This window comes from Kutzneria viridogrisea DSM 43870, assembly GCF_000525635.1.
GTDB lineage: Bacteria > Actinomycetota > Actinomycetes > Mycobacteriales > Pseudonocardiaceae > Kutzneria > Kutzneria viridogrisea.
This window is the reverse complement of record NZ_CP007155.1, coordinates 1137501-1195171: the sequence shown is the minus strand read 5'-3', so window position 1 is coordinate 1195171 and position 57671 is coordinate 1137501. Positions and strand designations below refer to the sequence as shown.

49 protein-coding genes, 2 tRNA genes, 2 rRNA genes and 1 other RNA gene (2 of these 54 cut by a window edge) are annotated in these 57671 nt (G+C 69.0%); 23 read left to right on the top strand and 31 right to left on the bottom strand.

What is annotated here, in order from left to right:
* A protein-coding gene (locus KALB_RS05610) for a TIGR03086 family metal-binding protein (protein WP_025354746.1) crosses the window boundary here: on the bottom strand, positions 1-522 show its 5' portion. 33 nt of this gene lie to the left of the window's left edge; only the first 522 of its 555 coding nucleotides appear in the window; its start codon is at positions 520-522; its stop codon lies off the left edge, out of view.
* A 62-nt stretch (positions 523-584) separates the two neighbouring features.
* Positions 585-1508 (bottom strand): LysR family transcriptional regulator, encoded by a 924-nt coding sequence (locus tag KALB_RS05605; RefSeq protein ID WP_025354745.1) that lies wholly within the window; start codon positions 1506-1508, stop codon positions 585-587.
* Between the two features lie 120 nt (positions 1509-1628).
* On the opposite strand from KALB_RS05605, the gene KALB_RS05600 reads away from it, so the two are divergent.
* Together KALB_RS05600 and KALB_RS05595 are read left to right on the top strand one after the other, a co-directional pair.
* Positions 1629-2879 carry an MFS transporter gene (locus KALB_RS05600; protein WP_025354744.1) on the top strand — a complete coding sequence of 417 codons (1251 nt, stop codon included), beginning with the start codon at positions 1629-1631 and terminating at the stop codon, positions 2877-2879.
* Positions 2880-2883: 4 nt separating this feature from the next.
* Complete coding sequence (locus tag KALB_RS05595; protein WP_201771883.1) at positions 2884-3654, top strand: AraC family transcriptional regulator; 771 nt, start codon at positions 2884-2886, stop codon at positions 3652-3654.
* A 4-nt stretch (positions 3655-3658) separates the two neighbouring features.
* Here KALB_RS05595 and KALB_RS05590 read toward each other — a convergent pair whose 3' ends face one another.
* Positions 3659-4297 (bottom strand): nuclear transport factor 2 family protein, encoded by a 639-nt coding sequence (locus KALB_RS05590; RefSeq protein ID WP_025354742.1) that lies wholly within the window; start codon positions 4295-4297, stop codon positions 3659-3661.
* Positions 4298-4365: 68 nt separating this feature from the next.
* Between KALB_RS05590 and KALB_RS05585 the strand changes: the two genes are divergently transcribed.
* On the top strand, positions 4366-5097 hold the full coding sequence (locus tag KALB_RS05585; RefSeq protein WP_025354741.1) for an IclR family transcriptional regulator: 732 nt from the start codon (positions 4366-4368) through the stop codon (positions 5095-5097).
* Positions 5098-5152: 55 nt separating this feature from the next.
* Complete coding sequence (locus tag KALB_RS05580) at positions 5153-6004, top strand: NAD-dependent epimerase/dehydratase family protein (protein ID WP_025354740.1); 852 nt, start codon at positions 5153-5155, stop codon at positions 6002-6004.
* A gap of 33 nt (positions 6005-6037) precedes the next feature.
* Here KALB_RS05580 and KALB_RS05575 read toward each other — a convergent pair whose 3' ends face one another.
* Both KALB_RS05575 and KALB_RS05570 read right to left on the bottom strand, forming a co-directional pair.
* On the bottom strand, positions 6038-6787 hold the full coding sequence (locus KALB_RS05575; protein ID WP_201771882.1) for an SDR family oxidoreductase: 750 nt from the start codon (positions 6785-6787) through the stop codon (positions 6038-6040).
* 8 nt (positions 6788-6795) lie between these two features.
* Entirely contained in the window at positions 6796-7665 is an 870-nt protein-coding gene (locus KALB_RS05570; protein ID WP_236650179.1) for an NAD(P)-dependent oxidoreductase, read from the bottom strand.
* 170 nt (positions 7666-7835) lie between these two features.
* Here KALB_RS05570 and KALB_RS05565 point away from each other — a divergent pair, with 170 nt between their 5' ends.
* Complete coding sequence (locus KALB_RS05565; RefSeq protein ID WP_042221695.1) at positions 7836-8123, top strand: winged helix-turn-helix transcriptional regulator; 288 nt, start codon at positions 7836-7838, stop codon at positions 8121-8123.
* Positions 8124-8316: 193 nt separating this feature from the next.
* Here the strand turns inward: KALB_RS05565 and ssrA are convergent.
* From ssrA to KALB_RS05530, 8 genes are all read right to left on the bottom strand, one after another.
* Positions 8317-8691: a transfer-messenger RNA gene (gene ssrA / locus KALB_RS44785) on the bottom strand.
* Positions 8692-8748: 57 nt separating this feature from the next.
* On the bottom strand, positions 8749-9612 hold the full coding sequence (locus tag KALB_RS05560; protein WP_201771881.1) for an EamA family transporter: 864 nt from the start codon (positions 9610-9612) through the stop codon (positions 8749-8751).
* Positions 9613-9769: 157 nt separating this feature from the next.
* The gene (locus tag KALB_RS05555; protein ID WP_025354735.1) at positions 9770-10660 is read right to left on the bottom strand and encodes an amidohydrolase family protein; all 891 of its coding nucleotides are present in this window, start codon (positions 10658-10660) and stop codon (positions 9770-9772) included.
* Positions 10660-11139, bottom strand: a complete 480-nt coding sequence (smpB, locus tag KALB_RS05550) for an SsrA-binding protein SmpB (protein ID WP_025354734.1) — start codon at positions 11137-11139, stop codon at positions 10660-10662. Before smpB ends, KALB_RS05555 begins: the two co-directional genes overlap by 1 nt.
* A 31-nt stretch (positions 11140-11170) precedes the next feature.
* On the bottom strand, positions 11171-12073 hold the full coding sequence (gene ftsX, locus KALB_RS05545) for a permease-like cell division protein FtsX (RefSeq protein WP_025354733.1): 903 nt from the start codon (positions 12071-12073) through the stop codon (positions 11171-11173).
* A 69-nt stretch (positions 12074-12142) separates the two neighbouring features.
* A complete protein-coding gene (gene ftsE, locus KALB_RS05540) occupies positions 12143-12832 on the bottom strand; it encodes a cell division ATP-binding protein FtsE (protein WP_025354732.1) in 690 nt (229 codons plus the stop codon).
* A gap of 503 nt (positions 12833-13335) precedes the next feature.
* Positions 13336-14436, bottom strand: coding sequence for a peptide chain release factor 2 (prfB, locus tag KALB_RS05535; protein ID WP_025354731.1), 1101 nt, complete (start codon positions 14434-14436; stop codon positions 13336-13338).
* 68 nt (positions 14437-14504) lie between these two features.
* Positions 14505-15005: a PadR family transcriptional regulator gene (locus KALB_RS05530; protein ID WP_025354730.1), complete on the bottom strand. Its 501-nt coding sequence runs from the start codon at positions 15003-15005 to the stop codon at positions 14505-14507.
* A gap of 253 nt (positions 15006-15258) precedes the next feature.
* Between KALB_RS05530 and KALB_RS05525 the strand changes: the two genes are divergently transcribed.
* The 6 genes from KALB_RS05525 to KALB_RS05500 all read left to right on the top strand — a co-directional run bounded on the left by KALB_RS05525 (position 15259) and on the right by KALB_RS05500 (position 24557).
* On the top strand, positions 15259-16236 hold the full coding sequence (locus KALB_RS05525) for an ABC transporter permease (protein WP_025354729.1): 978 nt from the start codon (positions 15259-15261) through the stop codon (positions 16234-16236).
* 13 nt (positions 16237-16249) lie between these two features.
* Positions 16250-17191 (top strand): ABC transporter permease, encoded by a 942-nt coding sequence (locus tag KALB_RS05520; protein ID WP_025354728.1) that lies wholly within the window; start codon positions 16250-16252, stop codon positions 17189-17191.
* The gene (locus tag KALB_RS05515) at positions 17188-19332 is read left to right on the top strand and encodes an ABC transporter ATP-binding protein (protein WP_025354727.1); all 2145 of its coding nucleotides are present in this window, start codon (positions 17188-17190) and stop codon (positions 19330-19332) included. The genes KALB_RS05520 and KALB_RS05515 overlap by 4 nt, the downstream gene beginning before the upstream one ends.
* Before the next feature lie 50 nt (positions 19333-19382).
* Entirely contained in the window at positions 19383-21074 is a 1692-nt protein-coding gene (locus tag KALB_RS05510; protein WP_030108059.1) for an ABC transporter family substrate-binding protein, read from the top strand.
* A gap of 80 nt (positions 21075-21154) precedes the next feature.
* Positions 21155-22843: an ABC transporter family substrate-binding protein gene (locus KALB_RS05505; RefSeq protein ID WP_025354725.1), complete on the top strand. Its 1689-nt coding sequence runs from the start codon at positions 21155-21157 to the stop codon at positions 22841-22843.
* A gap of 13 nt (positions 22844-22856) precedes the next feature.
* Positions 22857-24557, top strand: coding sequence for an ABC transporter family substrate-binding protein (locus KALB_RS05500; protein ID WP_025354724.1), 1701 nt, complete (start codon positions 22857-22859; stop codon positions 24555-24557).
* 315 nt (positions 24558-24872) lie between these two features.
* Here the strand turns inward: KALB_RS05500 and KALB_RS05495 are convergent, their stop codons facing one another.
* Positions 24873-26543, bottom strand: coding sequence for an ABC transporter family substrate-binding protein (locus tag KALB_RS05495; protein ID WP_158510713.1), 1671 nt, complete (start codon positions 26541-26543; stop codon positions 24873-24875).
* 112 nt (positions 26544-26655) lie between these two features.
* Here KALB_RS05495 and KALB_RS05490 point away from each other — a divergent pair, with 112 nt between their 5' ends.
* Positions 26656-27576 (top strand): hypothetical protein, encoded by a 921-nt coding sequence (locus KALB_RS05490; protein WP_025354722.1) that lies wholly within the window; start codon positions 26656-26658, stop codon positions 27574-27576.
* A gap of 229 nt (positions 27577-27805) precedes the next feature.
* Positions 27806-27994 carry a hypothetical protein gene (locus KALB_RS05485; protein WP_236650323.1) on the top strand — a complete coding sequence of 63 codons (189 nt, stop codon included), beginning with the start codon at positions 27806-27808 and terminating at the stop codon, positions 27992-27994.
* A gap of 230 nt (positions 27995-28224) precedes the next feature.
* Here KALB_RS05485 and KALB_RS05480 read toward each other — a convergent pair.
* From KALB_RS05480 to KALB_RS05470, 3 genes are all read right to left on the bottom strand, one after another.
* Positions 28225-28298 (bottom strand) — tRNA-Met (locus tag KALB_RS05480).
* 427 nt (positions 28299-28725) lie between these two features.
* A tRNA-Met gene (locus tag KALB_RS05475) sits at positions 28726-28799 on the bottom strand.
* Positions 28800-28867: 68 nt separating this feature from the next.
* Complete coding sequence (locus tag KALB_RS05470; RefSeq protein WP_025354720.1) at positions 28868-31834, bottom strand: UPF0182 family membrane protein; 2967 nt, start codon at positions 31832-31834, stop codon at positions 28868-28870.
* Between the two features lie 157 nt (positions 31835-31991).
* Between KALB_RS05470 and KALB_RS05465 the strand changes: the two genes are divergently transcribed.
* Complete coding sequence (locus KALB_RS05465) at positions 31992-32549, top strand: PPA1309 family protein (protein WP_025354719.1); 558 nt, start codon at positions 31992-31994, stop codon at positions 32547-32549.
* Positions 32550-32595: 46 nt separating this feature from the next.
* Here KALB_RS05465 and KALB_RS05460 read toward each other — a convergent pair whose 3' ends face one another.
* Positions 32596-33708, bottom strand: coding sequence for a S16 family serine protease (locus KALB_RS05460; RefSeq protein WP_081789200.1), 1113 nt, complete (start codon positions 33706-33708; stop codon positions 32596-32598).
* Between the two features lie 84 nt (positions 33709-33792).
* Between KALB_RS05460 and KALB_RS05455 the strand changes: the two genes are divergently transcribed.
* Positions 33793-35118: a zinc-dependent metalloprotease gene (locus tag KALB_RS05455; protein ID WP_025354717.1), complete on the top strand. Its 1326-nt coding sequence runs from the start codon at positions 33793-33795 to the stop codon at positions 35116-35118.
* A gap of 63 nt (positions 35119-35181) precedes the next feature.
* On the opposite strand, the gene KALB_RS05450 is transcribed toward KALB_RS05455, so the two are convergent.
* Positions 35182-35718 carry a M48 metallopeptidase family protein gene (locus KALB_RS05450; RefSeq protein WP_025354716.1) on the bottom strand — a complete coding sequence of 179 codons (537 nt, stop codon included), beginning with the start codon at positions 35716-35718 and terminating at the stop codon, positions 35182-35184.
* 175 nt (positions 35719-35893) lie between these two features.
* Between KALB_RS05450 and KALB_RS48170 the strand changes: the two genes are divergently transcribed.
* The 4 genes from KALB_RS48170 to KALB_RS05435 all read left to right on the top strand — a co-directional run bounded on the left by KALB_RS48170 (position 35894) and on the right by KALB_RS05435 (position 40905).
* A complete protein-coding gene (locus KALB_RS48170; protein WP_169743523.1) occupies positions 35894-36058 on the top strand; it encodes a DUF5679 domain-containing protein in 165 nt (54 codons plus the stop codon).
* Positions 36059-36163: 105 nt separating this feature from the next.
* A complete protein-coding gene (locus tag KALB_RS05445; RefSeq protein ID WP_025354715.1) occupies positions 36164-37240 on the top strand; it encodes a hypothetical protein in 1077 nt (358 codons plus the stop codon).
* A gap of 65 nt (positions 37241-37305) precedes the next feature.
* Entirely contained in the window at positions 37306-38616 is a 1311-nt protein-coding gene (locus tag KALB_RS05440; protein ID WP_025354714.1) for an ABC1 kinase family protein, read from the top strand.
* A 1314-nt stretch (positions 38617-39930) separates the two neighbouring features.
* A complete protein-coding gene (locus KALB_RS05435; protein WP_042220262.1) occupies positions 39931-40905 on the top strand; it encodes a hypothetical protein in 975 nt (324 codons plus the stop codon).
* A 4-nt stretch (positions 40906-40909) separates the two neighbouring features.
* Here the strand turns inward: KALB_RS05435 and KALB_RS05430 are convergent, their stop codons facing one another.
* From KALB_RS05430 to KALB_RS05415, 4 genes are all read right to left on the bottom strand, one after another.
* Positions 40910-41128 (bottom strand): hypothetical protein, encoded by a 219-nt coding sequence (locus tag KALB_RS05430; protein ID WP_025354712.1) that lies wholly within the window; start codon positions 41126-41128, stop codon positions 40910-40912.
* Between the two features lie 350 nt (positions 41129-41478).
* Positions 41479-41862, bottom strand: a complete 384-nt coding sequence (locus KALB_RS05425) for a WhiB family transcriptional regulator (protein WP_025354711.1) — start codon at positions 41860-41862, stop codon at positions 41479-41481.
* A 178-nt stretch (positions 41863-42040) separates the two neighbouring features.
* Complete coding sequence (locus tag KALB_RS05420; RefSeq protein WP_148309357.1) at positions 42041-42259, bottom strand: hypothetical protein; 219 nt, start codon at positions 42257-42259, stop codon at positions 42041-42043.
* A 131-nt stretch (positions 42260-42390) separates the two neighbouring features.
* Complete coding sequence (locus KALB_RS05415) at positions 42391-44478, bottom strand: ATP-dependent DNA helicase UvrD2 (protein ID WP_025354709.1); 2088 nt, start codon at positions 44476-44478, stop codon at positions 42391-42393.
* Between the two features lie 81 nt (positions 44479-44559).
* On the opposite strand from KALB_RS05415, the gene KALB_RS05410 reads away from it, so the two are divergent.
* Positions 44560-45291, top strand: a complete 732-nt coding sequence (locus KALB_RS05410) for a DUF4191 domain-containing protein (RefSeq protein WP_025354708.1) — start codon at positions 44560-44562, stop codon at positions 45289-45291.
* A 44-nt stretch (positions 45292-45335) separates the two neighbouring features.
* Here KALB_RS05410 and KALB_RS05405 read toward each other — a convergent pair whose 3' ends face one another.
* Positions 45336-45809 carry an RDD family protein gene (locus KALB_RS05405; RefSeq protein WP_025354707.1) on the bottom strand — a complete coding sequence of 158 codons (474 nt, stop codon included), beginning with the start codon at positions 45807-45809 and terminating at the stop codon, positions 45336-45338.
* A gap of 228 nt (positions 45810-46037) precedes the next feature.
* Here KALB_RS05405 and glnA point away from each other — a divergent pair, with 228 nt between their 5' ends.
* The 3 genes from glnA to KALB_RS05390 all read left to right on the top strand — a co-directional run bounded on the left by glnA (position 46038) and on the right by KALB_RS05390 (position 48254).
* Positions 46038-47462 (top strand): type I glutamate--ammonia ligase, encoded by a 1425-nt coding sequence (glnA, locus tag KALB_RS05400; protein ID WP_025354706.1) that lies wholly within the window; start codon positions 46038-46040, stop codon positions 47460-47462.
* Positions 47463-47619: 157 nt separating this feature from the next.
* On the top strand, positions 47620-47916 hold the full coding sequence (locus KALB_RS05395) for an Imm32 family immunity protein (protein ID WP_025354705.1): 297 nt from the start codon (positions 47620-47622) through the stop codon (positions 47914-47916).
* Between the two features lie 110 nt (positions 47917-48026).
* Positions 48027-48254 carry a hypothetical protein gene (locus KALB_RS05390; protein ID WP_025354704.1) on the top strand — a complete coding sequence of 76 codons (228 nt, stop codon included), beginning with the start codon at positions 48027-48029 and terminating at the stop codon, positions 48252-48254.
* Between the two features lie 49 nt (positions 48255-48303).
* On the opposite strand, the gene KALB_RS05385 is transcribed toward KALB_RS05390, so the two are convergent.
* From KALB_RS05385 to KALB_RS05355, 7 genes are all read right to left on the bottom strand, one after another.
* A complete protein-coding gene (locus tag KALB_RS05385) occupies positions 48304-49233 on the bottom strand; it encodes an NADP-dependent oxidoreductase (protein WP_025354703.1) in 930 nt (309 codons plus the stop codon).
* A gap of 48 nt (positions 49234-49281) precedes the next feature.
* The gene (locus tag KALB_RS05380) at positions 49282-52233 is read right to left on the bottom strand and encodes a bifunctional [glutamine synthetase] adenylyltransferase/[glutamine synthetase]-adenylyl-L-tyrosine phosphorylase (RefSeq protein WP_025354702.1); all 2952 of its coding nucleotides are present in this window, start codon (positions 52231-52233) and stop codon (positions 49282-49284) included.
* A 31-nt stretch (positions 52234-52264) separates the two neighbouring features.
* Positions 52265-52489: a hypothetical protein gene (locus tag KALB_RS05375; RefSeq protein WP_025354701.1), complete on the bottom strand. Its 225-nt coding sequence runs from the start codon at positions 52487-52489 to the stop codon at positions 52265-52267.
* A complete protein-coding gene (locus KALB_RS05370; protein ID WP_025354700.1) occupies positions 52486-53628 on the bottom strand; it encodes an inorganic phosphate transporter in 1143 nt (380 codons plus the stop codon). Before KALB_RS05370 ends, KALB_RS05375 begins: the two co-directional genes overlap by 4 nt.
* A gap of 111 nt (positions 53629-53739) precedes the next feature.
* Positions 53740-54492 (bottom strand): type 1 glutamine amidotransferase, encoded by a 753-nt coding sequence (locus tag KALB_RS05365; protein ID WP_025354699.1) that lies wholly within the window; start codon positions 54490-54492, stop codon positions 53740-53742.
* Between the two features lie 242 nt (positions 54493-54734).
* Positions 54735-54851 (bottom strand): 5S ribosomal RNA (rrf, locus tag KALB_RS05360).
* Positions 54852-54954: 103 nt separating this feature from the next.
* Positions 54955-57671 (bottom strand): 23S ribosomal RNA (locus KALB_RS05355); it runs 395 nt beyond the window's last position.

Below are 57671 nucleotides of genomic sequence, written 5' to 3'. Positions count from 1 at the left end.
CCCGAGCACCTTGTCCACAGTGGACGATTCATCGGGCACCTCGACCCGAGCGGCGTAGACGCCCATGTCCCGCCCCAACTGGGCCGTCTCGACGAGTATTCCGTGCAGTGGCAGCAACACCTCGTCATTCCACTGTGGACTCCACGAGACCGCCCGCGCGAGGTCCCAGCCGTGCACGACCAGCTCGCCGAGGACCATGCCGCCCGCGAACTCCGCCGGGAACTCGGTGGGGCCGCCCACCCGCGTCATGCCCTGCCACGCCTCGGCCCGCCCCCAGGCCCGAACCAGCCGGTCGATCTGCGCCAGCAGCGCCTCGGCGTCGGCCGGTCCGGGACTCGGCGGCAGGAATTCCTTGCGCGCGGCCCCTTCCAACGCGGGCACCCACTCGATCAGGTGCTCGACCAGTTGGCGCACGGTGAATTCGGCGCACGGCGTGGGCAGGTCGAACTGGTCGGCCCGCAGTGAGCCGAGCACCTCGGTGATCGGTTCGGCGGCCAGGGTCAGGATCCTGTGGTGCTGCATCTGGCCACGATAGGCAGCTGTTCGCCGGGCCGTATTGAACAAACGCGACACGGCGGCGCCGGTCACCGGGCCCAGCTCGGCAACCAGGTGTCACGGGCGACTGGCCGCCTGCGGGCGAGGTGTTCGCGGAGGGCCACGAGCCCGGGATGGAGGTTGTCGGCTCGCCAGATCAGGGAGTGCGGGTACACGGGTGTCGGGCCGTGCAACGAGATTCGCCTGAGGTCCTGGCGCGCGGTCCACACCAGACGTGTCCGCTCGCCGACGAAGGTCGCCAGCGAGACCGAGCGGCTCACCGCCTCCAGGAGGTACTCGACACCGAAGTTGGGGCCCTCCGCGTCGATGCTGAGCCCGAAGCTCGCGGCGAGTTCCTCGTAGTATGCGGCCCATTCCGAGCCGGTGACCATGCCGGGGATCCAGATCCTGTGCCCGACGAGTTCCGCGAGGGTGACCGAGCGCATGCTGGCGAGTTCGTGGCCGGGACCGGTCAGGAGCTCGATCGGTTCGTCGAACACGCGCACGCCCAGCACGTTCTCGGGCAACCGGCTCAGGGGAACCCTCTGGTTGCAGAAGGCCGCGTCGATCGTGCTGGCGTGCACGGCCGCGGTGGCGGCCTCGGCGTTGGGCAGGGTCACCACGTCGAGCTCGACCTCCGGGTGCTCGCGGTGGAAGTCCTGGAGCATGGCGGCCGAGGCCAGGTGGCGACGGAGCACGTCCACCCGTAGGGCGCGGCGGCCGGGTCGCACGGACTCGACGGCGCGCTGCACCGCGTCGAGCACGGCGCGGGCGTGCGGGAGGAACGCCTGCCCGTCGATGGTCAGCTGTGCTCCTCGTGCCGTGCGGGCGAACAGCCGGACACCGAGCTCCGCCTCCAGGGCCGCGACCCGCTTGGAGACCGCTTGCTGGGTCACGGACAACTCGACCGCGGCCTCCTGGAACTGCCCCTGGTCGGCAACCGCGAGGAAGGTGCGCACGAGCTCGAGGTCCACCCCGCCAACCTAGCCCGTGCACAACCGCTCGTTGTGGCACTCCGAGCCGCCAGTTGTTTGATCACCGCGTGGGCCCGGCTGTTTGATCCCCTCGGTCGGTCGAACGGGTCGGAGGCGGTCATGGGACGTACACAGTCGTTGGGGCGGGATTTCGGGTGGTTGTGGGCGGCCTACGCCGCCAGCGCGGTGGGCACCTGGCTCGCGCTCGACGCGTTCCCGCTGATCGCGATCCTGGTGCTGCACAGCAGCCCGGCACAGGTGTCCCTGCTGTCCGCCGCGGGCCTGGCGGTGGGCGCGTTGATCGCACTCCCGCTGGGGCCGTGGGTGGAGTTCCGCCGCAAACGGCCGGTCATGATCGCGATGGACCTGTTCCGGCTCGCCGCCCTGCTGTCCCTGCCCGCTGCCTACCTGCTCGGTGGGCTGACCTTCACCCAGCTCGTCGTGGTGTCGGTGGTCGTGGCGGCGGCCAACATCGTGTTCACCGCCGCGAGCGGGGCGTGCCTCAAGGCGCTGGTGCGCAAGGAGGACCTGCTCAAGGCCAATGGCAGGTTCGAGTCCACGATGTGGACGGCGACCGTCATCGGACCGCCCCTGGGCGGGGCGTTGATCGGGGTCTTCGGACCGCTGACCACAGTGGTGGTGGACGCGGTCAGTTACCTGTTGTCCGCGCTCGGGGTGCGGGCGATCGGGGGCCACGAGCCGCGACCCGCGCCCAGGAACGACAAGGGGTTCACCGCGGGTGAGATGCTGGACGGCTGGCGCTTCATCCTGCGCCACCCCCAGCTCCGGCCGCTGTTCCTCAACACCAGCCTGGTGAACGGACTGATCATGGCGACCGCGCCGCTGCTGGCGGTCCTGCTCCTGGGCGAGGAGGGCTTCGCACCCTGGCAGTACGGGCTGGCCTTCGGCGTGCCGTGCTTGGGCGGTCTGCTCGGTTCGCGGATCGCGCGGCCGTTGGTCAGCAGGTTCGGGCAGCACCGGGTGCTGATCGTCAGCGGCGCCCTTCGGGCGTGTTGGCTGCTGGGCCTGCCATTCGTCGGCCCAGGCATCCCAGGGCTGCTGCTGGTCGTCCTGGTCGAACTCGGCCTGATCACCTGCATGGGGGTCTTCAACCCGGTGTACGCCACCTACCGGCTCGAACGCACCACCTCGGACCGCGTCGCCAGGGTCCTGTCGGCGTGGTCGATCACGAGCAGCGCCACCATCGCTCTGCTGACGCTGCTGTGGGGGCTGCTCGCCAGCCTCGTCGGCCCGCGCACCGCCATCGCGGTCGCCGGGGTGCTCATCCTGTGCACCCCGCTGCTGCTGCCCCGCCGCGAACACGCGGCACCTGCCGACCGCCCGGCTGAACAGGTGCGGCAACTAACGTAGGCATGTGGACGAACGCGGACTGCGTGGCAGGTGGGTGGATTTCCAGCAGCACTCCCACCACCTGCCGCCCGCCGACCTGGCCCCGTTCGTGGCCCGCTTCTGGCTGGCCAGTTGGGACCTGCGCGGCCAGGCCCCGTACCGGCAGCTGATCGTGCCCTACCCGAACGTGCACCTGACCTTCCGCGAGGGCCGCGCCGAGGTGCACGGGGTCGCACGCGGTCACGTCGTGCGCGAGTTGTCCGGACTGGGCCGGGTGTTCGGCGTGGCGTTCCACCCCGGCTGCTTCCAGCCGGTGCTCCGCGCCCCGCTGTCGACGATCACCAACCGCGTGCGGCGCGCGGACGAGGTCTTCGGCCGGGATCTGCCAGTACCCCAGGGCGAGGAAGCCGAGCAGGTCGCTACGGTGCAACGGTTCCTGCGCGAATGGCTGCCCGCGCCCGACCCAGTTTCCTTGCAGGCGAAGGAGATCGTCGCGCTGGTGGCAGCCGAACCGTCGATCACCAGGGTGGACGAGCTGGCCGCCCGCACGGGATTGGGCGTGCGGCAGTTGCAGCGGCTGTTCGCCGAGCACGTCGGGGTCGGCCCGAAGTGGGTGATCCGCCGCTACCGCCTGCACGAGGTGACCGAGCGGCTCGCCTCGGGCCGTTCGGTGGACTGGGCCGCGCTGGCCGCCGAGCTCGGTTATGCCGACCAGGCGCACTTCAGCCGCGACTTCGCCGACCTGGTCGGCGAGACCCCGGCCCAGTACGCGCGGCGCTACCCTGCCGCTGACTGAGAATTCAGTCAGCGATGCGCGGTACCGCCCCGGGCAGCCGTGACCCGGCGAGCCAGTCGCGCCCCTCGCGGTACAGCCGCTCGACGGCCTCCCCGCGCAGACCAGGCAGCCCGTCCCGGACCTCGAACCCGGCGGCGGTCTGCAGGTAGCCCAGGTGCCGGTAGCCCTCGGGGAAGCTGGCCAGCACCGCCTCGTCCAGGTCCGGGACGGTGCCGGGGCGCACGGGGTCCATCCGGTCCTTCTCGTAGATCGGCTGACGGCGCACGATGCGCCACTGGCCCTCGCGCTTGGCGAAGAAGTCGTAGAACCGCCCGGTGCACAGCACATCCACGAGCACCCCGTGCACGGTGTCCCGCTGGCTGATGGTCATCTTGGTCTGCGCGACGGCCCGGTCACCGACGGCCTCGACCGCGGTGCCGCCCAGGAAGTGCAGGATGCTCACGCCCTGCGCCATGCCGCGGCGGCTGGCCTCGACGAACTCCTCGGCCGGGCCCTGGAACCAGGTGGCGCTCATGTAACCGTCCTCGTGCCACACGCGGCGGAACCGCTCCCAGTCACCCGCGTCGCGGTACAGCGCCCACTTCTCGACCACGTCGCTGATCAGCAACTCGTCCAGGATCGTCAGTGCGAAGGTGGAGTTCATGCCACCGAGGGTGCTGCCGCGGGCCGCAGCCTGTCGACAGTTCACTTTCACCAGGTGAAAATGAGTAGGTGACCAACCTGGCCCGGCGGCTGTTCGGCGTGCTCGACTGCTTCGAGGCGGACACGCCCCCGCTCTCGCTGACCGAGATCGTGGCCCGCACCGGGCTGCCCATGCCCACGGCCTGGCGCTACGTGCGCGAACTGACCGCCTGGGGTGGTCTGGACCGGCTGCCGGACGGCCGGTACCGGATCGGCTTCCGACTGTGGAAACTCGGCGCGCTGTCCCCGGTCTACCGGGACCTGCGCGAGCTGGCCCTGCCGTACATGCAGGACCTGTACCAGGCCACGCACGAGAACATCCAGCTCGCCGTGCTGGACGAGCGCGCCGCCCTGTGCATAGAGAAGATCAACAACCTGCGCTCGGTGGCCACCAGGACCCGCGTCGGCGGGCGGCTCCCCCTGCACGCCACCGGGGTCGGCAAGGTGCTGCTCGCACACGCCCCACCGGAACTGCTGGCCGCACTGGTCGAGGCCGGGCTGCCCCGGCTCACCCGGCACACGATCGCGCAGCCCGGCAGGCTCGCCAGGGCGCTGGCCGAGGTGCGCGAGCAGGGCATGGCCTTCTCCCAGCAGGAAATGTCGCTGGGCGCGGGCTCGGTGGCCGCACCCGTGGTGCACCCGAGCGGGGAGGTGATCGCCTCGGTGTCGATCGTCGCTCACTCCACTGTGGACCTCGACCGGCTCGGGATCGCCGTGCGCACGGCCGCGGCGGGCATCTCGCGCAGCCTCGCTGGTCCATGAAAACGGGCCAGCGCTGGTCCACTCCCCCGGTCCGGCCACGACCTAGCCTCGGTGCATGCACATCCTGTTGGCCGGGGCGACCGGCGTGCTCGGCCGCCGCCTGATCCCCCTGCTCGTCCGCGACGGGCACCAGGTCACCGCGCTCACCCGTCGACCGGCCAGTTCCGCCGTGCTGCGCAAACTCGGCGCGAACCCGTTGGTGGCCAACGTCTTCGAGCGCGATTCGGTGATCGCGCTCACCCGTGACGCCCGCCCCGACGCCGTGGTGCACCAGCTCACCGACCTCAGCGGCGGCGATCTCCGGCGCAACGCGGAACTGCGCGAGATGGGCACCCGCAACCTGGTTGACGCCGCACTGGCCGCCGACGTCCAGCGGATCGTCGCGCAGAGCATCGCCTGGGCGTACGTCGGCGGCGAACTCCCCGCCACAGAAGAGGAATCGCTCGATCTGGACGCCGACGAGCCACGCCGCACGACGGTGCTGGGCGTGGCCGCGCTGGAGTCCGCCGTGCGCGAGGTCCCCGGGCACGTGCTGCTCCGCTACGGCCTGTTGTACGGGCCCGGGACCTGGTTCACCGCTGGCGGGGCGTACGCGGATCGCTTGCGGCCCAACGATGACGTCACCAGCTTCGTACACGTGGACGACGCGGCACGAGCCGCCGTGTCCGCGCTGGACTGGGACCCCGCCACGCTCAACATCGCCGATGACGAGCCCGCGCCCGGCCGCGAGTGGGTCCCCGTGTTCTGCCGGGCCGTGCACGCACCCGAGCCTCCGCCCAGCCCGGTCGGTGAGCGGTCGGCGTGGGCTCGTGGCGCGGACAACAGCTTGGCGTGCAAGCACTTCGGCTGGTCTCCGCGCCACGAGTCCTGGCGCACGGGGTTCGCGGAATCGCCAGCGGGGCAGTAAGACGCCGAGTACTGCGCTGGATACGGCCCGGGATCAGTGCGCGGCGGACACTGAGGCCAGGCCGCCGTCCACGGTGAGCTCGGCCCCGGTGGTGAAGCCCGCCTGGAAGGCCAGGAACAGCGCGGCCGCGGCGACCTCCTCGGCCGTGCCGATCCGGCCCAGCGGCGTGACCTGACTGCCCTCCTCGGCGAAGGCGGCCAGCTCCTCGGCGGACACCCCGGACACACCCATGGTCGGCGTGTCGATGTAGCCGGGGCCCACCGAGTTCACCCTGATCCGCCTCGGCAGCAACTCGGCGGCGAAGCCCTTGGCGAAGCTGCGCACCGCGGCCTTGGCGCCCAGGTAGACGCTCATGCCCGGCACCGCCCTGGTGTCGGTGACCGTGGTGAACACCAGCGAGCCGCCGTCGCGCACCAGCGGGGCGAGCCGCTGCGCGGTGAAGTACGCGCCCTTGGCGTTCACCGCGAAGATCCGGTCGAAGCTCTGCTCGCTGACCAGCTCCACTGGCTCCAGCACCGCGTGACCGGCGTTGACGAACACCGCGTCCACCTGCCCGAACCGCTCCTGGACCACATCACCCAGCGCCTGGACCTCGGCCAGGTCGGTGACGTCGGACCGCACCACGTGCGCCCGGTCGCCCACCGACTGCCGAGCCGCCGCCAGGTTGGCCTCACTGTGGCCGGTGAGCAGCACCTGCGCTCCACTGTCGAGCAGCGCGCGGACCATCGCCATGCCCATGCCGTGGGTACCGCCGGTCACCACGGCCTTCCTGCCCTCGTACATGCTCGTCCTCATCCCCTGCGAATCGTGTCGATCAAGCTGGCCAGGCCGTCGTTCGCGCTGCCCTGGGCCAGCCGCCGCGCGTACAGCTCGTGCAGCGCGGCGGGCACGTCGGTGCCGATGCCCTGAGCCCGGCTGACCCGCGCGAGCAGGTCGAGCCCGGCCACGTTGATGTCCAGCCCGGACACGTCCGTGGCGTAGTCCCCGCTGTCGGCCTGCGCCGCGATCCCCGGCAGGAAGCTGGCCACCGCGCCCAGCCAGCGCTCGACCTTCGGCAGGAACTGCTGTGCCGTCACGTCCTCGGTACCCAGCAGTGCGGCCCCGTGCAGGAACGACGCGATCGTCGACCACATGACACCCAGCAGCGCCAGGTCGTACAGCGCGGACAGTCCCGCGTCGGCGCCGAGGTAGTCGCCATCGCCCCACAGCTCGATCAGCGCCTTGCGTCCACTGTGGACCTCTGCCGATCCGGAGAGCAGCAGCACCGAACCCGGTTGGCCGATGCCCTGCGGCACCGCCATGATCGTGCCGTCCAGGTAGTCGATGCCGTGTTCGGCGGCCCAGTCCGCGCTGCGCCTGGCCTGCTCCGGCGAGCCGGAGGTGAGGTTGATCAGTGCGCGGCCCGCCAGCTCCCCGGCCAGCGGCCCCAGCAGGTCACCGGCCACGTCGTAGTCGGTCACGCAGACCACCACCACCTCGCTGGCCCGCACCGCCTCGGCCGCCGTGCCCGCCAGCACCGCGCCGCGCGCCACCAGGTCCCCGGCCTTGGCCGCCGACCTGTTCCACACCGTCGTCGGGTGCCCAGCCGCGAGCAGGGCCCCGGCCAGCGCCGCGCCCATCCTGCCCAGGCCCAGGACCGTCACGCGCTCCCGCTTGTCCATCAGTGATTTCCCCTACCATCGAACGAGATCGGCCTCGGCATGCCGGGCACAATGCTCGGTCCGGGGACAGAACTTGATCAAGTACGCACTTCGAAGTGGGTACGCACCTGGAAGTCAGTGGGGGCACGGTGAGCAGGCCATACGTGTGCGGTCTCGACGCTGCGGTGGACATGATCGGCGGCAAGTGGAAGGTGCTGCTGCTGTGGGCGATGCACGACCAGCCGCGCCGGTTCGGCGAGCTGCGCCGCCTGCTGCCTGGCATCAGCGAGAAGGTGCTCACCCAGCACCTGCGCGAGATGGCGGCCGACCAGATCGTCCGCCGCGAGGCGTTCGACGAGACCGTGCCCCGCGTCGAGTACTCGCTCAGCGAGTTCGGCCTGTCCCTGCACGAGGCCCTGCGCCCCCTCGGCGCCTGGGGCACCCAGCACATGGACCGCATCGCCGAGGTCCGCGCCTGAACGCAAACGTTTGCTTCCGCAGGCAAGCCGTCACGAACGGAGTCCGGGGCAGCGCCCCGGCGTGGGGGTCTGGGGGCTCGGCGCAACTCACCCCCGGCTGGCCCCACCACGGGGGGCGAGGGGGGTCGCCCCCCTCAACAAACGACGAGCGGGGTGTGTTCGCGCTCTCCGCGAACACACCCCGCTCACCCGCGAGTGGAGGTGCCGGGAATCGAACCCGGGTCCTCTGTCGCCTCACCAGGGCTTCTCCGTGTGCAGTCCGCTGTGCCTCTGCTCGGCCCCACCGTTCACGCGGACGAGACGGTGTGACGGGCCCAGTCGCTGTGGATGTCCCGCCAGCCCCCGCGACCGGGACTAGCGGTTTAGCCTCCTAGCTGATGCCGGACACTGGGTCGGAGGCGGTCCCAGGCCGACAGACTCGCACTGGCTGCTTAGGCAGCGAGGGCGAAGTCGCGCTGACTGTTCGTCTTGGCGCTTATTGGTTTGCGATGACGCTTGAAGGTGGTCTCTCGCCTGCACCTACACGCTTCCCCTGACTCAACGTCCAGAGTCGAAACCGTTCACCCCCTAGTTGGTGGATCGTCTCCTACAGGATAACGCCTCGAGCCCCGCGGATCATCCGGGTTCACGCTGCCGAGGAACCGGTGGCGATGAGCGTGACGGACACGGCGGCCAGCACGAGGCCGACGCGCTGCACGCGGCCGGTGCGCTCGCCGAGCACGATGCGGGCCATCAGCACGGTCGCGGCGGGGTAGAGCGAGGTCAGCACGCTGACGACCGAGAGCATGCCGGAGCGCAGCGCGAACAGGAACGAGGTGTTGCACAGCACGTCGAGCAGGCCCGCGGAGCCCGCGAGCAGCAACTCGGGGCGCTGGGGGAGCCGCAGTTGCCTGGCGACCAGCGCGGAGACGAGCACCAGCACGGTGGCCGAGGACCTGGCCACCACCAGCGGCCACAGGCCAGAGCTGTGGTCGATCTTGTCCAGCAGCACGAAGTAGACGGCGAACGCGGCACCGGAACCCACGGTGAGCCAGCCGACCTTCGCGGTGAACCGCACCGGGGCGCCCTCGTCCACCGCGGAGCGCTCCTCGCGGCTGACCAGCACCACGGCGATCACGGCGAGCACCGCGCCACCGATGGCCACCGGGCCCAGTTGCTCGCCGGTGACCAGCCCGTACAGCAGCGGCAGCCCGGCGACGAGCAGGGCGGTCAGCGGGGACACCACGTTCATCGGACCGGAGGCCAGCGCCCCGTAGAACCAGATGATGGCCAGCCCGTTGGCGACGCCGCCCGCCAGGGCGAGCAGCGTGCTCTGGGTACTGAGCGAGCCGCCGGCGAGCGGGGCGATGAGGAGCAGCCCGGCCAGCCCGACCGGGTAGCTGAGCAGCACCACGCGCAGCACGTGCACACGGCGTGCGGCGAGCCCACCGACGAAGTCGCTCAGGCCGTAGCCCAAGGCCGCGATCAGGGACAGCACCAGCCAACTCACCTGGGAATTGTCCCTGACGGCGCATGATCGACGGAAATCACGACCAGGATCCGGACGATCCACGGCAGGTGAATCGGCTCACATGTGCGAGCAAAACGCCGTGAAGGTGGCTTTCACTGCGCTGAGTGCAGTGAAAGCCACCTTCACGGCACGCGGTTCAGCCGCCGAGCAGCCTCAACGGGGTGTCGTGCAGCACCCGGCGCAGGAAGGGCTCGCCCAGCCGGTCGTCGGCGGCGGCCCAGCCCGCGATGGCCTGCACCTGGTGGGCGTACTCGTAGGGGATGTTCGGGAAGTCGCTGCCGAGCACGATCCGGTCGCCCAGCTCGACCAGCAGCGCGGGCCAGTCGGCGGGCAGCGGGGCGATGTCCTCGCTGAACCCGGTGCCGACCATGGTGGTGTCCAGGTGCACGCGCTCGTGGCGCAGCGCCAGCCGCACGGCGGTCTCGTAGTCGGGCATGCCCGCGTGGGCGAGCACGGCGGTCAGCCGGGGGTGCCTGCGCAGCACCTGCTCGAACAGGTCCAGCCCGGTGTACTTGCCGCGCGCGGGCCCGTGTCCGCAGTGGACCACGGCGGGCACTCCGGCCTCGGCGATCAGCCCCCAGGCGGGGTCGAGCAGCTCGTCACGGGGGTCGAAGCCGCCGACCTGCACGTGCAGCTTCACGCAGCGGGCGCCGGCTTCCAGTGCGGCGCCGAGGTAGTCGGCGGCGCCCGGTTCGGGGAAGACGGTGGCGGTCGGCACGGCGCCGGGAGTGCGCGCGCCGAAGTCCAGCGCCCACTCGGTGAGCCACTGGGCCATGCCCGGCTTGTGCGCGTACACCAGCGGGGCGTAGCGGATCACGCCCAGCTCGCCGAGCACCTCGACGCGACGCTGCTCGGGCAGCCGGTACTGGATGGGCCACTCGGTGCCGTAGTGCTGGGCGGCCTGGTCGAAGTAGTGCCACACCTTGTCCAGCACGGACTGCGGCATGAAGTGCAGGTGCAGGTCGACCAGCCCGGGCAGGCCGAGCGAGCGCACCCACCGCGCCAGCTCGGCATCGCTGCCGGGCACTAGTCCCTGCGCCCCTTGTTCCACCGGCCGACCGCGCGGGAGACCTCACGCTGGGCGTCCCGCTTGGCCAGGTCCTGCCGCTTGTCGTAGGCCTTCTTGCCCTTGGCCAGCGCCAGTTCCACCTTGACCTTGCCGTCCTTGAAGTACATGGACAGCGGGACCAGGCTCAGCCCGGACTCCTTGGTCTTGCCGATCAGCTTGAGGATCTCGCCCTTGTGCAGCAGCAGCTTGCGGTTACGCCGCGGCTCGTGGTTGGTCCACGTGCCCATCTCGTACTCGGCGATGTGCAGCCCGCGCAGCCAGATCTCGCCGTCGTCCACGGTGGCGAAGGCGTCCACTAGGGACGCTCGCCCCGCACGAAGGCTCTTGACCTCGGTACCCATCAGCACGACACCGCACTCGTAGGTGTCCATGATGGCGTAATCGTGTCGCGCCTTGCGGTTCGACGCGATCACCTTGTTGCCGCGTTCTTTGGGCATGTGACCAGTTTACGTCCCGGTGACCAGCGGATTAGAGCCTGACGTACAGGCGCAGCGTGACGTAGCCGGTGATCGCCGAGATGACCGCGGCCACCAGCACCAGCACCGGGGAGATCGCGACCACGTCGAGCATGTCCAGCCTGGGCAGCACGCTGGAGGAGGCCAGCCCGCCGAGCACCTGGTCGAACAGGGTCACCTTGAGCACCGCGAGCAGGATGATGCCCAGCAGCGAGCCGATGATGCCCGCCACCACCGCCTCGATGAGGAACGGCAGCTGCGTGTACCACCGGGTGGCGCCCACCAGCCGCATGATGCCCACCTCCGTGCGGCGGGTGAAGGCGGACAGCTGGATCGTGTTGAAGATCAGCAGCACCGCCGCGACCGCCACCGCCACCGCGATGCCGAACACGATGAACCGGAACTGCCCCAGCGCGCTGAAGATCTTCTGCAGGAAGGCGTTCTGGTCGTTGACGTTCTTCACGCCCGGCTGGTTGCTGAACGCCTTGACCAGCGCGTCGGACTTGCTGGAGTCCACCAGCTTGACCTGCAGCGAGGCGGGCAGCGACTCGGGCCTGGTCAGCTTGACCAGCTCGGGGTTGGCCGCGAACAGCTGCTTGAACCGCTCGAAGGTGTGGTCGCGGTTCTCGAAGGTGACGCCCTCCACGTTGGCGGCACCCTGCAGGTCGTGCAGCAGCTTGGTGCACAGCGCGGAGGAGCAGCTCTTGTCGTTGGCGCTGATGTCGTCGGTCAGGCTGACCACGACCTGCACCTTGTCCGAGTAGACCAACTGCATCTTGTCGATCATGCGGACGACCAGGAGCCCGCCGCCGAGCAGGCCGAGCGAGATCGCGGTGGTCAGGATCATCGCGACGGTCATCGTGATGTTCCTGCGCAGACCGGTGATCACTTCGCTGAAGACGAAACTGGCACGCATCGGACTTGGGGTTCCTCGGGGCTCGGGGGGTGTGGGAGTGCCCGGACGGGGGCGGGCACTGTCGCGGAGCTAGCGGCCGACTCCGTAGACGCCCCTGGCGTCGTCACGGATGACCTTGCCGTGGTCGAGCTCCACCACCCTGCGCCGCATGGAGTCGACGATCGAGTGGTCGTGGGTGGCCATCAGCACGGTGGTGCCGGTGCGGTTGATCCGCTCCAGCAGCAGCATGATGTCCTGGCTGGTGTCGGGGTCGAGGTTTCCGGTGGGCTCGTCGGCCAGCAGCACCAGCGGCCGGTTGACGAAGGCCCGCGCGATGGCGACGCGCTGCTGCTCACCGCCGGAGAGCTCGTTGGGCATGCGGTCGGCCTTGCCGTCCAGGCCGACCAGCTGGAGCACCTCGGGCACCACCTTGACGATGGTGTGCCGGGGCTTGCCGATCACCTCCAGGGCGAAGGCGACGTTCTCGGCCACCGTCTTGGTGGCCAGCAGGCGGAAGTCCTGGAAGACGCAGCCAATGGACTGCCGCAGCCGGGGCACCCGGCGGCGGGCCATCTTGGCCACGTCGAAGTTGGACACGTAGACGCGCCCCTTGCTGGGCACCTCTTCGCGCAACAGCAGTCGGAGGAAGGTCGACTTCCCCGAGCCGGACGGCCCGATGAGGAACACGAACTCGCCCTTGCCCATCTCCACCGACACGTTGTCGAGAGCGGGCCTGGTCGAGGTCTTGTAGACCTTGGTGACGTGTTCGAGCCGGATCACGATCGGCGAGCTTACCCGCGACCGTTACCAGGTCGACATCTAGCCCCGTCCGAGTGACATTTTCTCAGCTTGACCTCACACGGAACTCACATTGGGTGGCAATCCGCGCAGCTCGGTGACCGATCGGCCGCACCCCGTACTCAACCGGAGCAAACAGGTCCCAACCCCCGGGCCCGCGTCTTCGCGCCGGTCTCTGGACCGCAGGCCGAAGATGATCACATCTTTCCAGTGATCATCTTCGGACAAGGGAAGAGACCGGACCCAAGCGAAGACGCCGCGATCCGGAGGATCGCAGAGAGCGAAGCGGGCACAGCCGTCAGGACCGACACCCACGCCCGCTCGGGAGAGCCCGCATCAGTCCAGCGGGCGACCCGAGCAACCCCGCAAACGGGACTCGCCCTCCTGTGCGCGGGACTCGCGTACCGGAGAGCAGGACTCGCCGGTTCATGCGCGAGTCCCGGCCTGGGGCGCGCGAGTCCCGGTCACCGACGGGCGCAGCGGGCTCAGTTCCCCTGCCTCCGCCACCTGATCCCCGCCTCCAGGAAGCCGTCGATGTCCCCGTCCAGCACCGACGAGGGGTTGCCCACCTCGTGCTCGGTGCGCAGGTCCTTGACCATCTGGTACGGGTGCAGCACGTAGGAGCGCATCTGGTTGCCCCAGCTGGAGCCGCCGTCGCCCTTCAGGGCGTTGATCTTGGCCTGCTCCTCCTGGCGGCGCTTCTCCAGCAGCTTGGCCTGCAACACGGCCATGGCCGAGGCCTTGTTCTGCAGCTGGGAACGCTCGTTCTGGCAGGAGACCACGATGCCGGTCGGGATGTGGGTCAGCCGCACGGCGGAGTCGGTGGTGTTCACGCCCTGGCCACCGGGACCCGAGGAGCGGTACACGTCCACCCGCAGGTCCTTCTCGTCGATGTCCACGTGGTCGGTCTGCTCCACCACGGGCACCACCTCGACCCCGGCGAAGGAGGTCTGCCGGCGGCCCTGGTTGTCGAACGGGGAGATGCGCACCAGCCGGTGCGTGCCCTGCTCCACGGACAGCGTGCCGTAGGCGTAGGGGGCCTTGACCTGGAAGGTCGCCGACTTGATGCCCGCCTCTTCGGCGTAGGAGGTGTCGTAGACCTCGGTGGGGTACGAGTGCCGCTCGGCCCAGCGCAGGTACATGCGCATCAGCATCTCGGCGAAGTCGGCGGCGTCCACGCCACCGGCCTCCGACCGGATGGTGACCAGCGCCTGGCGCTCGTCGTACTCCCCGGACAGCAGGGTGCGGACCTCCAGCGAGGAGATGTCCTCGCGCAGCTTGGCCCGCTCCGCGTCGGCCTCGGCGGCGCTGTCCGCGTCCTCGGCGTCCTCGGCCAGTTCGTAGAGCACGGCCACGTCGTCGAGGCGCTGCCGCAGACCGCCGACCCTGCGCAGCTCGCCCTGCTTGTGCGAGAGCTGGCTGGTGACCTTCTGCGCGTTCTCGGCGTCGTCCCACAGGTCCGGACGGGCCGCCTCGGCCTCCAGCGCCCCGATGTCGGCACGCAGCTTGTCGAGGTCCATCACCGCCTCGACGTTGGCCAGCGTGGCGGAGAGTTCCTTGAGGTCGGCTTCGACGTCCGGGTTCACGAAGAAAAGCCTACGTCAGGGCGCGCCGGTACCGCCGGGCGGTTGGCCCGACGGTACCGGAGAGCACCTCAGCTGGTGGGGATGCTGTCCAGCAGCTTGAGCACGGCCTTGGCGTGAGCCAGCGCGAACTCGGCCACCGCTTTGGCGTAGGGGTCCTCAGCGGCCTTGACGGCGAGCTTGTGCGTCTCCTGCTCGGCGCCGTAGACGCCCTTCGCCGAGTCGACCAGCTGCTGGCGCTGCTTGGCCGTCAGCGAGCTGGCGTGCACCAGTCGCAGGATCAGCGGGCTGCGCAGGTGGTCGGGGCCCGGCTCGGTGGTCAGCCACGCCTTGAAGACCTTCTTGCCGTTGGCCGTGATCAGGTACTGCTGGCTGGAGCGCGGTCCCTGCTTGCCCAGCTTCAACAGTCCTGCCTCGGCCAGCGCGGGCAGTTCGCGGTACACCTGGCTGCGGGTCACGCTGAAGAACGCGCCGAAGCGCTCACCGGCAGCGGCGACCAGTTGGCCGCCGGTCTTGGGGCCTTCGTGGAGCAACCCGAGCAGTGCGGCGGCAGTTGCGTTCAGTTCTGACACACCTCCACGGTGCCACGCGAGCGCGCGGCTGTCCACAATGGTCTGCCGTTCAGTCCACTGTGGCTGATCGCGATACGGCTTGTGGTTGAGCCATCCGGACCAGTGCGCGGTTGTGCCGTTACCCGTTTGGCCCAAGGACCCGACCTGCGGAGGATGGCGCGCACCGCACGCAGCCCCCAGAATGCCCGCGTGACCGCACTGACCACCGCCAACCCAGCAGCGTTCGCCGCCGCCCACCGGAGGCGATGAACCGATGCTCGGTTTCCTGATCCGTCGCCTGCTCAACTACCTGGTGCTCTGCGTGGTGGCGACGTTCCTGTCCTTCACGCTGTCCTCGATCGCCTTCGACCCGTTGAGCCTGCTCAGGCAGCACAACCCGCCGCCACCCGCGGCGACCATCGAGGCCAAGCGCGTGCAGCTGCACCTGGATCAGCCGATCCCCCAGCGCTTCCTGACCTGGGGCGAAGGAGTGCTGCGCGGGGACTTCGGGCAGACCACCACGGACCACGCCATCACCGAGGAACTGGGCAGGCGTGCCGGGGTGAGCCTGCGGTTGTTCCTGCTCGGCGTCACGGTGGGCATCCTGCTCGGCGTGCTGGTCGGGGTGGCCAGTGCGGTGCGGCAGTACAAGTTCACCGATTACGCCGCCACGTTCTTCTCCTACGTGGTATTGGCGACGCCGGTGTTCGTGTTGGGACCACTGGTCAAACAGGTGGCGCAGAGCATCAACACCGCGACCGGCTCGGAGTGGTTGCAGTTCACCGGTGAGGGCCCGAACGACCTGAGCCAACTGGGCTGGTTGGAGGGATTCGGCGAGCGGCTGCGCTACCTGATCGTGCCAACGGTGACCATCGCCCTGATTCAGATCGCTTATTACAGCCGGTACCAGCGCAGCGCCATGCTCGACGTGCTGGGCAGTGACTTCCTGCGGACCGCCCAGGCCAAGGGGCTGACCCGCCGCAGGGCGTTCTTCAAGCACGGCCTGCGCACCGCGCTGATCCCGATGGCCACGCTGTTCGCCTTCGGCTTCGGCCTGGTGATCGTGGGCGGTGTGTTCACCGAGAGCATCTTCAACTGGCAGGGTATGGGCCAGTGGCTGATCCAGGGCATCAACGACCAGGACACCAACATCACGGCCACGGTGACCCTGTTCGTCGCGGTGTGCGTGCTGGTCTCGGGCTGGCTCTCCGACGTGTTGTACGCGCTGCTCGACCCGCGGATCAGGGTGTAGGGGGACAACGGCGATGACTGTGCTCGACAACAAGGCCGACCAGGCCGTGGCGGAGGCTCCCGCGCGCCGCCCGGTCAAGCGGAGCAGGCTGACCCTGCGCAGGTTCCTGCGCAACAGGTGGTCGGTGGCCGGGCTGGCGGTGCTGGTGCTGCTGTACGTGCTGGCCTTCAGCTACCCGCTGTTCTCCCCGTTCAGCTACGAGTTCCACGACACCAACCTGACCTACGACCCGCCCACGGTCACGCACTGGTTCGGCACCGACAACATCGGCACCGACATGTTCGTGGCCACCATGCGCGGCATGCAGAAGTCGCTGACGATCGGCCTGCTCGTCGGGGTGATCTCGACACTGCTGTCGGCCGTGGTCGGTGCCGCGGCGGGCTTCTTCGGCGGGTTCACCGACCGCGCGCTGATGTGGCTGGTGGACCTGCTGCTGGTGCTGCCCTCGTTCTTGATCATCTCCATCTCCAGCCCGCTGTTCAAGGGGGCCAGCTGGCTGATCTTCGTGGTGCTGCTGGTGCTGTTCCAGTGGATGATCACCGCTCGGATCGTGCGCGGCATGACGCTCACGCTCAAGACCCGCGAGTACGTCAGCGCCGCCCGGTTCATGGGCCAGTCCTCGTGGCGGATCATCTTCAAGCACATCCTGCCCAACATGGCCTCGCTGCTGATCGTGGACGCCACGATCAACGTGGGCAGCGCCGTGTTGCAGGAGACCGGCCTGAGCTACTTCGGCTTCGGCGTGCAGCCCCCGGACATCTCGCTGGGCACGCTGATCCAGACCGGCAGCAACTCGGTGCTGACCTTCCCGTGGCTGTTCTACGCCCCGGCGATCATGCTGATCCTCATCTCCCTGTCGGTGGCCGTGGTCGGTGACGGGCTGCGCGACGCCCTGGACCCGTCCTCCACCAAGGCGCGCAGGCGCGTGAAGCGAAAGAAGGAGGCCGCGGCATGAGCGGGCCGGTCACCGAGAACGACACCCCGGTCCTGGAGGTCACCGACCTGGCCGTGTCCTTCCCCAGCGAGGCGGGCACGGTGCAGGCCGTGCGCGGGCTGAGCTACCGGGTCGGCCGGGGCGAGGTGCTGGGCATCGCGGGCGAGTCCGGCTCGGGCAAGTCGGTGTCCTCGCTGGCCGTCATGGGCCTGCTGCCGCCGCAGGCGCGGATCACCGGCTCGATCCGGTTCCAGGGCCAGCAGCTGCTTGGCCTGTCCGACGTGCAACTGGCCAAGATCCGCGGGCGCCGCGTGGCCATGGTGTTCCAGGACCCGCTGTCCGCGCTGACCCCCGTCTACACCGTGGGCGACCAGATCGCCGAGGCGCTGCTGGTGCACGGCAAGGGCAGGATCTCCCGGCAGGCCGCCGCCAACCGCGCGGTGGAACTGCTCGACCTGGTCGGCATCCCCCACGCGGCGCAGCGGGCCAAGGCGTTCCCGCACGAGTTCTCCGGCGGCATGCGCCAGCGCGCGGTGATCGCCATGGCCATCGCCAACGACCCCGACCTGATCATCGCCGACGAGCCGACCACCGCACTGGACGTCACCGTGCAGGCGCAGGTGCTCGAGGTGCTCAAGACGGCGCAGGAGGTCACCGGCGCGGGCATCGTGATCATCACGCACGACCTGGGCGTGGTGGCCGGTTTCGCCGACCGGCTGATGGTGATGTACGCCGGGCGGGCGGTGGAGACCGGCCAGGTGGCCGAGGTCTACCAGCAGCCGAGGATGCCCTACACCCTGGGGCTGCTGGGTTCCCTGCCCCGGCTGGACGCCACCGAGAAGCTGCCGCTGGTGCCGATCAACGGCCAGCCGCCCTCGCTGGTGGACCTGCCCGAGGGCTGCCCGTTCGCCCCGCGCTGCCCGATGGCCGTGGACGCCTGCCTGGAGGCCGAACCCGAACTGTCCGCTGTGGACAGTGCCGGCGAGCACCACGCCGCCTGCGTGCGGACCGCGGAGCTGGCCGCGACCGAGGCGGCCGCCGAGGAGATCGAGGGCGTGGACGCCAGCAACGCCGCGGCGATCGAGGCCGCGGTGGAGGTCTTCGGGGCCGAGGTGGTGCAGGCGCAGGCCCGCGACCTGGCACCGCGCGAGCAGCGGCCGACCGTGCTGCGGGTGGACGAGCTGGTGAAGCACTACCCGCTGAACAAGGGCACGGTGTTCAAGCGCAGGGTGGGCACCGTGCACGCGGTGGACGGCGTGTCCTTCGAGATCCGCGAGGGCGAGACCCTGGGCCTGGTGGGCGAGTCGGGCTGCGGCAAGACGACCACGCTGATGGAGGTGCTCGGGCTCACCCCGCCCTCGGGTGGGGCGATCGAGGTACTCGGCCGCGACGTGTCCACTTTGGACAAGAAGGCGCGCAGGGCGGTCCGCCGCGACATGCAGGTGGTCTTCCAGGACCCGATGGCCTCGCTGGACCCGAGGATGCCCATCGGGGACGTGCTCGCCGAGCCGATGCAGGTGCACGGCCTGGATGCCGAGCACATCCGCAAGCGGATCCCGCAACTGCTCGACCTGGTCGGCCTGCGCGCCGAGCACGCCGACCGCTACCCCGCCGAGTTCTCCGGCGGCCAGCGCCAGCGCATCGGCATCGCCCGCGCGCTCGCGCTGGAACCCAAGCTGCTGGTGCTCGACGAACCGGTGTCCGCCCTGGACGTGTCGATCCAGGCCGGCGTTATCAACCTGTTGGACCAGCTCAAGGTAGAACTGGGGCTGTCCTACCTGTTCGTGGCGCACGACCTGTCGGTGGTGCGGCACATCGCCGACCGGGTGGCGGTGATGTACCTCGGCCGCATCGTGGAGATCGGCACGGTGGACACGGTGTTCGGCAACCCGCTGCACCCGTACACGCAGGCCCTGCTCTCGGCGATCCCGCTGCCCGACCCGGTCAAGGAGCGCCAGCGGGAGCGCATCATCCTGTCCGGCGACCTGCCCAGCCCGGCGGACCCGCCGTCGGGGTGCCGGTTCCGCACCCGCTGCTTCCTGCACACCACGCTGCCCGAGTCCGACCGGGCCCGCTGCGTCGGCGAGCAGCCCGAGCGGGTCGGGCACGGGCAGGACCACGAGGTGGCCTGCCACTTCGCGCGCAGCAAGCAGGTCGTGTGAACAGCTCCGGTCGCACCGCCGTGACCGGTGATCAGGGAGGGATTTCCGCAGTGAGTCGAGGCAAGTGGGCGTCAGTTCTCGTCCCGGTCGCGGCGGCAGCACTCGTGCTGTCGGCCTGCTCCGGTGGCGGCAACGGCGCTGGGGGCCTACAGACCAGCGACCAGCTGGCCACGGGCAAGAACGACATCAACCCGCACCCGGCCAGCGACATCAAGGACGGCGGCACGCTGCAGTGGCCGCTGGACGCGCTGCCCGACAACTGGAACGAGAACCAGAGCGACGGCGCGACGCTGTCGGGCTTCTACGTGGTCAACGCGTTGATGCCGTACTTCTTCAAGGCCAAGGCGGACAACAGCCTCGAGCTGGACACGAACTACCTGACCTCGGCCGAGGTGGTCTCCACCGACCCGCTGGTGATCGACTACAAGATCAACCCCAAGGCGAAGTGGAACAACGGCAGGCCGATCACCTGGGAGGACGTGCAGGCCCAGGCCACCGCGCTGAACGGCAAGAACACCGCCTACCTGGTGTCCACCACCACCGGCTACGAGAACATCGCCAAGGTGGAGAAGGGCGCCGACGACAAGGAAGCGAAGGTCACCTTCGCCACCCCCTTCGGTGAGTGGAAGAGCCTGTTCTCCCCGCTGTACCCCAAGGAGCTCAACTCCGACGCCGAGACCTTCAACAAGGGCTGGGCGGAGAACGCGCCGATCACCGCGAGCGCGTTCAAGGTGGGCAAGGTGGACCTGACCGGCAAGACGGTCACCGAGGTGCGGGACCCGAACTGGTGGGGCACCCCGGCGCACCTGGATTCCATCGTGTTCAAGGTGGTCTCCCGGCCGACCCTGGCCGACGCCCTGTCCAGCGGGGCCGTCGACTTCTACCGGGTCGGCTCCAGCGTGGACCTGTTCAAGCGGGGCCAGGCCATCCCGAACACCAAGATGCGCCAGGCCCTGGAGGCCAGCTACAACCTGCTGGACTTCTCCGGTGCGCCCAGCTCGATCCTGCATGACCAGGACCTGCGGGTGGCCATCGAGCAGGGTGTGGACACCAAGTCCATCGCCACCGGCATGCTGGGCCCGATCCTGCCCAACCCGACCGCGCTGGGCAACCACTTCTTCATGCAGGGCACCAAGGACTACAAGGACAACTCGGCGCCGGTGAAGTTCGACGTGGAGGCGTCCAAGAAGAAGCTGGACGAGCTGGGCTGGAAGCAGAACGGCCAGTTCCGCGCCAAGGACGGCAAGGAGCTGGCGATCACCATGGTGATCGACGCGGCCAACCCGATCAGCACCTCGCTGTCCAACCTGGTGCAGCAGCAGCTGAAGACCATCGGGGTGAACACCAAGATCAACAGCGTGCCCGCGGCCGAGCTGTTCAAGAACTACGTCGTGCCCGGCGCGTTCGACCTGGCCTTCTACAACCAGAACCTGCAGCCCCAGCCGGTCAGCACCAGCAAGAGCGCCTACTACCTGGACGCGAACAGCACCCAGCAGAACTACGCGCACATCGGCAACGAGGCCATCAACAAGCTGCTGGACGCCGCGGCCAAGGAGGTCGACGACACCAAGCGCGCCGACCTGGTGCAGCAGGCCGACACCGAGATCTGGAAGAGCGGGCACATCCTGCCGATCTACCAGGTGCCCGGGGCCTACGTGGTCAAGAACACCCTGGCCAACTTCGGGGCGCCGGGCTTCGCGCAGTACCCCATCGACTACGCCTCCATCGGGTTCCTGAAGTGAGCCGAACTCGATTGTGACACCCTCGTCGGGCCCGGTGACCTGCCGCCGGGCCCGCTGGGCGAGTCGGGGAGGACGAACACGTGTCACGAGGACGGGCGGCGGTGGCTGCTGTGCTGGTCTGCGCGCTGGGGCTGACCGGTTGCGCCGGTGGTCCGCAGACGCGGTTGCGCGACCCGAACCAGCAGGTGATCGGCCAGAACGACATCAACCGCACCCAGTCTGACCTGATCGCCGAGGACGGGCAGTTCCAGTGGCCGCTGGACGCCATGCCGGACAACTGGAACTACAACCAGGTGGACGGCAGCTCGCTGGACACCTACTCGATCGTCAACGCCCTGGAGCCGACCCTGTTCAGCGGCAACGCGGACGGCACCGTGACGCTCAACCGGGACTACCTGGTCTCGGCCGAGGTGGTCGCGGCCGACCCGCAGGTCGTGGTGTACCGGATCAACCCCAAGGCGCGCTGGTCCAACGGCCGCGAGCTGAGCTGGCAGGACTTCCAGGCGCAGGCCCGCGCGCTGAGCGGGCGGGCCCCGGGCTACCTGGTGGGCAGCACGGTGGGCTACGACCGGATCAGCAAGGTCGAGCCGGGCACCGAGGACCACTCGGTGCGGGTCACCTTCAGCTCGCGCTTCGCCGAGTGGCGTGGCCTGTTCGCCCCGCTCTACCCCAAGGAGCTCAACGCCGACCCAGGCACGTTCAACAAGGGCTGGCTGAACGGGGCGCCGATCAGCGCGGGCCCGTTCCGGCTGGACACCGTGGACGGCACGGCACGCACCGCGCGCCTGGTGCGTGACGAGCACTGGTGGGGCCGTGAGGCGCACCTGGCCTCGATCCTGTTCAAGGTGGTGGACCGCGCGGCCAGGGCCGACGCGCTGGCCAGCGGGGCCATCGACTTCTACGACACCAACGGCTCGGTGGACCTGGTCCAGCGGGCGCGTTCCATCCCCGGGGTCGTGCTGCGCCAGGCGCTGACCCCGGACACCTACCACCTGACCACCAACGCGGCGCCCGGCAGACCGCTGTCCGACCAGCGGGTCCGGCTGGCGGTGCTCAAGGCGGTGGACCGCGCGGCGATCACCAAGGCCGAGACCGGCCAGCTCAGCCCGGAGGTCAAGCCCGCGGGCAACCACCTGTTCCCGCAGGGCAGCACCAACTACGCCGACCACTCCGGGCAGGTCCCGTTCGACCCGGAGCAGGCCCGCAGGGACCTGGAGGCCGCGGGCTGGACCCCCACCGGGGACCAGCGCACCAAGGACGGCAAGCCGTTGGTGCTGGACTTCGTGGTCCCGTCCGGGACCCCGTCCAGCCGGGACATCGCCACGCTGGTGCAGCAGCAGTTGGCCACGGTCGGCGTGAAGGTGGTCGTGCGCACCGTGCCGACGGGCGAGTTCGGGGCCAGGTACCTCAACGTGGGCAACTTCGACCTGACCGCGTTCCGCTGGTTGCAGACCCCCTACCCGCTCAGCTCCAACGCGGGCGAGTACCGGCTGAACCTGAACGATCCCAAGGACCTCCAGCAGAACTACGGGCGAGTCGGCAGCAAGGAGATCAACGACCTGTACGACAGCGCGCTGGGCGAGCTGGACGAGGCCAAGCGCATCGAGCTGGCCCAGCACATCGACTGCAAGTTGTGGGCCATCGGCGGGGAGGTGACCCTCTACCAGCTGCCGGGAGCGGTGGCGGTACGGGCATCGGTGGCCAACTTCGGCGCGTTCGGCTTCGCGCAGTTCCCCATCGACTACACCAGCATCGGGTTTCTCAAGTAGTGGAGGTCAGCTCATGCGCTACAGCAGGGCCGTGTCGGTCGCGGTGCTCGCACTCGCGGCCGTGACCGCGGTGGGTGCGTGCGGCAGTGGTGGTGGCGGGGCACAGCTCAACGCGCCGAGCCAGGACAGCATCGGCAAGAACGACATCAACCCGCACCCCGCCTCCGACATCAAGGACGGCGGCACGCTCCAGTGGCCCATCGACACCCCGATGGACAACTGGAACCGGTTGCAGGTTGACGGCACCCCGCTGGACAACCAGCGCATGCAGGGCGCGGTGATGCCCTCGCTGTTCACCGAGAACCCCGACGCCAGCGTGACGATGAACAAGGACTACCTGGACTCGGCCGAGGTCACCGCGGGCAACCCGCAGGTGGTCGAGTACAAGATCAATCCCAAGGCCAGGTGGAGCAACGGCAGATCCTTCAGCTGGGAGGACTTCCAGTCCCAGTGGCAGGCCGCCAACGGCCGCAATCCCGACTACCAGCTGTCGGACTCCACCGGGTACGAGAACATCACCAAGGTCGAGCGGGGCAGCGACGACCTGGACGTGAAGGTCACCTATGCGGGCACCTTCGGCGAGTGGCAGAACACCTTCACCCCGCTGTACCCGAAGGAGCTGACCAGCAGCCCCGAGGAGTTCAACAAGGGCTGGGTCGCCGAGCCGAAGATCACCGCGGGCCCGTTCAAGTTCGGCGGCTACGACCAGACCTCCAAGACCGTCACGCTCACCCGTGACCCGTCCTGGTGGGGCACCAAGGCGCACCTGGACTCCATCGTGTTCAAGCTGATCTCCCGGGCCACCCAGCCCGACGCGCTGGCCAGCGGGGCCATCGACTTCGCCGACGCCAACGGCCTGGTCGACGCGGTGAGCCGGTTCAAGTCCACGCCGAACGTGGCCGTGCGCCAGGCCGTCACCCCGGACACCGCGCACATCACCACCAACGGGGCGGCGGGGCGGATCCTGGCCGACCAGAAGGTGCGCATCGCCGTGCTGGAGGCGATCGACCGCAAGGCCATCGCCAACGCCATCATCGGCAAGGTGCTGCCCAACCCGCCGACCCTGGGCAACCACTTCTTCCCGCAGGGCAGCAAGAACTACAAGGACCACTCCGACCTGCTGAAGTTCGACAAGGCCAAGGCCGCCAAGGACCTGGACGAGGCGGGCTGGAAGCTCAACGGGCAGACCAGGGCCAAGGACGGCAAGGAACTCGCCCTGAGCTACGTCAGCTCCAGCACGCCCGCGGCCAACGACGTGGGCAAGCTGCTGCAGCAGCAGCTGGGCGAGGTCGGGGTGAAGCTGACCATCAACGCCGTGCCCACCGCCGACTTCTTCAAGAAGTACATCAACGTGGGCGACTTCGACCTGACCAACTTCCGCTGGTTCGCCTCCACCTTCCCGCTCAGCGGGCAGAAGACGATCTACAAGCTGAACCTGAACGACCCCAAGGACGTGCAGCAGAACTACGGGCACGTGGGCAACCAGGAGATCAACGACCTGTACGACAAGGCGCTGGCCGAGCCGGACGAGGCCAAGCGGGTCGAGCTGACCCAGCAGGTGGACGAGCTGCTCTGGAAGGTCGGCGGCGAGCTGCCGCTCTACCAGATCCCGGGCGCGACCGGGGTGAAGACCTCGGTGGCCAACTGGGGTGCCATCGGCTTCGCCTACAACCCGATCGACTACGCCAAGATCGGCTTCCTGAAGACGAGCTGAGCTCGGCGGAACAGCGACGGGGTCCCCGGCCAGGGACCCCGTTGCGCTGTCAGGCACGAGCCGGGTGGGAGCGTGTGGATCGCCCTACCGCGCCAACCCCCAGTCAGTCAGCGCGGGATGACTGCTCAACCACCCGACCCGGCGACACCTATTTCACACGCTGCCACTGTCGCGGCGCTGTCTCCGCACTGTCGCCCGCACGACACCAACCCTGACCTGCGGTTTCTTCGCCCACCCAAGTCGCGGTCGCAACCGGGTGAAGCGAAGATCCCTCAGCTATCACTCACGTGAGAGCAAAATATTCACCGAACGTGACTACTTCTGCCAGCCCATGTCGGCGTACTGGAAGCTGGCGAGCCCGGCGTTGCCCATGTTGGCCAGGGTGCTGCGGGTGGCCACGATCGAGGGCCGCTGGTAGAGCGGCAGCGAGTGCCCCAGCTCCCACAGCAGCTTGTCGGCCTGGTTCATCAGCTGCTGGCGCTTGCCCAGGTCCAGCTCCGCGGAGGCCTGGTCGAGCAGGTCGTTGACCTGCTGGCTGCCCACCCGGCCCGGGTTGCTCAGCTGCTGGGAGCCCACCGCGAAGTAGCTGTGCGCGATGTTCACCGGCGGGGCGAAGTCCCACATCTGCGCGTAGTGCGCGATGTCGAAGTCACCGGGCGTGATGTGCTGCTCGAAGAAGGTGTTGCGGTCGTACTGGGTGATCTCCACCTGCACGCCGATCGCGGCCAGTTGCTGCTGCACGAGCTTGGCCTCGTCCAGGGCCGACTTGGTGCCCGCCGGGATCACGTCGCGGATCTTGAGCGGCTTGCCGTCCTTGGCCCTGGTCTGCCCGCTCAGCTTCCAGCCCAGCTCGTCGAGCTCCTTGGCGGCGGCCTTCGGGTCGTAGGTGTAGCCCACCGAGTTGTCCTGGTAACCCGGGAAGCCCGCCATGTAGATGTGGCTGCCCAGCGGCTTGGCCTCGGGGATGAGCTGGCTGATCTCCGCCTTGGCGATCGGGTCCCGGTCGATGCCCTTGATGATCGCCCTGCGCAGCCCGGCGTCGGCCAGGATCGAGTTGCCCGCCCCGTTGAGCACCACGGCCCGGTAGTTGGGCAGGTTCGCCCTGCGCTCGCTGACCCCCGGCATCACGCTGGTGCGCTTGTAGGCGTCGATGTCCGAGGCCACGCTCGCGAAGTCGTAGGCCCCGCTGGCCAGGCCGTCCACCTCGACCTGCGCGCTGGCGTAGTACTTGAACACGATCTTGTCCAGCTTGGCCTGCTGGCCCCAGAACGAGGTGTCCCGCACCACGGTGACGTTCTTGCCGGTCAGGTCCAGGTTGTCGATCTTGAACGGCCCGCCGGTGAGCTTGGGGCCGTCCTTCCAGCCGGAGTTGAACTGCTCCGGGCTGGAGGTCATCGACTTCGGGTAGAGGATCGGGAACAGGTTCGTCCACTCGGCCAGCTTCGGGCTGTAGGTGGCGGTGAAGCTGTAGTCGTCGGCGCCCCTGCTGATGTCGGAGATGCTCGCGTAGCCCGCGGTGTTCTGCACCTGGAAGGCCGGGTTCTTGCCGTTGAGCGCCTGCCACTGGGACTGGTAGTCGGCCCAGGTGATCGGGCTGCCGTCGCTCCAGTGCGCCTTCGGGTTGAGCTTGTACTCCACCTTCTGCGGGTCCTGCGAGACCACGGTGAAGGAGGTGAGGTAGGCCGGGTTCGGCGACCAGGTGCCGTTGGCGTCGGAGATCGCCGGGGTCGGCATGAACGACTGCACCACGGCGGGGATGTCCCCGTCGGTGGCGTCCACATGCAACCAGTTGAAGTTGGCCGGGTAGGCGTCGACGCCCCACTGCAGCACCCCGCCGTCCTTGACCTGGTCGCGCGGCTTGGGGTTGATGTCGTTCTTGCCGATCTCCTTGGTCGGCGGGGGACCCGAGCCCGCCGCTCCCCCGCAGGCCGACAGCAGCAGCGCCGATGCGGCGATCGCCAGCACGGCACCAGTCAGTCGAGTCACGATGCAGCCCTTCCCAGTACTCCCCCAGGTCCAGACCATCACCCTAAAAAAGCCAGCTCATAGTCTTGCCCCGTTCCCACACCTCGGGAACCTACGGACGGAGGTTTGCCCCGTGCACTTCGCGACTCGTGCCCTCCGGCACGGGCTGGCCGCCACCGCTGTGGTGACGGTCACCTGCGGGGCCGTGGCCCTGGTCACCGCCAGCACCCTGACCAGTGCCCAAGCCCAGCTCGCACCGTTGACCGCCCGCGCGACCGCCCGGGTCGAGGCCGCCTCGCCGGACTCGGTCCGGGTGAGCTGGCCGCTGCCCGACGGCCGCACCGCGACCGCCACCGTGCCGCTCGACGCTGCCCCACCGCGCGTGGGCTCGCACCTGCGCGTGGGCTACGACCCCGCCGCCCCGGAGCACGCCGTCGTGCCCGGTGCCGTGCCGCTGGTGGAGGCCGACCGGGCCGGGGCCGAGCTGACCGTCACGCTGCTCGCCCTGGCGGCTGTGCTGGCCGTCAGCGCCGTGCGCGTGGCCTCCCGGGCCCGCCTGCACCGCAAGCCCGCCCAGGAGGTGCTGCTGCGCCGGGTGCGCGTGCAGTCGGGGCTGGTGGCCCGGTCCTGGCTGGAGATCGAGTCGCTGCCCCAGCGCTGGATCCCCGTCTACTTCGACCCGGTGCTGGTGACGCTGCCCACACCGAGCACCGTGCGGCTGTTCGGCGACCCGCGACAGGACCGGCTGGTCGCCGCCGAGGTGGATGGGGTGCGGCTGTACCCCTCCGGGCTCGTCACCCGCACCGAGCCGAGGGGCCGCCGGGTGGACAACCCCTCCGAGGTCGACGACTCGGTGCGTGCGCGGATCGCGACCGCTCGCGGGGTGCTCGCCCAGTTGCGGGCCGATGCCGTGCTCGTGGTGCCCGCCCCGCTGATCGGCCTGCTCTGGGCGTACCTGGACGACGGCGGGGTCGCCGGCTGGCTGGGCGCCACCGCGGTGATGGCCTCGGTGGCGCTGTGGCTGGCCGCCCTGCGGGGCTCGGACCCGTCCTGAACGCCCACACCTGGTGGGTGGACCTGGGTCTGTTGCAGTGTTCCGGCGACCCCCGGAACGCGTGACGGTGACCCTCGGCGACGACGTACGCCCAAGCTGGGGATCCCATGATCCTCCGAATCGGTGGAGTTCGGCGCGGCCCCTTCGAGTGGGCCTCAGGTCACGGGACCATCACCGACGGGGTGGGCAGGCGCTCACCCAACGCCAGGACGGAGGTGCCGCCGTGGGGATGAAGTGGATGGAGCACAAGGTCGTGAAGAGCGCACGGGCTTGGGCCGCAGCGGGGGTTCCAGGACAGGCGGGCAAGGACGAGTGCGTGGTGTGCGGCAAGCAGATCCGCAAGCACCGGAAGGTGACCGGTGAGGGCCGGGTCTGCTCCGTGTCCTGTGCCCACTTCTGGGTCGAGAACATGAGCTGACGCACCACCGACCCACGCCGGGGACCCGGGGATCGCCCCCGGCGTGGGCCAGGGGACCCGCTGCCCACCCGCCTGCGGCCACAGTCTCACCCACCGGGGGCGGCCGAAGGCTCGCCGCCGGGGGTCCAGGGGGCGGAGCCCTCCTGGCTTGGGGCGTGGGGCGAGAGCCCCACAATCACGCGAAAAAGCCCCTATTCGCGCTCTCCGCGAATAGGGGCCACCTAGCTTTGTAGCGGGGACAGGATTTGAACCTGCGACCTCTGGGTTATGAGCCCAGCGAGCTACCGAGCTGCTCCACCCCGCGTCGGTAATTAGAACTATACGGGGTGGTTGCCACCCGATGCAAATCGCCCCCCGAAAACCCCCTGACCAGCCACATCGCACCCCAAATCCCCCGGTCGAGCCCCACCTCACCCTCCAGCCAACCAGAAACGGAGCCCCCCAAACCCACCCCGCTGACCGCCCCCAGACAACCGAAGCCCGCCGAACCCACCCCGTCGATCAGCCCTAGGCCGCCGAAGGCTCGCCGAACCCCACACCCCCAACCACACCCAATCAAAGGCGGCCGAAGGCTCGCCGAACCAACCACGCCGATCGAAGGCGGCCGAAGGCTCGCCACTCGGGGGTCCAGGGGGCGGAGCCCTCCTGGCTTGGGGCGTGGGGCGAGAGCCCCACAATCACGCGAAACAGCCCGCATTCGCGTTCTCCGCGAATACGGGCTGCCTGCTGAGTAGCGGGGACAGGATTTGAACCTGCGACCTCTGGGTTATGAGCCCAGCGAGCTACCGAGCTGCTCCACCCCGCGTCGGTAATTAGAACTATACGGGGTGGTTGCCACCCGATGCAAATCGGGTGGCCTTCAGGTGACCGGGGTCATCCTCCGCTGGGCGGCGTGCTGGTCGAGGTGGGCGTCTGGTTGCCGGTCGGCGCCGCCGCCTTGGCCGCGTCGAACCGCTTGGTCGCGTCGTCCAGGGCCTTGTACGCCTGGCCGAGCGCGGCGAAGTCACCGCTGGACTGCGCCGACTTGATGTTCTTCAGCGCGGTCTCGATGTCGGAGACGGCCTTGGCCAGGTCCGGGCTGAGCTGACCACCGGAGGGCGAGTTCGGCGTGGTGGTCGGCGTGCTGCTGCCCGGCTGCCCGTTGTTGGGCGGCGGGGTGCTGGGCGTCGCGCCGGTCAGCGCCTGGTTGAGCGCCTCGGCGAAGGTGGCGGCGAACCCGATGCCGCCGTTGTAGCTGACCAGCACCCGGGACAGCTGCGGGTACGAGGAGTTCTGGTTGGCGCTCTGCTCCACGTAGACCGGTTCCACGTAGAGCAGGCCCTTGCCGACCGGCAGGGTCAGCAGATTGCCGAACTTCAGCGTGGTGGCCTGCTGCCTGAGCAGGTTGATCTGGCTGCCGTTGTTGGTGATGAACTGGGTCTGCACCAGCTTCGGGCCCGGGGTCTGGGTGTCCGAGGGCAGTTGCAGCACGGTGAGCTTGCCGTAGTCCGGTCCTGGGTCCGAGGCCGCCGACACGTACGCGGACATGAAGTCGCGGCCCTGGAACACCAGCGGGCTGGTGAGCTGGAAGCTCGCGGCGCTGGCCGCGTTCTGGCTGCCGGACAGGATGTAGTACGGGGGCTGCGGCTGGGACTGGTTCTGGATGGCCTGCGTGCTGGAGCTGTCCAGGGTCGGGTCGGCGGGCACGTTCCAGAACGAGACGTTGGAGTAGAAGTCCTGCGGGTTGGACACGTGGTACTTGGCCAGCAGGTCGCGCTGGACCTTGAACAGGTCCTCCGGGTACCGGAAGTGCTGGCGCAGCTCCGGGGAGATGTCGCTGGTGGGCTTCACCGTGCCGGGGAAGACCTTCTCCCAGGCCTTGAGCACCGGGTCGTTGTTGTCCACCTCGTAGAGCGACACGCTGCCGTCGTAGGCGTCGACGGTGGCCTTCACCGAGTTGCGGATGTAGCTGATGCTGGTGTTCTGCTGCCTCGGCGCGTTGGCGATCGTGGTCAGCGAGTCGTTGGTGACGTCACCGAGCTGGGTCTGCTGCGCGTACGGGTAGTTGGCCAGCGTGGTGTAGGCGTCGACGATCCACACGATCTTGCCGTTGACCACCGCGGGGTACGGGTCGCTGTCCACGGTCAGCCAGGGCGCGGACATCTTGACCCTGGTCTTGGGGTCCCGGTTGTACAGGATCTTGGAGTCGTCACCGATGCTGGAGTTGAACAGGATGTTGCGCTCGCTGTAGCTGGCCGCGAAGACCAGCCGGTTGAACCAGTTGCCCAGCGGCACGCCACCGGCGCCCTGGTAGGTGTAGGTGCTGCTGTCGGTGTCGTACTCCTGGCCCGCCTGCCCGTTCTGGGCGCCGACGATGGCGTAGGAGTCGGCGCTGGTCTCCAGCTCGCCGTAGTAGATCCGCGGCTGGTCCACGTGGATGGCGCCCTGGGTCACCGACTTGCCGTCCGCGGCGAGCTCGCTGGTGGTGAACTCGGGGTAGCCCCCGGAGTTGACCGTGTTCGCCTTGGCCGCGACGAAGCCGTTGCCGTGCGTGTACACCAGGTGCTGGTTGATCCAGTTCTTCTGGCTGTCGGCCAGCGCCCCGGTGTTCACCTCGCGGGCGGCCACGATGTAGTCGTTGGTCTGCCCGTTGACCGAGTACCGGTCGATGTCCAGCTTGCTCGGGAACGCGTAGAAGTTGCGGCCCTGCTGGAACTGGGTGAACGTCGCGGACAGCACGTTCGGGTCGAGCAGCCGGGCGTTGCCCACCGTGGCGGCGTCGGACTTGATCTGGTCCGGGGTCGCGGTGGGCTTGTTGTCGTAGGGCTTGTAGCTGACCTTGTCCTCGGTGATCCCGTACGCCTGCCTGGTGGCGGAGATGTTGTACGAGATCGGCTCCGACTCCTTGTCCTTGGCGTTGGGGGACACGGAGAACTGCTGCAGCACGGCGGGCCAGGCCACGCCGATCAGCAGGCTGGACAGGATCAGCAGCACAGTGGCGATCGCGGGCAGCTGGAGGTTGCGCAGGAAGGCGCCCGCGAAGAAGGCCAGCGCGCAGAACACCGCGATGCACAGCAGGATCAGCTTGGCGGGCATCACCGCGTTGAGCGCGGTGTAGTTGGCGCCGTTGGCCAGCGGGTTGCTGGTGGAGAACAGCAGGTCGAACCGGTCGAAGAAGTACGCGACCGCCTTGAACAGCACGAACACGCCCGCGATGACGCACAGCTGGATGCGGGCCGGGCCGGACAGCTGGCCGCCCCGGCCGGCGAGCCGGATCGCCTGGAACACGTAGTGCGTGACCAGCGCGGCGAAGAAGGACAGCGCGGTCGCGATGAACAGCCAGTTCAGCGCCCACTCGTAGAAGGGCAGCTGGAAGACGAAGAAGCCGACGTCCAGTTTGAAGATCGGGTCGACCTGGTTGAAGCTGCCGCCGTTGAGGAACAGCTGCACCTGCTGCCAGTCGTTCTGCGCGGCCACCGCGGACAGGAAACCGGCCAGCACCGGGATGCCGATGCCGAACAGCTTGGGCCGGCGCGTGACGACCGCGCGGTAGCGGGCCACCGGGTCGTCGGGCGCGGACAGGGGCACGAACACCGGCCTGCTCCGGTACGCCAGCTGCAGGTTGAGCGCGACCGCACCGCCGACGACCAGGCCGACGGCCAGGAACAGCACGACCCTGGTCAGCAGCACTGTGCTGAACACCGAGCGGAAGCCGACCTCCCCGTACCAGAGGAAGTCGATGTACGTCGACAGCAGCCGCGAGCTGAGGATCAGCCCGATCAGCACGACCACCCCGACGGCGATCAGGATGCGGCTGCGCCGGGACAACGTGGGCAGTCCGACGGGAGGCCGAGTAGCCACGTCACTCTCCTACGGTTGCGATCGGTGTCCAGTGGTGCCGGCCCGGCGTGTGGGCCGTTCACCGGTGACAACTGTACGGAGGGGCGCCTGAGTTCCACGGGCGGGACACCCGCGAACGCGCACGGTGCGGCGCGCGGTGTCGGGGGTGGGTGCGACCATGTGCGGCGTGCCAGCCGACAACGACGACAACGCCGTCGACGCAGCCCAGTCACCACTGCCCAGCATCGCCCGCGAGGTGGAGGACTTCGTCTCGACCGGGGGCTGGGACCAGCCACCGCAGATGTTCGCGCTGGTGCGCACGGCCGAGCTGCTCGCGCAGCAGCCGGAGCTCGCCGACCAGCTGGACGTTGCGGCCGAGCTGACCCCCGTGGCCCAGGACCCGCTGCCCGAGCAGGACCTCGGGGAGGCGCTGTCGGGCATCGAGTGGCCCGAGGTGGTCGCGGGCTGCGCGCTCGCCCAGGAGATCGTGGTGCTGCCGCCGGGTGCCGAACAGGAGCTGGACTCGGTTCCGCAGGAAACCGAGGTGCTGCGCAGGGTGGCCGCCGAGCACCCGCAGCGCAGGGAGGCCCGGCTCGTGGCCGCTGTGCTGCGCAACGGTTCGATCGCGTGCGTGCTACGGCTGCGCGGGGACCAGGAGCGCCCGGACGAGATCGTGGAGCACCCCGAGCTGGCGCCGAACCTGACCGACGCGCTGATGCAGACCCTGCGGCCCTAGCAGTCGCGTTCGCCCTGGGCTGATTACGCCCAGGGCGAACAAGTCCTCAGCAGCCGGGCACGTCCTTGCCCGCCTTGAGCGCCTGCAGTGCGGACACCGCGTCGCCCAGGTTGTTGACCTTCACCAGGCGCAGCCCGTCGGGCACCCGCTGCTTGGCCTCCGAGCAGTTCGCCGCGGGCGCCAGGAACACGGTGGCCCCCGTCTCCCTGGCGGCGATCATCTTGAACGGGATGCCACCGATGGGCTTGACGTTGCCGCGGTCGTCGATCTCCCCGGTGCCCGCGATCCACTGGCCGTTGTCCAGCCCGTCCGGGGTCAGCTTGTCCACAATGGCCAGTGCGAACATCAGCCCGGCCGAGGGCCCGCCCACGTCGGACAGGCTGATCTTGACCTGGAAGGGCACGTCCGGGCGGTCCAGCGGGGTGATGCCCATGAAGCCCCAGGCCCGGTCCTCGCTGCGGCCGAGGGTCACCGTGGCCGTGCGCTCGGCCTCGGTGCCGTGCTGGAAGGCGACCGGGATCGCCTGCCCCGGTTTGGTGTCCTTCAAGGAGTTCTGCACGTCCTCGGAGGTGGAGACCTTCTTGCCGTTGACCGAGACCAGCCGGTCCCCCGCCTGGAGCACCCCGTTCACCGGGCTGTCCTTGGTGATCGTGCCGACCAGCACCTTCATCGGGTAGCCGAGGTAGCGCAGCGCGGCGACCTGCGCGTTGGTCTGCGAGTCGGTGAACTGCTGGACGTTCTCCTTCTGCACGTCCTGCTGCGACTCCCCCGGCTTGAAGTACTCCTCACGCGGGGCCAGCGAGTAGCGGCCGCTCGCCCACAGGCCCAGCGCGCCGAACAGGGTCACGCTGTCGGTGAGCGAGACCGTGGTCATCGTCAGGTGTCCCTTGGTGGGAAAGGTCTCCTGCCCCTGCACGTCCACGACCTTGCTGCCGTTGACCACGCCGAGCGTGTCGAAGGTGGGGCCGGGGCCCAGCGCGACGTAGGGCACCTGCACCACGCCGCCGAGCAGGCCGACCACCGCGACCAGCAGGAAGCTCCACACCAGCGTCCACGTGCGGCGGCCGGGGCCGCCCCTGCCGCGCGGCGGCACGACCGGCGTGGCCGGCCCGCCACCCTCGGCGCGATCCTGGCCGGAGTGCTCCGTTTGCGCAGTCACGACCCGACAGGGTACGGCCTGTCGGGTGTGGGGGTTGTTCACCGCGCCCGGTGTGCCGGTCGGTTGCCGCGTACCGTGGGGGGTATGACCGATCTCCCGTTCGGGTTCAGCCCGCCACCGAACCCCGACGACCACGGGGATGGCAAGTCCGGTGGGGGCGCGGTGCCCCCTGGCGGTATGCCGCCCTTCGACATCAGCCAGCTCGGTCAGATGCTCAGCCAGCTGGGCCAGATGCTCAGCCAGTCCCAGTCCTCCGGCGGCGGCCCGGTCAACTACGACCTGGCCAGGCAGATCGCGGTGCAGCAGCTGGCCCAGTCCGGCGGCACCTCGGGCGCCGACCAGGCGGGCGCGGTGGCCGACGCTGTGCACCTGGCCGAGATGTGGCTCGACCCGGTGACCACCCTGCCCGCGGGTGCCCGCGTGGCGCAGGCGTGGTCGGCCACCAACTGGGTGGAGAAGACCCTGCCCACCTGGCAGCGGCTGTTCGACCCGGTCGCGCAGCGCATCTCCGGTGCCTGGGTGGAGGCCCTGCCCGAGGAGGCCAAGCAGGCGGCAGGCCCGCTGCTGGCGATGGTCGGGCAGATGGGCGGCATGGCCTTCGGCTCCCAACTGGGCAACGCGCTGGCGCAGCTCGCGGGCGAGGTGCTGACCTCGACCGAGGTCGGGCTGCCCCTTGGCCCCGACGCGACCGCGGCCCTGCTGCCCGCCAACATCGAGAAGTTCACCTCCGGCCTGGAGCGCCCGGCCAGCGAGGTGCTGGTCTTCCTGGCCGCCCGCGAGGCCGCCCACCAGCGCCTGTTCACGCACGTGCCGTGGCTGCGGCAGCGGCTGCTGGACACCGTGGAGGAGTTCGCCCGCGGCATCAAGGTGGACACCAGCGCCCTGGAGCAGCTGGCCTCCCAGGTCGACCCGAGCAACCCCGGCAGCATCGAGGAGGCCATGCGCTCGGGCGTGCTCGAACCGCAGACCACCCCCGAGCAGAAGGCCGCGCTGACCCGCCTGGAGACCCTGCTCGCGCTGGTCGAGGGCTGGGTGGACGTGGTGGTGGCCGATGCCGTCGGCGAGCGGCTGCCCGGTGCCGACGCGCTGCGCGAGACCCTGCGCAGGCGCCGGGCCAGCGGTGGCCCCGCCGAGCAGACCTTCGCCACCCTGGTCGGCCTGGAGCTGCGCCCGCGCCGGCTGCGTGCCGCGGCCGCGCTGTGGCGGCTGGTCGGCGACCAGCACGGCATCGACAAGCGGGACGACGTGTGGGCGCACCCGGACCTGGTGCCCACCTCAGCCGACCTGGACGACCCGATGGAGTTCGCCGAGCGCCTGGGCGTGACCTACGCGGAACTCGACGACCCGATCGCCGCACTGGAGCGCGCCGAGCGTGAGAAGCGCGAGGAGAACGGCCCCACCGAGGGCTGACCGCCGGTCGTCATGGCGGCACCGGGGACCTGTGGTGTCCCGAATGCCGCCATGGCGACACGCTCACAGCGGGTCGTCCTGTGCGATGCCCAGCCCGGCCGCTGCCGAGAGCCCCTCCAGGTAGCCGACCGCGCGGTCCGTGCGCGGGTAGTGCCGCACCAGCTTCCAGAAGTCCGGGCCGTGCCCCGGCACCAACAGGTGCGTCAGCTCGTGCACCAGCACGTAGTCCAGCACCCACGAGGGCACCTCGCGCAGCCGCTCGCTGACCCGGATCGTGCCGTCCGAGGGCGTGCACGAGGCCCAGCGCGTGCGCATCGGCGGCACCCAGCGCACGCTGGCCGGCACCGCCTTGCCCGCCAGGTGCCGCGCGGACAGCTCCGCGCACCTGGCCAACAGCGCCGCGTCCGAGTCCCTGGCCGGGGAACGGCGACGGGTCTCGCTGCGCTGCAGCCGGTGCAGCATCTCCGCCACCCAGTGCTCCTCTTCCGCCCTGGTCATCCGGGCGGGCAGTAGCACGATGACGGTGTCACCTTCTCGATAGGCCGTGACCGTCCGACGTCGTCGACGGCTGCGGCGCACCTCCACCTGCGGTTCAGCCACGGGTTCACCGTACGTCCAGGCACCGACAGCCGACCCCGACTCGTGGCGGTCGGCACGCGACGGCCGGGTGTCCCTCTGCCGGGTGGTAACCGGCCGGTACCCCCCACGCCAGCCCGCGAGCACGCGTTTCCGCAGGTAGCTTGCCCGAAAGTGCGCCGAATCAAGGGAGGCTGTCGTGGCCGAGACCTACAACGGCTACTGCGTCAAGTGCCGGGAGAAGCGCGACTTCTCGGGGCAGGTGGAGGAGAGCAACGGCCGCCGGATGGCCAAGGGATCCTGCCCCACCTGCGGCACCAAGATGGCCCGGATCCTCGGCAAGGCCGCGAGCCCGGTGAAGTAGCCCTCAGCGGGGCGCTGTCAATCCCCCGGTCGTGACCTGTGGATGGCTTCCCGCGCCTGTGGACAACCGTTTTGCCGGATCCGCCCGAACTGCCAGCCTGGGGTCATGGACCTCACCGACCAGCAGCTGAGCGGACTGCCAAGGCGCCCACGGGTGCTGCCGGGACTCGTGGTGCTGCGCCGCGGCGAGCACGAGGTCCAGATCGGCATGGACACCAGGCACGGGATCGTGGCCGAGGGGCTCAGCGCCCCGCTGGTGGCGTTGTTGTCCGCGCTCAACGGGGAGCGGACCGTGGCCGAGCTGCTCGCCCTGCACGCGCCGGACGAGGCGGCACGGGCCGTCCAGCTGCTCACCCAGCTGACGGCGGCTGGACTGCTCGACGACGCCTCACCCGAGGACGGGCTCGGTGTCGGTGCGCCCGCACGGCTGTCCGCCGACGCGACCGTGTGGGCCCTGCGCACCGGTGAGCCGCGCGGTCGCATGGCCGCCGCCCGCGAGCGCGCGGCGGTGGTCGTACGGGGCGACGGGCGGATCGCCGTCGCGGTGGCGGTGCTGCTCGCCGCCTCCGGGGTCGGCTGGGTGCGTGTGGTCGCCGAGGGGCAGGTGCTCGCCGAGGACACCGGCACCGGCTACCTGGACTCCGACATCGGACGGCCGAGGCAGATCGCGGCGGTCGATGCGGTGCACCGCGCGATCAGCGGAGTGTGCACCGACCGGTTGCCGCCGACTCGGCGGCCGGACCTCGTGGTACTCACCGACCTCGTGGTGCCGCCACCCCAGGTGATCGGCCCCCTGGTCGCGGAGAACACCCCGCACCTGGTGATCAGGATGCGCGAGGGCACCGGGGCGGTGGGCCCGCTGGTGCTTCCCGGGAGGACCTGCTGCCTGCACTGCGTCGACCTGCAACGGGCCGACCTGGACCCGACCTGGCCCTCGGTAGCCGTCCAGGTGGCGGGCAGGACGATGCCCGCCGACCTGCCCGGTGCGCAGATGACCGCCGGGTTCGGCACGGCCCAGGCCCTGCTGGCCCTGGACTGGTTGCTGACCGGGGTGGGCGGCCCCGCGCTGTGGAACCGGACCACCGAGGTGGACCCGGTGCGCGCCACGCTGTCCCACCGGGTCTGGGCCCCGCACCCCGACTGCTACTGCGGCGCGGCCAAGTCCGAGGAGGCTACGGTGTAGGAGAACACTCGCTGGGTGGAGGAGATCACTGAACCCACCCGCCACCCAAGGGGGAGAATCACCGGGTGACCGAGATCCCTCGCAAGGCCGTCCAGCGGACCGCGAAGCTCGCCAGCCTGCCGCTGGGCATGGCAGGCCGCGTGGTCGGCGGCTGGGGGAAGCGGTTGATCGGCCAGAGCGCCGAGGAGGTCAACTCCCAGCTGTCCGCCAAGACCGCCGAGCAACTGTTCGCCGTGCTCGGTCAGCTCAAGGGCGGGGCCATGAAGTTCGGCCAGGCGCTGAGCGTGTTCGAGGCCGCGGTGCCCGACGAACTGGCCGCTCCCTACCGGGAGGCGCTCACCAAGTTGCAGGCCGCCGCGCCGCCGCTGGAAGCACGCACCGTGCACCGGGTGCTGGCCGCGCAGCTGGGTCGCTCGTGGACGAAGCGGTTCGCCGAGTTCGACGACACCCCTGCGGCAGCCGCCAGCATCGGCCAGGTGCACCGCGCGGTCTGGCACGACGGCCGCGAGGTGGCCGTCAAGGTCCAGTACCCGGGGGCTGACGAGGCCCTGCTCGCCGACCTGCGCCAGTTGCAGCGGTTCAGCCGGGTGTTCCAGGCACTGGTGCCGGGCGCCGACGTCAAGCCGCTGCTCACCGAGCTTCAGGACCGGATGGTCGAGGAGCTCGACTACCGCACCGAGGGCGACAACGAACGCGCCTTCGCCAAGAGCTTCGACGGTGACGAGCACGTGGTGATCCCGAAGGTCGTGGCCAGCGCACCGATGGTGCTGGTCACCGAGTGGGTGACCGGGACACCGCTCGCCTCGGTCATCCGCGATGGTGAGCAGTCCGTCCGGGACCGGGCCGGGCTGCTGCTCTCGGAGTTCCACTTCTCCTCACCGGCCCGCTCCGGGCTGCTGCACGCCGACCCGCACCCCGGCAACTTCATGCTCACCCAGGACGGCAGGCTCTGCGTGCTCGACTTCGGCGCCGTCGCCCGGCTGCCCGAAGGCCTGCCCCGGCCCCTCGGCCTGATGACCCGCCTGTCGCTGGAGCAGCGCTCCGAGGAACTGCTCGACCTGCTGCGCAACGAGCACTTCGTGCGCCCTGACAGCACGGTGCAGGCCCAGGACGTGGTCGACTACCTGGGACCGTTCGTCGAACCACTGCGCGCCGACAGCTTCAAGTTCACCCGCAAGTGGTTGCAGAAACAGGCCGAGCGCATCGGCGACCTGCGCGGCCAGGACTTCCGCACCGGCCGGTCCCTGAACCTGCCGCCCCAGTACCTGCTCATCCACCGCGTGACGATGGGCGCCACCGGCATCCTCTGCCAACTCGACGCCGAGGTCCCCGCCCGCGACATCGTCTCCCGCTGGCAACCCGGCTTCGCCGACTGACCCACCCCCGCCCGAGTTCCGCCCACCCACACGCGAACCCCGCTCACCCACACGCGAGTCCCGGCCAGCCGCAGGCGAGTCCCGCTGAGCCGCTCGCGGGTCCCGGCCACCCACGCGCGAGTCCCGGCCAGCCATACGCGAGTCCCGCCCGCACGGGCCCGACTCCCGCCCACCTGCACACGGATCCCGCTCGGCCCCCGGCGACTCCCACCCACCTGCACGCGCGTCCCCGCCGACCGTCGGCGGCCTCCACCCAACCGCGCGCGAGTCCCGCCGAGCAGTCAGCGAACTCCGTCCAACCGCAGACGAGTCCCGCCGACCAGTCCACAAGCCCCGCCCCCAGCCACCGGCGAGTCCCGGCCAACCCCTGCGAACTCGACCCACCGGAGGCGAGTCCCACTGAATAGTCCACAAGCCCCGCCCAGCCGCAAACGAGCCCCGTCGTGCAGTCGGCGAGCCCCGGCCAACCGCAGGCGAGTCCCGCTGAGCCGCTCGCGGGTCCCGTTCAGCCACCGGCGGGTCCCGGCCAGCCGCAAACGAGCCCCACCTACCTGCACCCAAGTCCTGGCCAGCCACCGGCGAACCTCATCCAGCCGCAGGACGAGCCCCGCCGACCAGTCCACAAGCTCCGCCCAGCTGCAGGCGAGTCAAGGCCAGCCACCGGCGAACTCCACCCATCACAGACGAGTCGCGCCGACCAGTCCACGAGTCCCGCCCACCTGCACGCGCGTCCCGGCCACCCACGCGCGAGTCCCGCCCGCACAGGCCCGACTCCCGCCCACCTGCACACCAATCCCGCCCAACCACCGGCGACCCCGCCATCTGCACGCGCGTCCCGGCCAACCGTCGGCAGACTCCACCCAACCGCGCACGAGTCCCGCCGTGCAGTCGGCGAGTCCCGTCCAGCCGTGGCGAGGCCCTGGCCACCTGGACGCGAGTCGGCCACTGCCCAGTGCCGCCCAGCCCGCAGTCCGCACCAGCCCCAGCCAGCTGTGTGCAAGGCCCGTGCGGCAACACGTGAGTCATGGCCCTCCCCCGGCCACACGCATCTGCCCCCTTGGTTGGCGACTCGTCCGGCCTGCCTCCTTCTGTCCCCAGGCAACTCACTGCACCCCACCGCTGCCGAGACAAGCAGGAATCCCACTCCGACCTGCAGGTCCGTACTTCTCATCCAGCTTGTCAGCGACCCGCACGCGCCGAGTTGTCCACAGGCTGAGTGCGGCTTTTGTACCAACGCCACATTCGCTCGCCGGAGTTGTCCACAGATGCACAATCGGTATTCCGCGTGCGTGTAGCCAGCCGGACGATCGAGTCATGAACCAGACCTCGTCGATCGACCTGGCACTGCTGCCGGCCTCCGTACCCGACGGTGTGGTTCGCACCGCGGACCTGCGTGCCAGCGGCGTCTCAGGCTCAGCGATCTCGGTGCGCTGCCGTCCGGGCGGGCCCTGGCAGCGGTTGTTGCCGGGCGTGGTGCTGCTCTCCAGCGGCTCGCCGACCAGGCGCCAGCAGTTGCGAGCAGCGCTGCTGTACGCGGGAGACGGCGCAGTGATCACCGGCGTGGACGCCGCGTGCTTGCGGCACGAACTGCACCTGCCGATCCCGGAGGACGTGCACGTGCTCGTACCGGCGACCCGACGTGTGGCCGGCGAGGGCTTCGCGATCACCGAGCGCACAACGCGAATGCCCGAGACGATCACCGAGGACGGCCTGATCTACGCTCCGGTCGCCCGCGCGGTACTGGACGCGGCTCGCCGGGAACGGGATGCCCAGCGGTTGCGGGCGCTACTGGCCGAGCCGGTCCGCTGCGGTGCATGCCGGGTCAGCGACCTGCGTGAGGAGCTCGACGCGGGCAGCCAGCGCGGCACAGCGGCGCCGAGGGCCGCACTGCGCGCTGTGTCCGACGGCGTGTTGTCCCTTGCACAGGGCTGGGCTCGCCGAATCGTCCGGACCTGCCCGATACCGCCACCGCGCTGGAACGTCCCGGTCCGCAACGCGAGCGGAATCCTGCTTGGTGTTGTCGACGCGTGGTGGGACGAGGTGGCCCTGGCCTGGGAGGTCGGCACGCAGGACTTCCGGCTCGGCGCTGGAGAGCGCAGTGGCTCACCGCGCCAGTCCGGGCTGACCGGCAGCGGCATCCTGGTGCTGCGCACAGCTCGGGACAGACTGCGCACAGACCCCGCCGGGGTCCGGCGCGATCTGGTACAGGCATTCCACCGCGCCACTCGACGCATTCGCCCACCGGTGCACGGACTGGCGGACCAACTCCGGTCGACCCCGGGTCGCTAGCCGCTCACCAGTACTCGGCGGGCAGCTTGCCCTCGATGTCACGCACGTGCGCGCGGGCACACGTCGGGCACATCCAGCGCACAACACCACGCTCCCGCTCACAGGCCCAGGCCAGCGATTCGACGGAGTTCGCGTGCACATCACGCAGGCGTCCGCAGGTCGAGCAGGTCACCAGGGTCGCGGCGGACTGTTCGCCGACCAGTTCTTCGGTGTTGTCGGTCACAGCACGACGCTAGGCCAGTCCAGGCCCGTTGGGGCGGCCAATTCGGCTCGACAGCACGTCTGTGCAGCACATGACGAGGCGACCGCCCCTGCCCAGTTGGACAGGGGCGGTCGCCGACTCACCTCATACGTGACGCGAGGCCGAGCGTTCAGCTCGCCTGGCAGCCCAACCGGCTACTCGCCGCCACCTGTGGGCGACGACCAGCCGGTGGGCCCGGCGTTGCTCCTCGGCGCTTCGCAGCGCCTCACGTATCCGGATCTTGGCGAGTTCTTCATGGAGCAACATGGCGCGGGTCCCCTCAGTGTGCTGGTCGAAAATCCTCGGAACTGCGGTGAAGGTGCTGAAGGTGTTCACGCGGCTGCCTCCTGATTCCGAGCGGTGCTGACGCCGGTCTCGGCGACACGGTCCTCCTTGCGCGGGCGGCCACGGGGCCGCTTGCGCGGGATGACCACCCCACGCTCGAAGATCTCTCCGCCCCAGACACCCCACGGCTCGCGGCGAGCCAGCGCCGCGGACAGGCACTCGGCCTTGACCGGGCAGGTGGCGCACAGCGTCTTGGCGCGCTCGAGCTCGGCGGGAGCGTCGGCGAACCAGAGGTCGGGGTTGTTGGCGCGGCAGGGCAGGTCGAGCCCGGCACCCGGCGCGGTGTCGAGCAACTCGGCGACCCCGGCCCCAGCGGGCGCGGAGAAGTCGGGCAGTCCGGTGCCGGTTATCGGAACGGTGGCGGTGAACATGAGCGAGGTCCTCCCTGAGTCAGTCGTGCTCGTGCTGCTGTGGGCTGGCGTGTGCGTGCTGGTGTGCATGTCCTGCCGTGTTGTGTTCAGGTGGTGCACGGGTACTGGAAAAACACGAAGGCCGCGGTCCCGTTCCCGGGTCCGCGGCCTTCGTGAGCCTGATGGTCCTGACGTGGGGTCAGGTACCTCGCTCTGACGCGGACGAGAGAAGGTGGGTACGAACCTTGACGGCCTTGGTGGCCGCCGACTTGGCGTTGGTCAGGGCGCGATCGATCCACTGGGCAGACTGCTGCTGCAGACCCCGTGCACCGACTTCACCGCTCCTGCTCACGCCAGACATGGCGATAGCCCCAGTGGTCGGGTAGCCAGGGGCGTCGAGGATGTACATCGAGCTCATCGTGGCCACCTCCTCACTGGTATCGGGTTCGTACTTCGGCCGGGCACTTCCTGACCGGCTCCTGCAGGTTATTGCCCCTGTCAGCAGCCGTGCAACCGGTTTTAGAAAATCCTCTGACGAAGTTCTGGCGGTCAGGGCTCGCCGAGGCCCGCACCGTCCCTGACCAGGGCAAGCACGTCGGCGCCGAACTTGTCGAGCTTGGTGGGGCCGATGCCGGGGATCGCCACCAGCCCGCCGGTGTCCACCGGTCGCTGCTCGGCGATCGCCGTCAGGGTGTTGTCGGTGAACACGACGTAGACCGGCACGCGCAGCTGCGTGGCCCTGGCCTTGCGCCACTGCTTGAGCCGCGCGAGCAGCTCCTCGTCCACATCGGATGGACAGCTCTCACACCGGCCCAGCTTGACCGCGGTCGCGCTGACCAGCCCGCTGTCGCAGATCCGGCAGGTGCGCTGCACCGCCTTGGGGAACACCACGTCCCGCTGCCTGCCCGACGGGGTGTTCGAGGCCGGGTGGTTCTCGGGCAGCAGACCGTGCAGGAACCTGCTACGCCGCCTGCTGCGCCGACCGCCCGTGGTGCGGGACAACGCCCACGACAGCCACAGATGTTCACGCGCACGGGTGACTCCGACGTAGAGCAGGCGCCGCTCCTCCTCGATCGCCGCCTCGTCGGACTCGGCGTGCTGGATCGGCATGGTGCCCTCGGTCAGCCCGATCAGGAACACCGCGTCCCACTCGAGCCCCTTCGCCGCGTGCAGCGAGGCCAGCGTCACGCCCTCCACGGTCGGCGGGTGCTGCGCTTCGGCGCGCAGTTCCAGTTCGCCGACGAACCGTGGCAGATCGGCGCCCTCCACGGTGCTCACGAGTTCCTCGGACAGCTCGACCAGGGCCAGCAGCGAATCCCAGCGGTCCCGCGCCGCGCCGCCCGCAGGCGGGTCGGGAGTCAGCCCAAGCGGGTTGAGCACCTCGCGCACGACCCCGGGCAGCTCACCGGAACGGCCCGAACCCGCGGCCGTGCGCAGGGCGATCATCGCCTGCCGCACCTCGGGTCTCGTGAAGAAACGCTCGCCGCCGCGCACCTGGTACGGGATGTCCGCCTCGGTCAGCGCCTGCTCGTAGAGCTCCGACTGGGCGTTGACCCGGTAGAGCACGGCGATCTCGCTGGCGGCCACACCCTTGTCGAGCAGGCCCTTGATCCGGCCAGCCACGGCGTCGGCCTCGGCCTGCTCGTCGTCGAACTCGCTGAACTTCGGCTCCGGCCCGTCCGGGCGCTGGCCGATCAGCCGCAGCCGCGACCCGGCCGGCCGGTCCCGAGCACCGCTGATGACCCGGTTGGCGAGCAGCACGACCTGCGGGGTCGACCGGTAGTCACGCTCCAGCCGGATCACGACCGCCTCGGGGAACCGGCGCGGGAAGTTCAACAGCGGCCGCGGCGAGGCACCCGCGAAGGAGTAGATGGTCTGGTTGGCGTCCCCGACCACGGTCAGGTCGTCGCGCGCGCCCAGCCAGGCGTCGAGCACGCGCTGCTGGAGCGGGGTCACGTCCTGGTACTCGTCGACCACGAAGCAGCGGTAGCGGTCGCGGAACTCCTCGGCCACGTCCGCGTGGTCCTCGAGGATCGCCGCGGTGTGCAGCAGCAGGTCGTCGAAGTCGACCATCCGCGCCCTGGTCTTGAGCTGCTCGTAGCCCTGGTAGACGCGGGCCACCTGCTCCGCGGGCAGCGGGGCGTCCCGCCGGGCCCGCGAGGCGGCTGCCGGGTAGTCCTCGGGCGTGGTCAGCGAGGCCTTGGCCCACTCGATCTCGCTGGCCAGGTCGCGCAGGGCCTCCGAGGTGGTCGGCGCACCCACCCGGCTCGCGGCCTGCCCGACCAGGCGCAGCTTGCCGTCGAGCACCTCCCACGGCGCCTCGCCGACGACCCGCGGCCAGAAGTAGCGCAGCTGGCGCAGGGCCGCGGCGTGGAAGGTGACCGCCTGGGCGCCCGCGACGCCCAGCGCCTGCAGCCGGGTGCGCATCTCGCCCGCGGCCCGCTTCGTGAAGGTCACCGCGAGCACCTGACTGGGCACCACGTGGCCGCGCTGCACCAGGTGCGCGATCCGGCGGGTGATCGTCCTGGTCTTGCCGGTACCGGCGCCCGCGAGCACGCACACCGGGCCCCTCGGCGCGCTGACCGCACCGAGCTGCTCGGGGTCGAGTCCCTCCAGCAACCCGTTCTCGGCGTCCATACCGGCATCCTCGCAGAGCCCACCGACAGTCAAAGCGGAGCAGGGGGCAACAGGCCCACCGACCAGCCGTATCCTGGAGGCATGGCAGGTAAGCAGGAGGACAAGGCGGCGGCCAAGGAGGCGGCCCGCGCCCGGCGCGCGGAGTCGCGCGCCCGACGCGGCCAGATCTTCGAGGCGTTCAAGATGCAGCGTCGCGAGGACAAGGCCCTGGTGCCGCTGATGCTCGCGGTGCTGCTGGGCGCCACCGTGGTGGCCTTCCTCGTCGGCCTGATCTGGGACCTGCAGTGGGCGTTCCTGCCGCTGGGCATCGCGGTCGGCGCGCTGGGCGCCGTCGTGCTGTTCGGCCGTAGGGTGCAGCGCAACGTCTTCACCAAGGCCGACGGTCAGCCCGGCGCGGGCGCCTGGGCGCTGGAGAACCTGCGCGGGCGCTGGAAGGTGACCCCCGCCGTCGCGGGCACCACGCAGCTGGACGCGGTGCACCGGGTGATCGGCCGTCCGGGCATCATCCTGGTCGCCGAGGGCGCACCGCACCGGGTGAAGACGCTGCTCGCGCAGGAGAAGAAGCGGGTCGCCCGCATCGTCGGCGACACCCCGATCTACGACGTGGTGATCGGCAACGAGGACAAGCAGGTGCCGCTGCGCAAGCTTCAGGCGCACCTGATGAAGCTGCCGCGCAACATCAGCGCGGGCCAGATGGACTCGCTGGAGAACCGGCTGCAGGCCCTGGCCAGCCGTGGTGCCGCGATGCCGAAGGGGCCGCTGCCGCAGGGCGCCAAGATGCGCAACGTGCAGCGCACCCTGCGCCGCCGCTGAGTTCGACGGGGCTTTGCGGCGGCGAGGTCGCGGAGCCCCACGCCTCAGCGGGTGCGGACCACCACGGTGCCGACGAGCTTGTCGTGCAGGCCACGGTTGTCCCCGTCCCAGACGACGGCGGGGATGACCAGTGCGACCAGCGCGGTGCGCACCAGTCCGCGCGGCACGCCGACCATGGTGCTGCCGTCCAGCCGGGCCACCCGCACGCCCATCACGTACATGCCCGGGGTGAAGCCGAAGAACGAGACGGCGATCACGCCGATCAGGTACCAGGCCAGCAGGCTCCAGTTCTGCGGCAGCTCGGGCATGGTGAACAGCCCGGCGACCAGTCCGGACAGCACGCAGTCGATGAGCATGCCGACCGCGCGCCGGGCGGTGGAGGACACCGAGCCGGGCCCGGTCTCCGGCAACCCGAGTCGCTCACCGCGCCAGCGCTGGGTCTTCCTGTCGCCCGCGTCCGCGCCCGGTTCGAGCGCCGCGCGAGGTCCGGACAGCCACGAACCGGTCCACCTGTTCACCCCTCCAGGGTAAGGCCGTGGTCACCCGGACGATGCGTCGAGGGCGCGGACTAGCCTGCCTGGGGCCGCGTTAACACCGGCGAAACACATGGGTGACTGACGGGCAACACCGCCCGCCTAGTTTCGTGACGAAAAGCCGACAGCGAGCCTGGAGCCCACAAGCCACTGGCGGCGCGAGCGGCGCCGGCGAACGGCCGGGCCGGCAACGAGCCGAAGGAGCCAACGAGGGTGTTCACCAATCCCGACGAGGTCCAGCGCTTCATCGCCGATGAGGGCGTGAAGTTCGTCGACGTCAGGTTCAGCGACCTGCCGGGCATCATGCAGCACTTCACGGTGCCGGCATCGTCGTTCGACGCTGACGCGATCAGCGAGGGACTGGCGTTCGACGGCTCGTCGGTGCGCGGGTTCCAGCAGATCCACGAGTCGGACATGCTGCTGCTGCCCGACCTGGCGACCGCCCGGATCGACCCGTTCCGCATCGAGAAGACGCTCATCGTCAACTTCTTCGTGCACGACCCGCTGACCCGCGAGGCCTACAGCCGCGACCCGCGCAACATCGCACGCAAGGCGGAGCAGTTCATCACCGAGTCCGGTGTCGCGGACACCGCCTTCTTCGGTGCCGAGGCCGAGTTCTACCTGTTCGACTCGGTGCGCTTCGACAGCGCGGAGAACGCCTCCTTCCACGAGATCGACTCCGTCGCGGGCTGGTGGAACACCGGCGCTGACGAAGAGGGCGGCAACAAGGGCTACAAGGTCCGGTTCAAGGGCGGCTACTTCCCGGTCTCCCCCACCGACCACTTCGCCGACCTGCGCGACAAGATCACGCTGAACCTGATCGAGTCCGGCTTCACCGTCGAGCGCGCGCACCACGAGGTCGGCACCGCGGGCCAGGCCGAGATCAACTACAAGTTCAACTCGCTGCTGCACGCCGCGGACGACCTCCAGTTGTTCAAGTACATCGTGAAGAACACGGCGTGGCAGGCGGGCAAGACCGCCACCTTCATGCCCAAGCCGCTGTTCGGCGATAACGGCTCCGGCATGCACTGCCACCAGTCGCTGTGGAAGGACGGCTCGCCGCTGTTCTACGACGAGTCCGGCTACGGCGGCCTCTCCGACACCGCGCGCCACTACATCGGCGGCCTGCTGCACCACGCCCCGAGCCTGCTGGCGTTCACCAACCCGACGGTGAACTCCTACCACCGCCTGGTGCCCGGCTTCGAGGCCCCGGTGAACCTGGTGTACTCGCAGCGCAACCGCTCCGCCTGCATCCGCATCCCGATCACCGGCAACAACCCGAAGGCCAAGCGCGTCGAGTTCCGCTGCCCGGACTCCTCGGGCAACCCGTACCTGGCCTTCGCCTCGATGCTGATGGCCGGCCTGGACGGCATCAAGAACAAGATCGAGCCGCCGGCTCCGGTGGACAAGGACCTCTACGAGCTGCCGCCCGAGGAGGCCAAGGAGGTCGCGCAGGTGCCCGCCTCGCTGGACGAGGTGCTGAACAACCTGGAGCGCGACCACGACTTCCTGCTGGAGGGTGGCGTGTTCACCTCCGACGTGATCGAGACCTGGATCGCGCTCAAGCGGGAGAGCGAGATCGACCCGCTGCGGCTGCGCCCGCACCCGTACGAGTTCGCGCTCTACTACGACGTGTGATCGAGTCCTGACCGGTTTCGGCCCCGTGGATCAGCTGGTCCGCGGGGCCGAACCGCGTTCTGGGGACACAAGGGACACCGACACACGTCCGTAACAAAACACGCGTCACTTTCGGGTTTGATGGAACGGGCGGTAACCGAAGCTGGAGGTGGCCGAGATGGCGGAACCCATCCCATGTGAGCAGACACGTGAGGTCACCGTCGAGGTCGGCGTCTACGACCCGGTGCGCGGACTCGCCCGCACCTGGCCCCAGGACTACTCGCTCAGCTTCGACGTCACCCCGCACGGGGACGTGGTCATCCGCGGGGACAAGGCAGGGCTGCGCGGGCTCGCCACGCAACTGCTCGCGTTGGCCGAGTCGGACGTGCCGCCGCGGTTCCACTTCCGCATCGACGACTTCATGCTGGAGCTGGACCGGGGGTCCATGCCGGTGCGCATCGAACAGCGGGACTGACCGGGCGAGGAGTTCGCCGAACGGCGATCTCCCTGCGGTTCGAGGCGCCAGGACGTGCTGCAAGGCGTACCTGAACGAGCACCCGCGAACCGACCCTCTAAGGTCACGCCGTGGCCGAAAACGACACCAACCTGCTCTCCACTCACTTCTTCGACTCCGCCGCCGAGGCGACGGAGGCCGTGCGCGCCGCGGACCTGCTTGGCCTGGGCGTCGCACTGTCCAACCGGCTCGTGCCGGACACCGACTCCGATGACGGCTCGTTCGTCGAGGAGTGGGTCGTGGACATCTTCTCCGCCGTGCCCGAGGCCGAGGCTGACGCCGAGGCAGAGGTCGCCTGAGAACTGTTTGCTGGTGGTGGGGCGTGCGGGCACGCCCCACCGACACCGGTCAGATGGTGAGCACCAGCTTGCCGCGCACGTGCCCGCCCTCGAGCAGTTCCTGCGCCTTGGCCGCCTCGGCGAGCGGGAACACCTGCTGCACCTCCGCGGTGAGCTTGCCCGCGGCGGCCAGTTCGCCCAACCAGGTCAGTTCCTCGTGGTTCGGCTTCACGAACACGTAGTGCCCGCCCCGTTCCAGCACCTTGCCGTCGACCACCGAGGAGTGCCGAGCCCGGTCCTTCACCAGTTCGGGTGAAACTTCCAGGGCATGGCCACCGATGAAGTCGACCGCCGCATCCACCTTGCCCTCACCACCGACGAGCTTCGCGACCTCCTCGACGAGCGCGTCGCCGTAGGTCACGGGCTCCGCGCCGAGAGCACGCAGGAAGTCGTGGTTGCGCGGCGAGGCCGTACCCAGCACCCGCTCCGCGCCCAACGCACGAGCGATCTGCACCGCGAGGTGCCCGACGCCGCCCGAGGCCGCGTGCACCAGCACGGTGTCGCCCGGACCGACGTTCACCGCCTTGAGCGACTGCAACGCGGTAAGGCCCGCCAGGGGCAGTGACGCGGCCTGCTCGAAGCTGACCGAAGCCGGCTTGTGCGCGAGGCCGCGCTCCGGAGCCGCGACCAGTTCAGCGTAGGTGCCGTTCTGCACGTGGTCCTTGCGCAGGTAGCCGAAGACCTCGTCACCCGGCGCGTAGCCCTGGACCGCGGGCCCTGCCGCGACGACCACGCCCGCCGCGTCCCAGCCGGGGATGAGCGGGAAGTGGTGTGGCAGTGCGCCCTGCAGGTACCCGGCGCGGATCTTCCAGTCCACTGGGTTCAGGCTCGCCGCACGCACCTTGACCAGCACCTGGTCCGGGCCGACGAGCGGATCGGGCAGTTCCTGAAGCGACAGCACGCTGGCGTCGCCGAACTCGTTCTGTGCGATTGCCTTCACGATTCAGTAGAACACCTGCCCCGCCGGGCCGCATTCCACGCGCGCCGCTCAGTCACCGTAGAAGACGCGCTCGATCACGGCCCTGGCACGCCGAGTCGTGCGCCGGTACTCGTCGAGATACTCGCCGGGGTCCTGATTCGGCGAATACCCGCACGCGGCAGCGACGGCCGCCAGCTCACGCCCCGAGGTCGGCACCTGGTCCGAAGGCTTGCCGCGGACGAGCATCACGGCGTTGCGGGCTTTTGTCGCCATCAGCCACGCGGTGGTCAGCGACTCCGCGTCCGAGGCCGTGAGCAGCCCGGCCTCGGCGGCCAGCGCCAGACCCTCGATCGTCGAGGTCGTGCGCAGGGCGGGCACGTCGCCCGCGTGCTGGATCTGCAGCAGCTGGATCGTCCACTCGATGTCCGCGAGCCCGCCCCGCCCCAGCTTCGTGTGCGTCGCAGGGTCCGCGCCCCTCGGCAGTCGCTCGGCGTCCACCCTGGCCTTGATCCGGCGGATCTCCCTGACCCGGGCCGCGTCCAGGCCACCGACCGGGTAGCGCACGGGGTCGACCATCTCGCAGAACCGCCTGCCCAGGACCGCGTCACCGGCCACGGCGCTGGCCCGCAGCAGGGCCTGCGCCTCCCACACCTCGGACCACTGCGCGTAGTACGCCCGGTACGACTCGAAGGTCCGCACCAGCGGGCCGTTGCGCCCCTCCGGCCGCAGGTCGGCGTCGATGATCAGCGCAGGGTCCTGGCTCGGCGCCGCCAGCAGTCGCTTGGTCGTCTCGGCGATGGTGGAGGCGTACTTGACCGCCTCGGCGTCGGTGGCCCCGTTGGCCGGCTCGCAGACGAACAGCACGTCGGCGTCGGAGCTGTAGCCCAGCTCCCGGCCGCCGAGCCTGCCCATGCCGATCACGGCGATCTTCGCGAGCGGCTCGCCGGTACCCATCGAGCGCATGCCCACGTCGAGCGCCGACTGCAACACCGCGATCCACACCCCGGACAGGGCCTCGCAGACAGCCGGTACATCGCTCAGGCCGAGCAGATCGGCGCAGGCGACACGCAGCAGCTCATGCCTGCGCAGCGAGCGCGCCGCCGTCACTGCCTTGGACAGATCGCTGTGCCGTCCGACCGCGCTGCGCAGCGAACCGGCGACCTCGGCCGGGTCGCGATTGGCCAGAGCCGCGGTCTCGGCCAGCAGCCGCAGCACCTCCGGCGCGCGCACCAGCAGGTCGGGCACCAACTTGGAGGTGCCCAGCAGCACCGCGAGCCGCTCGACGACGGCGCCCTCGTCACGAAGCAGGCGCAGGTACCACGGCGTCTCGGAGAGCGCCTCCGACACGCGGCGGTACGACAGCAGGCCGCCGTCGGGATCCGGCGTGTTCGCCAGCAGGCTCAACAGGACGGGCAGCAGCGTGGTCTGGATCGCCGCGCGCCGCGACATCCCCGAGGTCAGCGACTCGATGTGCTTCAACGCGCCGTCCGGTGCGGTGTAGCCCAGTGCCGCGAGACGGGCCACCGCCTCCTTGGTGGTCAGCCGCATTGCCTCGGTCGGGACCCTGGCCACGGCTTCCAGCAGCGGTCGGTAGAACAGCTTCTCGTGCAGCCTGCGCACCCGGTTGCCGTGCCTGCGGAACTCGGCGAGCAGCACGTCGGCCGCGCCCCGCCTGCCGTCCGGGTACAGACCCGCCGCCCGCGCAAGCCACCGCAGACCCGAACGGTCCTCTTCCGCCGGGAAGGTGTGCGTGCGCCTCAACCGCTGCAACTGGAGCCGGTGCTCCAGCGTGCGCAGGAACTTGTAGGACTCGGCGAGCCCTGCCGCGTCCGCCCGCCCGACGTAGCCGCCGTGTCCCAATGCCTCCAGCGCCGCCATCGTCGACGACGAGCGCAACGCGTCGTCACCGCGCCCGTGCACGAGTTGCAGGAGCTGCACCGCGAACTCCACGTCCCGCAGGCCGCCACGCCCCAGCTTGAGCTCGCGCTCGGCCAGGCCCGCCGGTATGTGGTCCTCCACGCGCCGCCGCATCGCCTGCACGTCAGCGACGAAGTTCTCGCGCCCGGCCGCCGTCCAGACCATCGGCATCAGCGCCTCGACGTAGGCCTTGCCGACCTCCTCGTCGCCAGCGACCGGCCTGGCCTTGAGCAGCGCCTGGAACTCCCAGGTCCGCGCCCAGCGCTTGTAGTACGCGACGTGCCCGTCGAGCGTGCGGACAAGTGCACCCGCCTTGCCCTCGGGGCGCAGTGCGGCGTCGACCTCGAAGCACGCCTCCGTCGCGATGCGCATCATCGAGCTGGCGACCCTCGTCGCCACCGGGAGGTCCGCGTCCTGATCGGTCACGAACACCACGTCCACGTCGCTGACGTAGTTCAGCTCGCGCCCGCCGCACTTGCCCATGGCGATCACCGCGAGCCGGCACGGCTTGCCCGCCTCTGCCGAAGCCACGGCGAGCGCAGCCCTCAGTGCTGCCACGGCCAGATCCGAGAGTTGCTCGGCGACCTTCTCGTAGCCGGGCGCGGCCAGCTCGGGCTGCACCAGGTGGCCGAGATCCGCCGCGGCCACGTCAAGGAGCAGGCCCCGGTAAGCACGGCGCAGCGCGCGTACCGCCTCCGCACCGCGCAGCTCCGCAATCGCTTGCTGCAGGGTCTCCGTGAAGCCAAGTCGGTTGTCGCCGCCGGAGACCAGGCGGCGCCACTGGTCATGGTTCGCGACGAGGAAGTCCGACAACGCCGTCGACGAGCCGAGCACTGCCAGCAGGCGCCCTCGCAGCCCGCCATCGGTGGTCAACAACTCCGTGAGCTCGTCCCACACGGGACCGACGGCCTCACGCAGGCGGTCAAGGCCCTGCACCGCCATGTCCGGGTCCGGGCTTCGGGACAGCGCGCCGAGCAGGACCTCCATGCCTGCCACCGGCCCGCCCTCGCGCCACCAGCCCGCGGCGCGCAGCGCCTGCTCGGCTCTGGGCTCGGTCATGCCGAACCTGGCCGGTGAGGACGTGGACCGCTGCGGATCAGTCATGACGGATCACACCGTAGCGCCGCGAACCGGATCAGTGGGAAACGATCAGGTACAGGCCGTAGAGCACGATCAGGGAGCAGGCCGAGAAGCAGGAGACCGCGACGGTCAGTCCCGCCGAGCCGGTGCCGCCCTGGGCGCGGGCGACGACGCGCTGCGACATGCCCCTGATGCCCGTCGCGAAGAGGATGACAACGCACGCCACTGTGCCCAGGCCGACCACGAGGACCTCGGCGAGCGCGAACCAGTTGACGTTCACGCTGCCACCTCGAAGGTCTCGGGCTCGTCCGTCGAGCCGATCTGCTGGTTGACGGTGCTCTCGGCCGTCACCGGCTTGCGGCGGGATGCGATGTAGATGCCGCCAGCGACGGCGATGCCCGCCAGGGCGACGATGACCACACCAGCGGTCCCAGTAGAGGCGATCTCGCTGGCCAGCGCGCCGACCACTGCGGCGGCAGGCAGGGTCATCACCCATGCGAGGACCATGCGGCCCGCGACGCTCCAGCGCACTTCAGCGAGCTTGCGCCCCATGCCCGCGCCGAGAATCCCACCCGAGCACACGTGGGTCGTGGAGAGCGCGAAGCCCAGGTGCGAGGAGGTCAGGATCACTGCCGCCGAGCTGGTCTGTGCCGCGAACCCCTGCGGGCCCTCGATGCTGGTGAGCCCCTTGCCCAGCGTGTGTGTGATGCGCCAGCCACCGAAGTAGGTGCCGAGAGCGATGGCGATGGCTGCGCACAGAATCACCCAAACGGGCGGCCCCGCCGACGCGGGCAGCATGCCTGCGGTGATCAGGGTCAGCGTGATGATGCCCATCGTCTTCTGGGCGTCGTTGGTGCCGTGTGCGAGCGAGACGAGACCTGCCGACACGATCTGGCCAACCCGGAAGCCCGAGTTCACGACCCTGCGGTCCGCCGAGACGGTGAGCCGGTACGTGAGGTAGGTCGCCAGCATCGCGATGAGACCCGCGATCAGCGGGGAGGCCAGCGCGGGGATGAGGACCTTCTCGACGACCTTCGCGAAGTGCACGGCGTCGCCGCCTGCCGCGATCCAGGTGGCGCCGATCAGGCCACCGAACAGGGCGTGCGAGGAGCTGGAGGGCAAACCCACCAGCCAGGTCACGAGATTCCAGACGATCGCACCGACCAGTCCGGCGAACACCACCGCCGGTGTGATCTTGGCGTCGTCCACGATCCCGCCCGAGATCGTCTTCGCGACCTCGACGGACAGGAAGGCCCCAACCAGGTTGAGCACTGCGGACATGGCCACGGCGACCTTGGGTTTGAGTGCGCCGGTGGCGATGGACGTGGCCATCGCATTGGCTGTGTCGTGAAAGCCGTTGGTGAAGTCGAATGCCAGCGCGGTGGCGATGACAACGATGACCAGTAGGGGGACGTCCACCTAATCCTCCGGCGGTGGGCTGCTGCTACTGAACGTTACCCCGCCGGTGCGGGTTCCAGAGTGAGCCGATCCAGGCGTCACCTTGGAGAAACGTACAGTTCACAACATGGTTCACGCTAGGGGGAGATTTCGCGACTTGTCCCTCGCCGGCGCGAGCACACCTGCACTGAGCTGCACGAACCTCTCCGTGAACGGCTGCCAGACCTCGGCCAGGGTGAGATGCGCCTCGGTCAACGAATCCGGCTCGAGCTGCCCTGACCTGGCCGAAGCGGCAAGTTCCGGTGCCCGTTGGGCCCACTCCAGCACGACGGCCGGAGTCGTCTCGATGTGGAACTGCACCCCGTAGCCCGACTGCCCGACACGAAATGCCTGATTCTGGTAGCGCGGCGAGGACGCCAACAACTCGGCCGTCGGCGGCAAGGAGCTGATCTCGTCGTTGTGGAACTGGAGGACGTCGGGCGTCAGCGGCAGGTCCGCGAACAAGGGGTCAGCGGCTGCGCTGTCGCGCTTAGCGACCAGCATCACGCCAGCCTCCGGCCCCTGCCTGCCAACACGCACCTGGCCGCCTGTCGCCACCGCGAGCAACTGTGCGCCCAGACAAATCCCCAGCACCGGCACGCGGTTCGCCACCGCTTTTGACAGCAGCTGGCGGACGCTCGCCAACCACGGGTGTACCGCGTCGTCCAGCGCGCCCATCTCGCCGCCCAGGCACACGACGCCCTGGTAGTTCTCCAGCCCTGGCAGTTCCGCCTCGGCGGGCTCCGCGACGTCCAGTACAGCGCCTGCGGTGGTCAGCCAGTCGATGAGTCGAGCAGGCGGGTCGAGCTTCGAGGGCTGGATCACCAGCAGGCGTGGCGAGGTCACACCTGAGCCTAGAACGACAGTTCCAGGTAGTCAGCCAGGGGTCGGTAGCCGAGGTGGCGCCCGCAGCGAGGGCAGTGGTGCTTGCGGCGGCCGTCACTGCCGAGGCGCATCCGCGGCGCCAGGCCTCCTGCCCCAGCTTGACAGACCGAACCTGGACGACAATTTTGGCCCTAGAACGTGAAAAGGCTGGTGGGTGGTCAAGGAACCCTCAGGCTCAACTCAACCACCCACCAGCAAAAAATGTTCGGCAGCGTCCTACTCTCCCACACCCTCACGAGTGCAGTACCATCGGCGCAGGAGGGCTTAGCTTCCGGGTTCGGAATGGGACCGGGCGTTTCCCCTCCGCCAACACCACCGAAACACTATGAAATTACCACCACACCCACCCACCACAGCCAAAGGCCGATCAGGGTGATGCCGGTTGGTTCTTTCAGAACCACACAGTGGATGCGTAGCACCTTCGTAGTCAAGTCCTCGGCCTATTAGTACCAGTCAACTCCACACCTCACGGTGCTTCCATCTCTGGCCTATCAACCCAATCGTCTCTTGGGGGCCTTAACTCACAAGGAGAGGGAGATCTCATCTTGGAACAAGCTTCCCGCTTAGATGCTTTCAGCGGTTATCTCTTCCGAACGTAGCCAACCAGCCATGCTCCTGGCGGAACAACTGGCACACCAGAGGTCCGTCCATCCCGGTCCTCTCGTACTAGGGACAGCCTTCCTCAAATCTCCTACGCGCACGGCGGATAGGGACCGAACTGTCTCACGACGTTCTAAACCCAGCTCGCGTACCGCTTTAATGGGCGAACAGCCCAACCCTTGGGACCTACTCCAGCCCCAGGATGCGACGAGCCGACATCGAGGTGCCAAACCATGCCGTCGATATGGACTCTTGGGCAAGATCAGCCTGTTATCCCCGGGGTACCTTTTATCCGTTGAGCGACGCCGCTTCCACCAGCCAGCGCCGGATCACTAGTTCCGACTTTCGTCCCTGCTCGACCTGTCAGTCTCACAGTCAAGCCCCCTTGTGCACTTGCACTCAACACCTGATTGCCAACCAGGCTGAGGGAACCTTTGAGCGCCTCCGTTACCCTTTGGGAGGCAACCGCCCCAGTTAAACTACCCACCAGGCACTGTCCCTGAACCAGATCATGGTCCGAGGTTAGACACCCAGAACGACCAGAGTGGTATTTCAACGATGACTCCACAGCCACTGGCGTGACCGCTTCACAGTCTCCCACCTATCCTACACAAGCCGAACCGAGCACCAATACCAAGCTATAGTAAAGGTCCCGGGGTCTTTCCGTCCTGCCGCGCGTAACGAGCATCTTTACTCGTAATGCAATTTCACCGGGCCTGTGGTTGAGACAGTCGAGAAGTCGTTACGCCATTCGTGCAGGTCGGAACTTACCCGACAAGGAATTTCGCTACCTTAGGATGGTTATAGTTACCACCGCCGTTTACTGGCGCTTAAGTTCTCAGCTTCGCCCCGAAAGGCTAACCGGTCCCCTTAACGTTCCAGCACCGGGCAGGCGTCAGTCCATATACATCGTCTTGCGACTTCGCATGGACCTGTGTTTTTAGTAAACAGTCGCTTCTCGCTGCTCTCTGCGGCCGCACAGCCCTAGCCCGCATGGGGCTTCAAGCCACACGGCCCCCCTTCTCCCGAAGTTACGGGGGCATTTTGCCGAGTTCCTTAACCACAGTTCACCCGAACGCCTCGGTATTCTCTACCTGACCACCTGTGTCGGTTTGGGGTACGGGCCGCATAAACACTCGCTAGAGGCTTTTCTCGGCAGCATGGGATCACTCTACTTCGCCTCAATCGGCTACGCATCACGTCTCAGCCTAACATCAGGACGGATTTGCCTATCCCGATAGCCTACACGCTTACACCAGTATTACCACTGACTGGCGGAGCTACCCTCCTGCGTCACCCCATCGCTTGACTACTACCGGATCGGATCCCGCGCAATCATTGTTTTGTCCGAAGACTCCACAACTCTCGGGCGGTTAGCATCACCGGCCTCACCATGGACGCGTTTACACGGGTACGGGAATATCAACCCGTTGTCCATCGACTACGCCTGTCGGCCTCGCCTTAGGTCCCGACTTACCCTGGGCGGATTAGCCTGGCCCAGGAACCCTTGGTCATCCGGCGGACGAGTTTCTCACTCGTCTTTCGCTACTCATGCCTGCATTCTCACTCGCGTGGCCTCCACGGCTAGGTTCCCCTGCCGCTTCATCGCCCACACGACGCTCCCCTACCCATCCACACGACTGGACCCCACCCGAAGGTGAAGCCGATCGATGTGTGAATGACACAGCTTCGGCGGTGTGCTTGAGCCCCGCTACATTGTCGGCGCAGGACCACTTGACCAGTGAGCTATTACGCACTCTTTAAAGGGTGGCTGCTTCTAAGCCAACCTCCTGGTTGTCTGGGCGACCCCACATCCTTTCCCACTTAGCACACACTTTGGGGCCTTAGCTGGTGTTCTGGGCTGTTTCCCTCTCGACTACGAACCTTATCGCCCGCAGTCTCACTGCCGCACTCTCACTTGATGGTATTCGGAGTTTGGTTGACTTCAGTAAGCTTGTAGGCCCCCTAGGCCATCCAGTGCTCTACCCCCACCAAGAAACATGCGACGCTGCACCTAAATGCATTTCGGGGAGAACCAGCTATCACGGAGTTTGATTGGCCTTTCACCCCTAACCACAGCTCATCCCCCAGGTTTTCAACCCTGGTGGGTTCGGGCCTCCACGCGGTCTTACCCGCGCTTCACCCTGGCCATGGCTAGATCACCCCGCTTCGGGTCTAGAGCACGCGACTATATCGCCCTATTCGGACTCGCTTTCGCTACGGCTACCCCACACAGGTTAACCTCGCCACGTACCGCTAACTCGCAGGCTCATTCTTCAAAAGGCACGCCATCACCCCTGCAACGGAGGCTCTGACGGATTGTAAGCACACGGTTTCAGGTACTATTTCACTCCCCTCCCGGGGTACTTTTCATCTTTCCCTCACGGTACTAGTCCGCTATCGGTCACCAGGGAGTATTTAGGCTTAGCGGGTGGTCCCGCCAGATTCACAGCAAATTCCACGAGCTCGCTGCTACTTGGGATCACTACAAGGAAGACAGCATGTTTTCGCGTACGGGACTATCACCCTCTACGGTCCAG

Excerpts from the sequence above, each read along its gene's own strand:
- KALB_RS05600 (WP_025354744.1), top strand. The coding sequence starts at position 1,629 with ATGGGACGTACACAGTCGTTGGGGCGGGATTTCGGGTGGTTGTGGGCG.
- KALB_RS05590 (WP_025354742.1), bottom strand. The coding sequence starts at position 4,297 with ATGAACTCCACCTTCGCACTGACGATCCTGGACGAGTTGCTGATCAGC.
- KALB_RS05580 (WP_025354740.1), top strand. The coding sequence starts at position 5,153 with ATGCACATCCTGTTGGCCGGGGCGACCGGCGTGCTCGGCCGCCGCCTG.
- KALB_RS05575 (WP_201771882.1), bottom strand. The coding sequence starts at position 6,787 with ATGTACGAGGGCAGGAAGGCCGTGGTGACCGGCGGTACCCACGGCATG.
- KALB_RS05570 (WP_236650179.1), bottom strand. The coding sequence starts at position 7,665 with ATGGACAAGCGGGAGCGCGTGACGGTCCTGGGCCTGGGCAGGATGGGC.
- KALB_RS05565 (WP_042221695.1), top strand. The coding sequence starts at position 7,836 with ATGATCGGCGGCAAGTGGAAGGTGCTGCTGCTGTGGGCGATGCACGAC.
- smpB (WP_025354734.1), bottom strand. The coding sequence starts at position 11,139 with ATGCCCAAAGAACGCGGCAACAAGGTGATCGCGTCGAACCGCAAGGCG.
- ftsX (WP_025354733.1), bottom strand. The coding sequence starts at position 12,073 with ATGCGTGCCAGTTTCGTCTTCAGCGAAGTGATCACCGGTCTGCGCAGG.
- KALB_RS05525 (WP_025354729.1), top strand. The coding sequence starts at position 15,259 with ATGCTCGGTTTCCTGATCCGTCGCCTGCTCAACTACCTGGTGCTCTGC.
- KALB_RS05520 (WP_025354728.1), top strand. The coding sequence starts at position 16,250 with ATGACTGTGCTCGACAACAAGGCCGACCAGGCCGTGGCGGAGGCTCCC.
- KALB_RS05515 (WP_025354727.1), top strand. The coding sequence starts at position 17,188 with ATGAGCGGGCCGGTCACCGAGAACGACACCCCGGTCCTGGAGGTCACC.
- KALB_RS05500 (WP_025354724.1), top strand. The coding sequence starts at position 22,857 with ATGCGCTACAGCAGGGCCGTGTCGGTCGCGGTGCTCGCACTCGCGGCC.
- KALB_RS05485 (WP_236650323.1), top strand. The coding sequence starts at position 27,806 with ATGAAGTGGATGGAGCACAAGGTCGTGAAGAGCGCACGGGCTTGGGCC.
- KALB_RS05465 (WP_025354719.1), top strand. The coding sequence starts at position 31,992 with ATGTGCGGCGTGCCAGCCGACAACGACGACAACGCCGTCGACGCAGCC.
- KALB_RS05455 (WP_025354717.1), top strand. The coding sequence starts at position 33,793 with ATGACCGATCTCCCGTTCGGGTTCAGCCCGCCACCGAACCCCGACGAC.
- KALB_RS05445 (WP_025354715.1), top strand. The coding sequence starts at position 36,164 with ATGGACCTCACCGACCAGCAGCTGAGCGGACTGCCAAGGCGCCCACGG.
- KALB_RS05435 (WP_042220262.1), top strand. The coding sequence starts at position 39,931 with ATGAACCAGACCTCGTCGATCGACCTGGCACTGCTGCCGGCCTCCGTA.
- KALB_RS05425 (WP_025354711.1), bottom strand. The coding sequence starts at position 41,862 with ATGTTCACCGCCACCGTTCCGATAACCGGCACCGGACTGCCCGACTTC.
- KALB_RS05420 (WP_148309357.1), bottom strand. The coding sequence starts at position 42,259 with ATGAGCTCGATGTACATCCTCGACGCCCCTGGCTACCCGACCACTGGG.
- KALB_RS05415 (WP_025354709.1), bottom strand. The coding sequence starts at position 44,478 with ATGGACGCCGAGAACGGGTTGCTGGAGGGACTCGACCCCGAGCAGCTC.
- KALB_RS05410 (WP_025354708.1), top strand. The coding sequence starts at position 44,560 with ATGGCAGGTAAGCAGGAGGACAAGGCGGCGGCCAAGGAGGCGGCCCGC.
- KALB_RS05395 (WP_025354705.1), top strand. The coding sequence starts at position 47,620 with ATGGCGGAACCCATCCCATGTGAGCAGACACGTGAGGTCACCGTCGAG.
- KALB_RS05380 (WP_025354702.1), bottom strand. The coding sequence starts at position 52,233 with ATGACTGATCCGCAGCGGTCCACGTCCTCACCGGCCAGGTTCGGCATG.